Annotated in this window: 48 protein-coding genes and 1 tRNA gene (2 of these 49 only partly in view); 19 read left to right on the top strand and 30 right to left on the bottom strand. The window is 68.9% G+C overall.

Translation table 11 applies throughout. The features are described 5' to 3' along the window. The 3 genes from ahcY to NVS83_RS11250 form a co-directional block, all read right to left on the bottom strand. On the bottom strand, positions 1-1,390 hold the 5' portion of the coding sequence (gene ahcY / locus NVS83_RS11260) for an adenosylhomocysteinase (protein ID WP_258732440.1). It extends 17 nt beyond the left edge of the window; the window shows 1,390 of its 1,407 coding nt (coding positions 1-1,390); the start codon lies at positions 1,388-1,390; the stop codon falls past the left edge of the window. 152 nt (positions 1,391-1,542) lie between these two features. Next, positions 1,543-1,833, bottom strand: a complete 291-nt coding sequence (locus NVS83_RS11255) for an HPr family phosphocarrier protein (protein ID WP_258732439.1) — start codon at positions 1,831-1,833, stop codon at positions 1,543-1,545. Beyond that, positions 1,830-2,231: a PTS sugar transporter subunit IIA gene (locus NVS83_RS11250; RefSeq protein WP_258732438.1), complete on the bottom strand. Its 402-nt coding sequence runs from the start codon at positions 2,229-2,231 to the stop codon at positions 1,830-1,832. The genes NVS83_RS11255 and NVS83_RS11250 overlap by 4 nt, the downstream gene beginning before the upstream one ends. On the opposite strand from NVS83_RS11250, the gene NVS83_RS11245 reads away from it, so the two are divergent. Further along, positions 2,166-2,405: a hypothetical protein gene (locus tag NVS83_RS11245; RefSeq protein ID WP_258732732.1), complete on the top strand. Its 240-nt coding sequence runs from the start codon at positions 2,166-2,168 to the stop codon at positions 2,403-2,405. The genes NVS83_RS11250 and NVS83_RS11245 overlap by 66 nt on opposite strands. A 7-nt stretch (positions 2,406-2,412) precedes the next feature. Here NVS83_RS11245 and NVS83_RS11240 read toward each other — a convergent pair whose 3' ends face one another. Genes NVS83_RS11240 through NVS83_RS11230 form a run of 3 tightly spaced genes read right to left on the bottom strand, consistent with a single transcriptional unit; the run spans position 2,413 to position 5,442 of the window. Continuing rightward, positions 2,413-2,871, bottom strand: coding sequence for an HPr kinase/phosphorylase (locus NVS83_RS11240; protein WP_258739387.1), 459 nt, complete (start codon positions 2,869-2,871; stop codon positions 2,413-2,415). Between the two features lie 5 nt (positions 2,872-2,876). Then, on the bottom strand, positions 2,877-4,736 hold the full coding sequence (locus NVS83_RS11235; RefSeq protein ID WP_374115042.1) for a sensor histidine kinase: 1,860 nt from the start codon (positions 4,734-4,736) through the stop codon (positions 2,877-2,879). A 7-nt stretch (positions 4,737-4,743) separates the two neighbouring features. After that, on the bottom strand, positions 4,744-5,442 hold the full coding sequence (locus NVS83_RS11230; RefSeq protein WP_258732435.1) for a response regulator transcription factor: 699 nt from the start codon (positions 5,440-5,442) through the stop codon (positions 4,744-4,746). Positions 5,443-5,634: 192 nt separating this feature from the next. Between NVS83_RS11230 and NVS83_RS11225 the strand changes: the two genes are divergently transcribed. The 3 genes from NVS83_RS11225 (at position 5,635) to NVS83_RS11215 (ending at position 8,727) form a co-directional block, all read left to right on the top strand. Beyond that, on the top strand, positions 5,635-6,387 hold the full coding sequence (locus tag NVS83_RS11225) for a HugZ family pyridoxamine 5'-phosphate oxidase (RefSeq protein WP_258739386.1): 753 nt from the start codon (positions 5,635-5,637) through the stop codon (positions 6,385-6,387). Between the two features lie 161 nt (positions 6,388-6,548). After that, positions 6,549-8,171, top strand: a complete 1,623-nt coding sequence (locus NVS83_RS11220) for a phosphoenolpyruvate carboxykinase (ATP) (protein ID WP_258739385.1) — start codon at positions 6,549-6,551, stop codon at positions 8,169-8,171. A gap of 37 nt (positions 8,172-8,208) precedes the next feature. Then, positions 8,209-8,727, top strand: coding sequence for a DUF3016 domain-containing protein (locus NVS83_RS11215; RefSeq protein WP_258739384.1), 519 nt, complete (start codon positions 8,209-8,211; stop codon positions 8,725-8,727). A gap of 7 nt (positions 8,728-8,734) precedes the next feature. On the opposite strand, the gene NVS83_RS11210 is transcribed toward NVS83_RS11215, so the two are convergent. Further along, positions 8,735-10,171, bottom strand: coding sequence for a sodium:proton antiporter (locus tag NVS83_RS11210; RefSeq protein ID WP_258739383.1), 1,437 nt, complete (start codon positions 10,169-10,171; stop codon positions 8,735-8,737). Between the two features lie 210 nt (positions 10,172-10,381). On the opposite strand from NVS83_RS11210, the gene recR reads away from it, so the two are divergent. Further along, positions 10,382-10,987: a recombination mediator RecR gene (recR, locus tag NVS83_RS11205; RefSeq protein WP_258739382.1), complete on the top strand. Its 606-nt coding sequence runs from the start codon at positions 10,382-10,384 to the stop codon at positions 10,985-10,987. A 4-nt stretch (positions 10,988-10,991) separates the two neighbouring features. On the opposite strand, the gene NVS83_RS11200 is transcribed toward recR, so the two are convergent. After that, positions 10,992-11,684, bottom strand: coding sequence for a winged helix-turn-helix transcriptional regulator (locus NVS83_RS11200; RefSeq protein ID WP_258732427.1), 693 nt, complete (start codon positions 11,682-11,684; stop codon positions 10,992-10,994). 136 nt (positions 11,685-11,820) lie between these two features. On the opposite strand from NVS83_RS11200, the gene NVS83_RS11195 reads away from it, so the two are divergent. Further along, complete coding sequence (locus NVS83_RS11195) at positions 11,821-12,993, top strand: acyl-CoA dehydrogenase family protein (protein ID WP_258739381.1); 1,173 nt, start codon at positions 11,821-11,823, stop codon at positions 12,991-12,993. Between the two features lie 31 nt (positions 12,994-13,024). On the opposite strand, the gene NVS83_RS11190 is transcribed toward NVS83_RS11195, so the two are convergent. The 6 genes from NVS83_RS11190 to NVS83_RS11165 all read right to left on the bottom strand — a co-directional run bounded on the left by NVS83_RS11190 (position 13,025) and on the right by NVS83_RS11165 (position 26,326). Next, entirely contained in the window at positions 13,025-14,383 is a 1,359-nt protein-coding gene (locus NVS83_RS11190; protein WP_258739380.1) for an AmpG family muropeptide MFS transporter, read from the bottom strand. A 128-nt stretch (positions 14,384-14,511) separates the two neighbouring features. Continuing rightward, a complete protein-coding gene (locus tag NVS83_RS11185; protein ID WP_258732423.1) occupies positions 14,512-15,417 on the bottom strand; it encodes a transglutaminase family protein in 906 nt (301 codons plus the stop codon). Continuing rightward, positions 15,414-17,930 carry a circularly permuted type 2 ATP-grasp protein gene (locus tag NVS83_RS11180; protein WP_258739379.1) on the bottom strand — a complete coding sequence of 839 codons (2,517 nt, stop codon included), beginning with the start codon at positions 17,928-17,930 and terminating at the stop codon, positions 15,414-15,416. The genes NVS83_RS11185 and NVS83_RS11180 overlap by 4 nt, the downstream gene beginning before the upstream one ends. A gap of 102 nt (positions 17,931-18,032) precedes the next feature. Further along, entirely contained in the window at positions 18,033-21,344 is a 3,312-nt protein-coding gene (locus NVS83_RS11175) for a transglutaminase family protein (RefSeq protein WP_258739378.1), read from the bottom strand. Positions 21,345-21,730: 386 nt separating this feature from the next. Continuing rightward, complete coding sequence (locus NVS83_RS11170; RefSeq protein ID WP_258739377.1) at positions 21,731-24,919, bottom strand: efflux RND transporter permease subunit; 3,189 nt, start codon at positions 24,917-24,919, stop codon at positions 21,731-21,733. 45 nt (positions 24,920-24,964) lie between these two features. Further along, positions 24,965-26,326: an efflux RND transporter periplasmic adaptor subunit gene (locus tag NVS83_RS11165; RefSeq protein ID WP_258739376.1), complete on the bottom strand. Its 1,362-nt coding sequence runs from the start codon at positions 26,324-26,326 to the stop codon at positions 24,965-24,967. A gap of 365 nt (positions 26,327-26,691) precedes the next feature. On the opposite strand from NVS83_RS11165, the gene NVS83_RS11160 reads away from it, so the two are divergent. Both NVS83_RS11160 and NVS83_RS11155 read left to right on the top strand, forming a co-directional pair. Continuing rightward, positions 26,692-27,042, top strand: coding sequence for a hypothetical protein (locus tag NVS83_RS11160; protein ID WP_258739375.1), 351 nt, complete (start codon positions 26,692-26,694; stop codon positions 27,040-27,042). 283 nt (positions 27,043-27,325) lie between these two features. Beyond that, positions 27,326-27,415: transfer RNA gene (locus NVS83_RS11155), tRNA-Ser, on the top strand. A 257-nt stretch (positions 27,416-27,672) separates the two neighbouring features. Here the strand turns inward: NVS83_RS11155 and NVS83_RS11150 are convergent. The 5 genes from NVS83_RS11150 to NVS83_RS11125 all read right to left on the bottom strand — a co-directional run bounded on the left by NVS83_RS11150 (position 27,673) and on the right by NVS83_RS11125 (position 32,934). After that, positions 27,673-28,020, bottom strand: a complete 348-nt coding sequence (locus tag NVS83_RS11150) for a gluconate 2-dehydrogenase subunit 3 family protein (protein ID WP_258739374.1) — start codon at positions 28,018-28,020, stop codon at positions 27,673-27,675. After that, positions 28,020-29,639 (bottom strand): GMC family oxidoreductase, encoded by a 1,620-nt coding sequence (locus NVS83_RS11145; protein WP_258739373.1) that lies wholly within the window; start codon positions 29,637-29,639, stop codon positions 28,020-28,022. The genes NVS83_RS11150 and NVS83_RS11145 overlap by 1 nt, the downstream gene beginning before the upstream one ends. Beyond that, positions 29,636-31,228, bottom strand: a complete 1,593-nt coding sequence (locus NVS83_RS23455) for an amino acid ABC transporter permease/ATP-binding protein (RefSeq protein ID WP_309486190.1) — start codon at positions 31,226-31,228, stop codon at positions 29,636-29,638. Before NVS83_RS23455 ends, NVS83_RS11145 begins: the two co-directional genes overlap by 4 nt. Before the next feature lie 95 nt (positions 31,229-31,323). Then, positions 31,324-32,175: an ABC transporter substrate-binding protein gene (locus tag NVS83_RS11130; protein ID WP_258739372.1), complete on the bottom strand. Its 852-nt coding sequence runs from the start codon at positions 32,173-32,175 to the stop codon at positions 31,324-31,326. Positions 32,176-32,277: 102 nt separating this feature from the next. Next, positions 32,278-32,934 carry a helix-turn-helix domain-containing protein gene (locus NVS83_RS11125; RefSeq protein WP_258732757.1) on the bottom strand — a complete coding sequence of 219 codons (657 nt, stop codon included), beginning with the start codon at positions 32,932-32,934 and terminating at the stop codon, positions 32,278-32,280. Positions 32,935-33,173: 239 nt separating this feature from the next. Here NVS83_RS11125 and NVS83_RS11120 point away from each other — a divergent pair, with 239 nt between their 5' ends. Genes NVS83_RS11120 through NVS83_RS11100 form a run of 5 tightly spaced genes read left to right on the top strand, consistent with a single transcriptional unit; the run spans position 33,174 to position 40,322 of the window. Beyond that, entirely contained in the window at positions 33,174-34,229 is a 1,056-nt protein-coding gene (locus tag NVS83_RS11120; RefSeq protein WP_374115053.1) for a mandelate racemase/muconate lactonizing enzyme family protein, read from the top strand. Beyond that, a complete protein-coding gene (locus NVS83_RS11115) occupies positions 34,226-36,334 on the top strand; it encodes a hydantoinase/oxoprolinase family protein (protein ID WP_258739370.1) in 2,109 nt (702 codons plus the stop codon). The genes NVS83_RS11120 and NVS83_RS11115 overlap by 4 nt, the downstream gene beginning before the upstream one ends. Continuing rightward, positions 36,331-38,088, top strand: a complete 1,758-nt coding sequence (locus NVS83_RS11110) for a hydantoinase B/oxoprolinase family protein (RefSeq protein WP_258739369.1) — start codon at positions 36,331-36,333, stop codon at positions 38,086-38,088. Before NVS83_RS11115 ends, NVS83_RS11110 begins: the two co-directional genes overlap by 4 nt. Next, a complete protein-coding gene (locus tag NVS83_RS11105; protein ID WP_309486201.1) occupies positions 38,085-38,828 on the top strand; it encodes an SDR family NAD(P)-dependent oxidoreductase in 744 nt (247 codons plus the stop codon). Before NVS83_RS11110 ends, NVS83_RS11105 begins: the two co-directional genes overlap by 4 nt. Before the next feature lie 18 nt (positions 38,829-38,846). Next, entirely contained in the window at positions 38,847-40,322 is a 1,476-nt protein-coding gene (locus tag NVS83_RS11100) for a gamma-glutamyltransferase (RefSeq protein ID WP_258739368.1), read from the top strand. A 146-nt stretch (positions 40,323-40,468) separates the two neighbouring features. Here NVS83_RS11100 and NVS83_RS11095 read toward each other — a convergent pair whose 3' ends face one another. Together NVS83_RS11095 and NVS83_RS11090 are read right to left on the bottom strand one after the other, a co-directional pair. Then, positions 40,469-41,404, bottom strand: a complete 936-nt coding sequence (locus NVS83_RS11095; protein ID WP_258739747.1) for a pirin family protein — start codon at positions 41,402-41,404, stop codon at positions 40,469-40,471. A 210-nt stretch (positions 41,405-41,614) separates the two neighbouring features. Next, complete coding sequence (locus NVS83_RS11090) at positions 41,615-42,508, bottom strand: LysR family transcriptional regulator (RefSeq protein ID WP_258739367.1); 894 nt, start codon at positions 42,506-42,508, stop codon at positions 41,615-41,617. Between the two features lie 152 nt (positions 42,509-42,660). Here NVS83_RS11090 and NVS83_RS11085 point away from each other — a divergent pair, with 152 nt between their 5' ends. Continuing rightward, positions 42,661-43,314 carry a hydrolase gene (locus tag NVS83_RS11085; protein WP_258739366.1) on the top strand — a complete coding sequence of 218 codons (654 nt, stop codon included), beginning with the start codon at positions 42,661-42,663 and terminating at the stop codon, positions 43,312-43,314. A 130-nt stretch (positions 43,315-43,444) separates the two neighbouring features. On the opposite strand, the gene NVS83_RS11080 is transcribed toward NVS83_RS11085, so the two are convergent. The 9 genes from NVS83_RS11080 to NVS83_RS11040 all read right to left on the bottom strand — a co-directional run bounded on the left by NVS83_RS11080 (position 43,445) and on the right by NVS83_RS11040 (position 51,209). Further along, positions 43,445-44,605 carry a hypothetical protein gene (locus NVS83_RS11080; RefSeq protein ID WP_258739365.1) on the bottom strand — a complete coding sequence of 387 codons (1,161 nt, stop codon included), beginning with the start codon at positions 44,603-44,605 and terminating at the stop codon, positions 43,445-43,447. Beyond that, entirely contained in the window at positions 44,599-45,213 is a 615-nt protein-coding gene (locus NVS83_RS11075) for a hypothetical protein (RefSeq protein WP_258739364.1), read from the bottom strand. The genes NVS83_RS11080 and NVS83_RS11075 overlap by 7 nt, the downstream gene beginning before the upstream one ends. Further along, positions 45,210-46,094 carry a VWA domain-containing protein gene (locus NVS83_RS11070; protein ID WP_258739363.1) on the bottom strand — a complete coding sequence of 295 codons (885 nt, stop codon included), beginning with the start codon at positions 46,092-46,094 and terminating at the stop codon, positions 45,210-45,212. Before NVS83_RS11070 ends, NVS83_RS11075 begins: the two co-directional genes overlap by 4 nt. Continuing rightward, positions 46,091-47,032, bottom strand: coding sequence for a VWA domain-containing protein (locus NVS83_RS11065; protein WP_258739362.1), 942 nt, complete (start codon positions 47,030-47,032; stop codon positions 46,091-46,093). The genes NVS83_RS11070 and NVS83_RS11065 overlap by 4 nt, the downstream gene beginning before the upstream one ends. Then, positions 47,029-47,370, bottom strand: a complete 342-nt coding sequence (locus tag NVS83_RS11060; protein ID WP_258739361.1) for a hypothetical protein — start codon at positions 47,368-47,370, stop codon at positions 47,029-47,031. The genes NVS83_RS11065 and NVS83_RS11060 overlap by 4 nt, the downstream gene beginning before the upstream one ends. Continuing rightward, on the bottom strand, positions 47,357-48,196 hold the full coding sequence (locus tag NVS83_RS11055) for a DUF58 domain-containing protein (protein ID WP_258739360.1): 840 nt from the start codon (positions 48,194-48,196) through the stop codon (positions 47,357-47,359). Before NVS83_RS11055 ends, NVS83_RS11060 begins: the two co-directional genes overlap by 14 nt. Continuing rightward, positions 48,190-49,140 carry an AAA family ATPase gene (locus NVS83_RS11050; protein ID WP_258739359.1) on the bottom strand — a complete coding sequence of 317 codons (951 nt, stop codon included), beginning with the start codon at positions 49,138-49,140 and terminating at the stop codon, positions 48,190-48,192. Before NVS83_RS11050 ends, NVS83_RS11055 begins: the two co-directional genes overlap by 7 nt. A 90-nt stretch (positions 49,141-49,230) precedes the next feature. After that, positions 49,231-50,574, bottom strand: a complete 1,344-nt coding sequence (locus tag NVS83_RS11045; protein ID WP_258739358.1) for a histidine kinase — start codon at positions 50,572-50,574, stop codon at positions 49,231-49,233. Next, positions 50,574-51,209, bottom strand: a complete 636-nt coding sequence (locus tag NVS83_RS11040; protein WP_258732773.1) for a response regulator — start codon at positions 51,207-51,209, stop codon at positions 50,574-50,576. The genes NVS83_RS11045 and NVS83_RS11040 overlap by 1 nt, the downstream gene beginning before the upstream one ends. 301 nt (positions 51,210-51,510) lie before the next feature. On the opposite strand from NVS83_RS11040, the gene NVS83_RS11035 reads away from it, so the two are divergent. The 5 genes from NVS83_RS11035 to NVS83_RS11015 all read left to right on the top strand — a co-directional run. Further along, positions 51,511-51,900: a response regulator gene (locus NVS83_RS11035; protein WP_258739357.1), complete on the top strand. Its 390-nt coding sequence runs from the start codon at positions 51,511-51,513 to the stop codon at positions 51,898-51,900. Between the two features lie 127 nt (positions 51,901-52,027). Continuing rightward, positions 52,028-55,486: a response regulator gene (locus NVS83_RS11030; protein WP_258739356.1), complete on the top strand. Its 3,459-nt coding sequence runs from the start codon at positions 52,028-52,030 to the stop codon at positions 55,484-55,486. Continuing rightward, positions 55,471-56,322 (top strand): CheR family methyltransferase, encoded by an 852-nt coding sequence (locus NVS83_RS11025; protein WP_258739355.1) that lies wholly within the window; start codon positions 55,471-55,473, stop codon positions 56,320-56,322. Before NVS83_RS11030 ends, NVS83_RS11025 begins: the two co-directional genes overlap by 16 nt. Further along, positions 56,319-56,882: a chemotaxis protein CheB gene (locus tag NVS83_RS11020; RefSeq protein ID WP_258739354.1), complete on the top strand. Its 564-nt coding sequence runs from the start codon at positions 56,319-56,321 to the stop codon at positions 56,880-56,882. Before NVS83_RS11025 ends, NVS83_RS11020 begins: the two co-directional genes overlap by 4 nt. Before the next feature lie 8 nt (positions 56,883-56,890). Next, positions 56,891-57,242, top strand: the start of a protein-coding gene (locus NVS83_RS11015) for a response regulator (protein ID WP_258739353.1). Its footprint extends 770 nt past the window's final position; the window shows 352 of its 1,122 coding nt (coding positions 1-352); it begins with the start codon at positions 56,891-56,893; its stop codon lies off the right edge, out of view.

Raw genomic sequence — 57,242 nt, 5'->3', positions numbered from 1 at the left:
CCGGCTTGAAGGGGCCCTCGAGCGGCACGCCGATATAGTCCGCCTGCTCCTTGCTCATCTTGGTCAGCTTCACGCCGAGCTTCTCCAGATGCAGCGCGGCGACCTTCTCGTCGAGCACCTTCGGCAGGGTGTAGACCTGCTTCTCATACTTGCCCGGATTGGCGAACAGCTCGATCTGCGCCAGCGTCTGGTTGGAGAAGGAGGAGGACATCACGAAGGAGGGGTGGCCCATGGCGTTGCCGAGGTTCACCAGCCGGCCCTCGGACAGCAGGATGATGCGGTTGCCGCCCGGGAACTCGATCTCGTCGACCTGCGGCTTGATGTTGGTCCACTTGAAGTTCTTCAGGCCCGCGACCTGGATCTCGTTGTCGAAGTGGCCGATGTTGCAGACGATCGCCCGGTCCTTCATCTGCCGCATGTCCTCGACGGTGATGATGTCGCGGTTGCCGGTGCAGGTGACATAGATGTCGGCGCGCGAATAGGCGTTCTCGATCGTGGTGACCTCGTAGCCTTCCATCGACGCCTGCAGCGCGCAGATCGGGTCGACCTCGGAGACGATCACGCGCGCGCCGGCCTGGCGCAGCGAGGCGGCCGAGCCCTTGCCCACGTCGCCGAAGCCGGCGACGAAGGCGACCTTGCCGGCCAGCATCACGTCTGTGCCGCGGCGGATGGCGTCGACCAGCGACTCGCGGCAGCCATAGAGGTTGTCGAACTTCGACTTCGTCACCGAGTCGTTCACGTTGATGGCCGGGAACAGCAGCTTGCCCTGCTCGGCGAGCTTGTAGAGCCGGTGCACGCCGGTGGTGGTCTCTTCCGAGACGCCCTGGATCGAGGCCGCGACCCGCGCGAACCAGCCCTTCGGCTTCTCGGCGAGCAGCTTCTTGATGAGGGCGAAGAAGATCTCCTCCTCCTCCGAGCCGGGGCTCGCGAGGAAGGCGTCGTCGCCCTGCTCGGCCTTCAGGCCGTAATGCACCAGCATGGTGGCGTCGCCGCCATCGTCGAGGATCATGTTCGGCACCTCGCCGCCGTCCCAGTCGAACAGCTTGGCGGTGAAGTCCCAGTATTCGGTCAGGGTCTCGCCCTTGAAGGCGAAGACCGGCGTGCCGCCGGCAGCGATGGCCGCGGCCGCGTGGTCCTGGGTCGAGAAGATGTTGCACGACACCCAGCGTACGTCGGCGCCCAGCGCCTTCAGCGTCTCGATCAGCACCGCGGTCTGGATCGTCATGTGCAGCGAGCCGGCGATGCGCGCGCCCTTCAGCGGCTGCGAGGGGCCGTATTCGGCGCGGATCGACATCAGCCCGGGCATCTCGGTCTCGGCGAGGTCGATCTCCTTGCGGCCGAAGTCGGCGAGGCTGATGTCCTTGACGATGTATTCGCTGGCGACGGCCATGATGCAGCAATCCTTCTGCCCGACACGGGTGGCTTTGCGGGTGGCTTCGGCCGCGTGATATCAGCCTCGCCCGCCGAATACAATAACGATATAAAGATGTCTTTATGTGACGTTCGGAGGAAACCGTGCCGGCGTAGGCGCGCCCGCCTGCCCTATTCCTCTTCGCCGAAGCGGCCCGCAACCAGCTCGGCCAGCGCCTCGAGCGCGGCCTCGGCGTCCGGCCCCTCGGTCTCGACCAGGATCGTGGTCCCGGGCGCGGCGGCGAGCATCATCAGCCCCATGATGGAGGCCCCGCTCACCGTTTCGCCGCAGCGCGTCACCCGCACATCGGCCTCGAAGCGCTCGACCGTCTGGACGAACTTGGCGGAAGCGCGCGCATGCAGGCCGCGCTTGTTGACGATGGGCAGTTCGCGGCTATGCAGCACGGTCGCGGCCACGGTCATTTTCCGGCCAGGACGCGGCTGGCGATGTTGATGTATTTGCGCCCGGCCTCCTGCGCCTGGGCGACGGCCTCGCCCATCGGGATCTCGCCGCGCACGGTGGCGAGCTTGACCAGCATCGGCAGGTTGATGCCGGCGACCACCTCGATGTCGGGCGAGGTCATCACCGAAATGGCGAGATTGGAGGGCGTGCCGCCGAACATGTCGGTGAGGATCACCACGCCAGCGCCGCTGTTGACGGTGCCGACCGCCTCCACGATGTCCTTGCGGCGCTGCTCGATGTCGTCGTCGGGACCGATGGTGATCGTCTCAAGCTGAGGCTGAGGTCCCATGACGTGTTCGAGCGCAGCGCGGAATTCGCTGGCAAGGCGGCCGTGCGTTACGAGTACGAGACCTATCATCCTGTCCGCCGCGCCTGTTTCGGCACGAGTGCTGTCTGCTTGTGGGGCGGCAAGGTATTGAAATCCCGCCGTCCCCTTCGCGGGGCGCACATCATCGTTGCACCGCACACGAATGGCAAGTACCGCTCAAGAACCGTTGTAAATTTCCCGGTGCACATCCTGGCGACGAACTGACGCTGGGTCAGTATCCGCGTGCCGTGAGCAGCACGGCGAGCACCTGCTGCACCGCGTCGCCCCCCGCCAGCATCGGCAGGCGGTCGATGTCGACGCCTTCGATCCGGGTCCGCAGCGCCGCCTCGGCCGGCAGGCGGGCGGCGTCCGTCGCGCCGAGATCGACCACCAGCCCGACCCGCGCCCGCGGCACATGGGCGAGCCGCCGCAGCCCGGCGCCCCGCACCTCGATCAGCCCGGCGAGCTCGTCCGGCGGCGCGGCGAAAAGTCCCGCCTCCCCGGCAGCGAGCCGCACCCGGTCGTCCGCGACCAGTTGCACCGGCGGGATCGGGCCCGTGCCGCCGGCGAGGATCAGCGCGAAGGCGAGATGCGACTTGCCCGAGCCGGATTCGCCGCGGATCAGCACCCCGACCTCGCCGACCCGCACGCAGGAGGCATGGACGCTCGGCGGCGGGCAATCCTTTTCCATCGCGCTCACGCGGCCGGAAGGTGGATGACGAAGCGCGCGCCGGCCGAGCGCGGGCCGTCGGCCTCGGCGTCGCGGGCCTTCTTGCGCCCGCCGCGCCGGGCCTTGGTCTCGGCCGGGCGGTTCTCCGCCCAGATGCGCCCGCCATGGGCCTCGATGATCTGCCGCGAGATCGACAGGCCGAGCCCGGAATTCTGGCCGAAGCCCTGCTCCTCCGGCCGGTCGGTGTAGAAGCGCTCGAAGATGCGCGTCAGCGCGTGCGGAGGAATGCCGGGGCCGTCGTCGTCGACCATGATCTCCACCGCGTCCTTCAGCCGCCGGCAGGTGACGCGGACCTCCCCGCCCTTGGGCGAGAAGGAGCGGGCATTGTCGATCAGGTTGTTGATCACCTGGCCGAGCCGGGAATCGTGGCCGGGGACGATGAACTCGCCGCCGGCGCCGGCCGCGTGCTCGAAGGCAAGCTTCACCCGCACCTCGTCGCCGCGCACCACGTCGTTGTGCACGCCCGTGACGGTGTTGAGCAGCCGCGTCAGGTCGACCGGCTCCGCCTCCTGGCGCTGCAGTTCGGCATCGAGCCGGCTGGCGTCGGAGATGTCGGTGATGAGCCGGTCGAGGCGGCGCACGTCGTGCTGGATCACCTCCATCAGCCGCCCGCGCGAATTGTCGGTCTTGGCGAGCGGCAGCGTCTCCACCGCCGAGCGCAGCGAGGTGAGCGGGTTCTTCAGCTCGTGCGACACGTCGGCGGCGAAGCTCTCGATCGCCTCGATGCGCGAATAGAGCGCGTCGGTCATGTCGCGCAGCGCGCCGGACAGATGCCCGATCTCGTCGGAGCGGCGGGTGAAGTCGGGGATCTCGACCCTCTGCCGTGTCCGCCGGCGCACCCGCTCGGCGGCGTCGGCGAGCCGGCGCACCGGCCCGGCGATGGTGCCCGCGAGCAGGAAGGAGAGCACGCCCATCACCGCGATCGCGACCAGGAACACACGCACGATGGCGAGCCGCTCGGCCGCCACTGCGGCATCGATCTCGCCGCCCTGGGTGGAGAGCAGCAGCACGCCGAGAATGGCGCGGAAGCGCTGCACCGGCACCGCCACCGAGACGATCACCTGGCCGCGGTCATTGACCTGCACCGCGCTCGACTTCTGGCCCTGCAGCGCCTCCACCACCTCCGTGTAGCCCTTGCCGTTATTGGGGCCGAGGTCCTTGTAGAGCGGCAGGTCGCCGCGCTCGAACCAGGTCTTCAGCTTGTTCCACGCACGCTCGAACCAGTTCGGCTTGCGGGTGGTGGGCGGGGGCATGTCGAAGCGCAGGATCTCGCCGCGCGAATAGAGCGAGCGCGAATCGAGCAGCAGCACGCCGTCGCGATCGTAGATCCGGGCGCGGGTGCCGGTCGGCTCGACCAGCCGCTTCAGCACCGGCGCCACGCGCTCGGGATTGATCGGGAATTCGAGCGGCGCGAAGCCCTCCTCGCCCGGCCCGTAGCTCTCGCCCGCCTGCAATTCCAGCAGGCGCTCGGGATCGATCGTGATGGCGTTGGTCTCGACCTGGGCCGAGGCGGCGATGGCGCCGGCGATGATCTCGCCCTGCACCAGGAGGCTCTGCACCCGGGCGTCGATCAGCCCGGCGCGAAACTCGGACAGATAGAGGATGCCCGACACCAGCACGCACATGCCGGCGAGGTTGAGCAGCACGATGCGGCGGGTGAGGCTGGAGAAGCTCTTGAGCGCAACGGCGTTCGGCAGCCGCCGGATCGCACCCAGCAGCCTGGCGATACGCCCTTTCCGGGGGGCATCCGCGGGGGGAGCCTCGGCGTCCTCATACGGCGCCTCTTCCTCCTCGGCCGCGGTCCGGGCGGAATCGGGATCGAGCAATTAGCCGCTACTCCTTGAAGCGGTAGCCGACGCCGTAGAGCGTCTCGATCATCTCGAAATTATCGTCCACGACCTTGAACTTCTTGCGAAGCCGCTTGATGTGGCTGTCAATGGTGCGGTCGTCGACATAGACCTGGTCGTCATAGGCGGCATCCATCAGGGCGTTGCGGCTCTTCACCACGCCGGGCCGGGTGGCGAGCGCCTGCAGGATGAGGAACTCGGTGACGGTCAGCGTCACGTTCTCGTTCCGCCAGGTGCAGGTGTGCCGCTCCGGGTCCATGCGAAGCTGCCCGCGCTCCAGCACCTTGGCGCTGTCGCTCTCGCGCGGCAGGGTGCCGTCCTTGGGAGCGACGCGGCGCAGCACGGCTTTGACGCGTTCCACCAGCAGACGCTGCGAAAACGGCTTCTTGATGAAGTCGTCCGCCCCCATCTTCAGGCCGAACAGCTCGTCGATCTCGTCGTCCTTCGAGGTGAGGAAGATCACCGGCATGTCGCTCTTCTGTCGCAGCCGGCGCAGAAGCTCCATCCCGTCCATGCGCGGCATCTTGATGTCGAAGATGGCGAGGTCGGGCGGGTTGGTCTTGAAGCCGTCGAGGGCCGTGGCGCCGTCGGTATAGGTCTGGATGCGATAGCCCTCGGATTCGAGGGCGATCGAGACGGAGGTCAGAATGTTGCGATCGTCGTCGACGAGAGCGATGGTCGGCATCTGCACACTTTCCTGTTCGGCACCGATAGACGCAGGGGCGGGTGAACCGTGCCGGCGTGGCCAGAATGTGACACGCAAACTGATTCCACCGAAATTAGCGCGTTTCGAGGCACATAGCCAATCCGGCGGCGGTGCTTGACGCAAGCGCCCGCGCTGGCGCACGACTGCCCTGTCGAGCCTGAGGAGACCGCCATGCCTGCCGCGCCGCGCCCCGAGGACGGATTCCAGCCGACCGCCGCGGTCCGGCGGCTGCTGCGCGAGGCGCGCACAGGTGCCCTCGCCACCCTCGACGAGGACGGCGCGCCCTATGCCTCGCTGGTGCAGGTCGCCCCGCTCAATGACGGTTCGCCGGTGTTCCTGCTCTCGGGCCTCGCGCGCCACACCCGCAATCTCGGGCGCGATCCGCGCGTGTCCCTGCTGGTCGACGAGCATCGCCACGGCGACGAGCTGCAGGGCGCGCGCGCCAGCCTGAAGGGGCGCATCGAGCGGCTCGCCGACACCGGCACCGCCCGACGCCGCTTCCTCGCCCGCCATCCCGACGCCGAGGGGTTCGCGGGCTTCGCCGACTTCGCCTTCTACCGCCTGGTGCCGCAATCCGCCCATCTCGTCGCCGGCTTCGGGCGCATCACCGATGTGGAAGGCCCGCAGTTGCTGACGGAGCTGGCGGAGGCCGACGAGCTCCTCGCCGCCGAGGCCGGCGCGGTGGCGCACATGAACGCCGACCATGCCGACGCCATCCAGCTCTACGCCATGCAGCTCCTCGGCGCCGGCCCCGGCGAATGGCGCATGATCGGCATCGACCCGGAAGGCTGCGAGCTGATGGCCGGGCTCGACGTGCGCCGCCTCGCCTTCCCCCGCCGCGTCACGAGCGCGCGCGGCATGCGCGAGATGCTGGTCGAGCTCGCCAACGCCGCGCGCGGCGCCAGCATCGACTCCCCGCAATAGTTCGCGAGCGGCCCGCGGCGATATCCACAGCCCGCCGCGGCATCGGCGCGCATCATCGCTTCGGCGTGGTTTCGCCACACTGTGGACCCGGAATTTCAGCCAAAACGCCCGAGTGGGCGCGCACGGTGCCCCTGCATGTCACGCGTCAGGAGGAGCCGACCTTGCACCAAACCGGCATACGCAACCAGGATCACGACGCCGCCGCGTCCGGCCTTGCCGGCCCCGGCAAGGTCTTCTGGAATCTCACCGAATCCGTTCTCTACGAGCGCGCCGTCGCCCGCGGCGAGGCCCGGCTGACCGCCACCGGCGCGCTGGCCGCCGAGCCCGCCCCCCAGTCCGGGCGCGGCCCCGTGCATCGCTGCGTCGTGCGCGAGGAGGCGAGCGAGGAAAGCATCGCCTGGGATGGCACCGAGGCCCTGTCGCGCGAGCATTTCGAGGCGCTGAAGGAAGACATCCTCGCCCACGCCGCCGGCCGGACCCTGTTCGCGCAGGACCTTCACGCCGGCGCCGACCCGGCCCGCCGCGTCGACGTGCGTGTCTATACCGAACACGCCTGGCAGAGCCTGTTCGCCCGCAACATGCTGCGCCAGCCGGAGCATGAGGAACTGCTCGCCTTCGCGCCGCAGCTCACCGTCCTTTGCGCGCCGGGCTTCCGCATCGAGGCGGAGCGCCATGGCGTCAGCAAGAACGCGGTCGTCGCCGGCGACCTCGCCGATGGCCTGGTGCTGATCGCCGGCACGCTCGACGCCGGCGAGATCCGGCAGGCGATCGTCGACTATGTCGCCTATCTGCTTGCCGAACGCGGCGTGCTCCCCCTCAAGGGCGCGGCGAATGTGGGCGACGCGGGCGACGTCGCCCTGTTCCTCGGCCTTTCCGGCACCGGCAAGAGCGTGCTCACGGCCGACCCGGCACGCCGGCTGATCGGCGACGGCGCGATCGGCTGGTCGCCGGAGGGCATGTTCAACCTCGAAGGCGGCTGCTACGGCCGGATCGCCGACACCTCGATCACCCACGCCTCGGATGCGGGCGAGCCGACCATCGCCGCCGCCGCGCAGCGCTTCGGCACCGTGCTGGAGAACGTCCCGCTCGACCCCGACACCCGCGTGCCGGACCTGCACGCCCATCCGCAGGACGCGCGCGCCGCCTGCCCGCTCGCCTTCATCGCCCATGCCGATGCGAGCGGGCGCGCCGGCACGCCGCGCGCCCTGTTCATGCTGACCTGCGACACGTTCGGCGTGATGCCGCCGATCGCCCGGCTGACGCCGGCGCAGGCCATGTACCACTTCCTGTCCGGCTACAGCGGCGAGGTCGCCGAGGCGCCGAACGGCGCGGGCGAGCCGCAGCCGCTTTTCCACGCCGGCTTCGCCGCCTCCTTCGCGCCGCGCCAGCCCTCGCTTCACGGGCAGATGCTGGGCAATCTCATCGCCGAGCACGACATCGCCTGCTGGCTGGTCAATACCGGCTGGACCGGCGGTCGGGCAGGCATGGGCACGCGGGTGCCGGTCGAGACCACGCGCCGGCTGGTCGCGGCCGCGCTCGACGGCAGCCTGGCGGAGGCCGAGATGCGCACCGATCCCTATTTCGGCTTCGCCATCCCCGCCGCCGTCGAGGGCGTCGATGCGCGCCTGCTCGACCCCTCGCGCGCCTGGGCGAGCCGCATGGACTATGCCATGACCGCGCGGCGGCTGGTCGGCATGTTCACCGACAATTTCACCCGCTTCGAGACCGCGGTCGATGACGAGGTGCGCCACGCCCAGCCGCGCCTCGCCATCGCCGCCGAGTAATGACAGACTGCGCGCCTCCCACGACCCGGAGGCGCGCATGTCCCCCCGTCCCGCAGCGTTGGTCCTTGCGCTCGCCGCCGCCGGCCTTCTGCCAGCCTTGGCCCGCGCCGAGACGCGCGTGAGCTTCCTCGCGCCGCAGACCTACACCGACGGCAATCTCGGCTGGGGCCCGGTCGACCAGCGCCTCACGCTGGAAGGCCTCGAGCGCATCATCGGCAAGCTGGCGGAGAAGCGGCTGGCGAGCGGCGACGATCTCGACGTCGCGGTGCTGGACATCGACCTCGCCGGCCAGATCAACCCCGTGCGCGCGCCCTCCGGCACGCTGCGGGTGATGCGCGCAGACACCTGGCCCTCGATGCGGCTGCGCTACACGCTGCGGCGCGGCGGCCGGACCCTCGCCCGCGGCGAGGAGACGATCCGCAGCATCGACTATCTGTCGGACCCGTCCACGGTGCGCTCGCTCGATCCGCTGCGCTTCGAGAAGGCGATGCTGGCGGACTGGTTCCGCGCCCGGTTCGGCGGCGCCACGCCGGGCCGCCTCCCGCCCGCGAGCTGAGACCGGCCTACAGGAAGTAGAGCCAGGTCAGCAGCGCGAAGCACGGCAGCAGGAACAGGCACGACCAGGCCATGTAGCCGAAGAAGCTCGGCATGGCGACGCCGCGGCTGCGGGCGATGGCGAGCACCATGAAGTTCGGCGCGTTGCCGATATAGGTCAGCGCGCCCATGAACACTGCGCCGGCCGAGATCGCCTCCAGCGTGGTGGCGTATTTCTCCATCAGCGTCGCCGCGTCGCCGCCGGCGAGGTTGAAGAAGACGAGATAGGTCGGCGCATTGTCGAGGAAGCCCGACAGCAGGCCGGTCATCCAGAAATAGCCGGCGTTGAAGGGCTCGCCCGCCGCCCCGGTGACGAGGGCGACGAGCGGCGAGAGCGCGCCGTCCATGCCCGCCTTGAGGATGGCGATCACCGGAATGATGGTGAGGAAGATGGCGGCGAACAGCTTGGCCACCTCGCGGATCGGCTCCCAGTCGAAGCCGTTGCGCTCGCGGATGAAGGCCGGCGTGATCCACATCGAGATGCCGGCGAAGACCAGTAGCAGCACGTCACGCACGAGCGAGGGCAGCGACAGGTGGGTGCCGAGGATGTTGAACTCGATGCCCGGCTGCCACAGCGCGCTCATCAGGATGGCGGCGATCACGCCGAGGATCAGCGGCAGGTTGCGCAGGCCGCGAAGGCCGAGCCGCTCGGTGTCCGGCGTCGGGTCCTCCTTCGGCGGCAGCTTCTCCTCGCGGGCGTAGAAGTAGCGGTCCAGCAGGTAGAAGCACAGCAGCAGGATGGCGGCGATCAGCGCCGTGTCGTGGAACAGGTGCTCGGTGGTCCAGAAGAAGCCGACGCCCTTCAGGAAGCCGAGGAACAGCGGCGGGTCGCCCAGCGGCGTCAGCGAGCCGCCGATGTTCGACACCAGGAAGATGAAGAACACCACCGTGTGCACATTGTAGCGCCGCTCGTCATTGGCGCGCAGCAGCGGGCGGATCAGCACCATCGAGGCGCCGGTGGTGCCGATGACGCTCGCCAGCACCGTGCCGATCGCCAGCATCACCGTGTTCACCTCCGGGCTGCCGCGCAGGTTCCCGGTGAGCAGGATGCCGCCCGAGATGGTGAACAGCGTGAACAGCAGGATGATGAAGGGCAGGTATTCGAGCAGCGCGGCGTGCACCACCTCGTAGCTCGCGGTGCCGGTGCCGAAGGTGAGGGTGAACGGCACCAGGAAGGCCAGCGCCCAGAACAGCGCCACCTTGCCATAGTGGTGATGCCAGAAATTGCCGGCGAGCAGCGGGACGACCGCGATCGACAGCAGCATGCCGGCGAAGGGAATGCCCCAGGCGAGCGAGAGGGCGGCTCCGTCGATGCCGGCGCCTTCCGCCGCGTGCGCCGGCGCCGCGAATGAAAGAATGGCGGCAAGGAATACGGCGGCACTGGCGGCGGCTTTCGTCGTCGTCATCGGTTCTCCCCGGAGGCTCTCTTATCCGTTGCCTCCCGGTTATCAACGCCCCACCGCGGTGTCGAGCGAAACCGGATTTCACTGCTGGCGATGTGATTGCCCGTCCGGGCGGCCGAACGAGGCGCATGTGAGCGAATGTGGCGCTTGGCGCCGCGCGCCCCGGTGCGCTAGACCGGAACCCGCCGGGTCGTCGCCGGCCGTGAGGATGCCATGCCGCGTGCCGTCGCCGGTCCCGAAATCGAACGCCTGATCAGTCTCCTGGCCCGGGTCCCGGGGCTCGGCCCGCGCTCGGCGCGGCGTGCCGCGCTGCAGCTCATCAAGAAGCGCGAGCAGCTCATGGGCCCGCTGGCGGCGGCGATGGAGGACGTGCTGGGCAAGATCGCGACCTGCCGGGTCTGCGGCAACGTGGACGTGCGCGACCCCTGCTCGATCTGCACCGACGACACACGCGACCCGAACCTGCTGGTCGTCGTCGCCGACGTGTCCGACCTGTGGGCGCTGGAGCGGGCCGGGGCGCTGAACGCGCGCTACCACGTGCTCGGCGGCACGCTGTCGCCGCTCGACGGCATCGGGCCCGACGACCTGAACCTCGCCTCGCTGGTCGGGCGGGTGCACGAGGGCGCGATCAAGGAAGTGCTGCTCGCGCTCGGCGGGACGGTCGACGGGCAGACCACCGCCCATTACGTGACCGATCTGCTGCGCGAGTCGGGGGTGAAGGTCACGCGCCTCGCCCATGGCGTGCCGGTGGGCGGCGAGCTCGACTATCTCGACGAAGGCACCCTCGCCGCCGCCATCCGCGCCCGCACCAGCCTCTAGCCGCTCAGGTCACCCGCCGCGGCTGATGGGCGAAGGGGCTCAGCCCCAGCCATTGCTGCATGGAGCGGGCCAGCGCCGGGTCGCCGTCGATCTCGAGCTCGCCGCTTTCCTCTTCCTTGCGGATGGTGCTCACCCCCATCCAGATCGCCGTCATGGAGCGCAGAGAGCTCGTCACCAGCAGGTCGAGCTGGTGGCCGGGATCGAAATTGCACAGGTCCACCGCGCCGCCCTCGACCACCAGCCACCACCGCTTCTGCGAGGGCGTCAGCTCGGGGTACAGAAACTGTATCGTGCAGCGCCGGGCCGGCATGAGCTGAAGATCGATGTTGCGGCGCATGTCCCACATCAGCAGCGAGGGATCGAGGTTCTTCAGCGACAGCCGCGATTCGATCCAGCTCTGCGCCCAGCTTCCGAGCCCCATGATGAGCGGGCGCAGCTCCTCGCCGGATTCGGACAGGTGATACTCGACCGAGCCGTTGGGCCGGCGCGAGACCGTGATCACGTCGGCCTGCTGCAGCTCCTTGAGCCGCTTGGACAGCAGCGCCGGCGACATCTTCGGCACGCCGCGCCGGAGATCGTTGAACCGCGTGCTGCCGCACAGGAGTTCGCGCAGGACCAGCGTGGTCCAGCGGCTGCACAGGATTTCCGAAGCCATCGCCACCGGACAGAACTGGCCGTAACTGCCGCGCTCTTCCATCTCGACACCTGACCGTCTCGTGCCGCTCCATCGTATCCGATCGGCGGGCGGCGGGAAACGTCGCCAGTACAGTTGCTGAACTGGACCCCACGCCGGTGGCGGCGCGATCCTCGGGCGTCACACCTTGGAGGGTGCCATGTCCCTAAGAACAGTATCGGAAACGCCCCTGTCGCCCATCGATCACCACCCCGAACCGCCCGTCGACGTGGTGGCGATCGCGCACCGCCTGGCGCCGGAGATCGCCGCGCACGCCGCGACGGTCGACCAGGATGAGGTCTTCGTCGCCGAGAACTACGCCCTGCTGAAGAAGGCGGGGCTGCGGGAGGCCGGCGTGCCGCGCGAGCTCGGCGGCGGCGGCGCGGAGATTCCCGCGCTCGCCGAGATGCTGCGCGTGCTCGCCCATGCCTGCGGCTCCACCGCGCTCGCCTTCTCCATGCACACGCACCAGGTCGCCATTCCGGCCTGGCGCTGGCGGCACCAGAAGGTCGCCGCCGTCGAGCCGCTGCTGAAGCGGATCGCCAGCGAGCGGCTGATGCTGCTCTCCTCCGGCGGCTCCGACTGGATCGGCGGCTCGGGCCGGGCCGAGAAGGTGGACGGCGGCTACCGCGTCACCGCCCGCAAGATCTTCACCTCCGGCGCCGAGGCCGGCGACATCCTGATGACCGGGGCCATCCACGAGGATGAGCAGGGCGGCCGTTCCGTCGTCCATTTCGGCGTGCCGATGAAGTCGCCCGGCGTGCATATCGAGGATACCTGGCACACGCTCGGCATGCGCGGCACCGGCTCGAACGACGTGGTGATCGACAATCTGCTCATTCCCGACACCAGCGTCGCCTTCACCCGCAAGGCCGGCGAGTGGCATCCGGTGTTCCAGATCATCGCCACCATCGCGCTTCCGCTGATCTACTCGGTCTATGTCGGCGTGGCGGAGAGCGCGCGCGACATCGCCGTCTCCCTCGCCGCGCGGAAGGCGCAGCCCGACGTCGCCCTCGCCGGGCGGATGGACACGGAGCTGCGGGCGGCCCAGCTCGCCCATCGCTGGATGCTCGACCAGATCGCGCTCAACGCGCCCTCGGCGGACACGGTGAACGAGGTCATGATCGGGCGGACGCTGGTCGCGCAGCACGCCATCAAGGCCGTCGAGTTCGCCATGGAGGTCGCGGGCGGGCAGTCCTTCTACCGCTCGGCGGGCCTGGAGCGGCGCTTCCGCGACATCCAGGGCGCACGCTACCATCCGCTGCAGTCCGGCCCGCAGGCGCTCTATGCCGGGGCGAGCGCACTCGGCCTGCCGACGGCGACGGTGTTCTGAGCGGGGCGGCGGGCGGCGGAAAGACCGGGGCCTACCTGCCCGCGCCGGCCAGTTCGCGGAAATGGCCGCGCGCCTGCAGATAGGCCAGCAGGGCGAGCCCCGGCAGCGCCGCCAGCGCCGTGACGGCGAAGAAGGCGATCCAGCCGGTCTCTTCGGCGATGAAGCCGGCGCCGGAGGCGAGGAAGGTGCGGCCCACCGCCGCCAGCGCCGTCAGCAGCGCATATTGCGTGGCGGTGTGGGCGCGGTCGCCGCACAGCGCGGAGATGTAGGCGACGAAGATCACCGTGCCGATGGCACCGGTGAAGTTCTCGACCACGATGGTGAGCGTCAGCGCACCGAGATCGACCCCGACCCAGGCCTGCCAGGAGAAGACGAGGTTGGAGGCCATCTGCAGCACGCCCGCGATCCACAGGCTGGTGGAAAGCGGCAGCGCCCGCGCGATCATCCCGCCGGCGAAGCCGCCGAGCAGCGCCGCGGCGAAGCCGACGCCCTTGACGATGCCGGCATAGGCCGCCTTGTCGAAGCCGATGTCGATGACGAAGGCCCCGGTCAGCACCCCGGCGAAGGCGTCGCAGAACTTGAACAGCACCACGAAGGCGAGGATGGCGATGGCGCTGCGGCGGGAGAGGAACGCGCCGAACGCGCCCGCCGCCGTCTGCGCGATGCGCCGGAACACGTTCACCTCGTGCGAGATCACCGGCTCGCCCGCCGGCTCCGTCGCCAGCAGCGAGGCGACGAGCCCGACGCCGACCATCAGCGCGGCGGCGAGATAGCCGTAGAACCAGACATCCGCATGCGGCGCGCCGAGCACCTCGAACCACGCCACCAGCAGCACGACGCCCGCGCCCGAGGCCAGCATGCCGACCCGGTAGGCGGCGACGTAGCCCGCCATGCCGGCCGCCTGCTCGCGCGTCTCGAGGCTCTCGACGCGGAAGGCGTCCACCACGATGTCCTGCGTCGCCGAGGCGGTGGCGACCAGCAGCGCCCCCAGCGCGACGTGCCAGGGCGCCAAGACCGGATCCTGGAAGCCGAGCCAGGCGATGGCGACCGCGAGCAGCAATTGGGTAAAGACCAGCCAGCCGCGCCGACGCCCGAGCCACCGCCCGAGCAGCGGCACGTCGAGCGCGTCGACCAGCGGCGCCCAGACGAACTTGAAATTGTAGGGCACGCCGACCAGCGCGAAGAGGCCGATCGTGCCGAGATTCACCTTCGCCTCGGCCATCCAGATGGTCAGCGTCGCGCCCGACAGCGCCAGCGGCAGGCCGGAGGAGAAGCCGAGCAGGATGACGATGAGCACCCGCGGGCGCAGATAGACCGCGAGACTGGCGAGGAAGCCGTCATCCTCCTCGGCTGCGGCGGGCCGTGCGTCCTGCGGGGCGGCTTCGGTCATGGCGGCTCGCGCTCTGTCGCCGGGCGCGCCGCGCCGGGGCGATTCGGGTTTCCTGCTCGTCTATGTCTAGAGCGCTTTGGTGTCCGGTTGAATCGCGAATGCGCTCCCCACGCCAGACGACGGGCGCGTCAGACCACGGGCGCGCTCGCGTCCGGCATGTCGATCGGGATCACGTCGACCGCGACGTCGAGCTTCTGCCGGCCCGAGCCGAGCAGCACGCCGCCGATGGGGGCGACATCGGCATAGTCGCGCCCGACCGCCAGCACGACATGGTCGGTCGAGACCAGCAGCGCGTTGGTGGGATCGAGCCCCTGCCAGCCGATCTCCGGCCCGCACCACACCATCACCCAGGCATGGGTGGCGTCGGCGCCCTGCAGCCGCTCCTCGCCCGGCGGCGGCTCGGTGCGCAGGAAGCCGCTGACATAGGCCGCCGGCAGGCCGAGCCCGCGCAGCCCCGCGATCATGATGTGCGCGAAGTCCTGGCACACCCCGGCGCGCATCTCGAACGCCTCCAGCGCGGGCGTGGAGACGTCGGTCGCGCGCGAATCATAGGTGAACTCGTCATGCAGCCGGTGCATCAGCTCGATCGCGGCGGCCAGCATCGGCCGGCCGGCGGCAAAGCTCTGCGCCGCCCAGTCGGTGATCGGCGGGCTGAGCACCACGGCGGGGCTGGGATAGATGTGATGGGCGGGCGAGGCGGCGGTGAGGTCGTCGCTCGCGGCCGCCATCTCGCGCACCTCCTCCCAGGCGGGGGAGGCCTCCGGCTCGCGCGCCGGCTCCGGCTCGACCAGCACCCGCGCGCGGGTGTGGACCTTGAAGTCGGTATGGGGCGTGTCGATGCGGATGTGCAGCGTCTTGTTGCCGAAGAAGTCGCGCGTCTCGGTCCATTCCGTCGGCTCGGGCTCGACGCTGATATGGCTGACGATCACCCGCTGGCGCGCCCGCTCGACCGGCACCATGCGCACCACGTGCCGCGCCACCGGCACCGGGTGGGCGTAGGAATAGGCGGTGGTCTGGTGAATGTCGTACATCATGCCATGAGGTCCCACGGCGTCTCCACCGGCGAGTGGTGGATGAAATAGCGCTCCGCCACGTCGTTGGAGAGCTCCATGAGCTGGCCCTCGAGCTGGCGCAGCCGCTCGTCGTCGAACTCGCCGGCGTCGAACGCCTTCATCGAGGCGACGAGGCGCGCGGCGAGGCGCTCCTCCGGCGGGGGCGGCTCGTCGCCCAGATGCCCCGGCAGCGCGTCGAGATGCGCCATGATGGCGTCGATCTGGAACGCCAGCGCACGCGGATTGACCGGGTCCAGCAGCACCAGGTCGAGCACCGGCGCGCGGCTTTCCACCATCACGTAGCGCGAGCGATAGGTGATCTGGCTGTCGCACAGTTCCAGCAGCACGTCGAGCGTGCCGGCGGTCGGGCTCTCGCCGACCAGGGCGCGGGCGAAGCGGCAGGTGGCGATGCCACGCTCGATGCGCCGGCCGAGATCGAGGAAGCGCCAGCCGGCCAGCCGGTTCATGTTCTCCGAGGCGAGGCCGGAGAAGGCGGCGAGCGCGCGCAGTGCCCGGTCGGAGCGCTCATAGGCGTCGGCCTGGGCGCTGCCGGCGGCGGGCACCGGCTCCTGCGTCATCGCCACCAGGTCGGCGAGGGTGCGCCAGGCGTCGGGCGAGAGGCGGTCGCGGATCACGGCGGCGGTCTGGCGCGCCGCGTCGATGATGTTGGGCAGAGCGCCCGGCAGGTCGCTGCGGGTCAGCGCCGCCAGCGCGTGCCGCGCCGGGCGGGTGCGGGCGAGGTCCTCGGGGATCGAGCCCCAGGACTGCAGCAGGCTGATCAGCTTGGTGACCGAGGCCCCGCCGCCCTCGGCCGAGGAGGAGAGCCGGCCGACCAGCGTGCGCAGCAGCCGCAGCGTGGTCTCGGCGCGCTCCAGATAGCGCCCCAGCCAGTAGAAATTGTCGGCGGCGCGGCTCGGCAGCGGCCCGGTCTGGCGCCTGATCTCGCTCTGCCCGGTCTTGGTCAGCAGCGTGATCTGGTCGGTGGGATGGCCGTCCAGCACCCAGACGTCGGCGGAGCGCCCCCCGCTCTGCATGGTGACGGCGCGCGCGTCGAGGCTGTCGGAGACGCGGCAGAAGCCGCCGGGCATCACCTTCCAGCCATTCTCGGTCGCGGCGACGAAGATGCGCAGGATGAAGGGGCGCGGCTCCAGCCGCCCGTTGCGCCAGACCGGCATGGTGGAGAGCTGCACCGCCTCCTGCCCGACGATGTCGACGCCGCGGGTGCGGATCGCGGTCTCGATCGCCGCGCGGCGCTTGGGATCGAGGTCGGCGCCGATCACCGAGCCGGTGTCCATCAGCCCGCGCAGCGGACGCTGGAACGCCGGCGACAGCACCAGGTCGTCGAGCGTGTCGAGCACGCGCTCGCGCTCGGCCTTCTGGCCGCACCACCAGGTGGCGACGTTGGGCAGATCGAGATCCTCGCCCAGCACCTGGCCGCCGAGGCGCGGATAGAAGCCCATCATCGCCGGCGCCTCGACGAGGCCGGCGCCGACCGCGTTCGCCACCGCGACGCCGCCCGAACGGATCGCCTGCACGAGGCCGGGAATGCCGAGCCGCGAGCGCGGGTTGAGCTCCAGCGGGTCGCAGAAGTCGGAATCGAGGCGGCGCAGCAGCACGTCGACCCGCTTCAGCCCGGCGACGGTGCGCACATAGACCACATTGTCGCGCACCGTGAGGTCCTCGCCCTCCAGCAGCACGAAGCCGAGATAGCGGGCGAGATAGGCGTGCTCGAAATAGGTCTCGTTGAGCGGGCCGGGCGTGAGCAGCCCCACTCGCCCCTCGCCCGAGCGGTCGAGCCGGGTCAGCCCGGCGCGCAGCGCCTGGAAGTAGCCGGCGAGGCGCACCACGTTCAGCGAGCGCGCCAGCTCCGGCAGAGCGCGGGCGATGGCGATGCGGTTCTCCAGCGCGTAGCCCGCGCCCGAGGGCGACTGGGTGCGGTCCGAGAGCACCCACCAGCGCCCGTCCGGCCCGCGGCCGAGATCGGCGGCGTAGATCCGCAGGAAGCTGCCGCCATGCGGGTCGACCCCGACCATGGGGCGCAGGAATTCCGGGCTGCCGGCCACCACCGCCGCCGGCAGCGCGCCCGAGCGCACGAGATTGGCCTCGCCATAGAGGTCCGCCAGCACGCCCTCGAGCAGCTGCGCGCGCTGGATCAGGCCGCGCTCCAGCGCCCGCCATTCCTCCCCGTCGATGACGAGCGGCAGGTGCGACAGCGGCCATGGCCGCTCGCCGCCATTGGGATCGCCATAGACGCGGTAGAACACGCCGGAGCGGTAGAGCTGGCGGTCGGCGGAGGCGAAGCTGCGATTGACCTCGTCGACGCCCATCTCGGCCAGCGAAGCGAGCAGCGACGTCCAGTGCGCGCGCGGGCGCCCGTCCGCGTCGATCAGCTCGTCATTGACCCCGGGCAGCGGCTGGTAGCCGGCCAGCAGCGCGTCGACCGCTTCCTCCTCGAAGCGGCGCGTGCGCACCCGGGGGTCATTGCGTCGTCCCATCCGTCCCTCACACCACGCCCGGGGTCCGCCGCCGGCCGGCCGCGCGGGCGGCGGCGGGCGTGCGAGGGACCAGGGGCGCTCACGCTTTCCTGCCGCCAGCCGTCAGATGTTGGCCGGGCGCCGCAGGTCGAGCGTGGCGGGGAACTCCGGCGTCGGCTCTTCCGGCGGAACGAACAGGTAGCCGGGAGTGTGGCCGTAATCTTGGAAACGCGCCAGACGCCGCGCCTGCGCCTCATAGGAATTCACCGGGAAAGTCTCGTAATTGCGCCCGCCCGGATGCGCCACATGGTAGACGCAGCCTCCCAGCGAGCGGTTCGACCACAGATCGACGATGTCGAAGGTGAGCGGGGCGTGCGCCGGAATGGTCGGGTGCAGGCCGGAGGCCGGCTGCCACGCCTTGAAGCGCAGGCCGGCGACGTATTCGCCGAAGCGCCCGGTCGGCACCAGCGGCAGGCGGCGGCCGTTGCAGGTGACGACGTGGCGGATCGGGTTCAGCCCCTCGACCCGTGCCTGCAGCCGCTCGACCGACGAATCGACGAAGCGCACCGTGCCGCCGACCGCGCCCTCCTCGCCCAGCACGTGCCACGGCTCCAGCGCCTGGCGCAGCTCCAGGCTCACCCCGCCATGCTCGACCTGGCCGAAGAAGGGGAAGCGGAACTCGCGCTGCGCCTCGAACCACATCGGGTCGAAGCGGTAGCCGGCGCGGCCGAGATCATCGAGCACGTCCATGAAGTCGGACCAGACGAAATGCGGCAGCATGAAGCGGTCGGCAAGCGCGGTGCCCCAGCGGGCCAGCGGCCCGTCCTGCGGCTCGCGCCAGAACCAGGAGATGAGCGCGCGCAGCAGCAATTGCTGGGCGAGGCTCATGCGCCAGTCCGGCGGCATCTCGAACGAGCGGAACTCGACCAGCCCCAGCCGGCCGGTCGGCCCGTCCGGCGAGAACAGCTTGTCGATGCAGATCTCGGAGCGGTGGGTGTTGCCGGTGACGTCGGTCAGGAGGTTGCGGAACAGCCGGTCGACCAGCCAGGGCGGGGGCGCCTGCCCGGTGCCCGGGGCGGGCACGTTGGCCATGGCGATCTCGAGCTCGTAGAGGCTGTCGTGCCGGGCCTCGTCGATGCGCGGCGCCTGGCTGGTCGGGCCGATGAACAGGCCGGAGAACAGGTAAGACAGCGCGGGGTGGCGCTGCCAGTAGATGACGAGGCTCTTGAGGAGGTCCGGCCGGCGCAGGAACGGGCTGTCCGCCGGGGTGGCGCCGCCCACCACCACGTGGTTGCCGCCGCCGGTGCCGGTGTGGCGCCCGTCGACCATGAACTTCTCGGTACCGAGCCGGGACAGCCGCGCTTCCTCGTAGAGGTCGCGGGTGATCTCGACACAGGTCTTCCAGTTCGAGGCCGGGTGCACGTTGACCTCGATCACGCCGGGATCGGGCGCGACGCGGATCACGTTGAGCCGCGGGTCGACCGGGGGCGTGTAGCCCTCGATATGGACGGGAAGCTTCAGCTCGCCCGCCGTGACCTCGATCGCGGCGAGCAGCTCGAGATAGTCCTCCAGCCGCTCCGTGGGCGGCATGAACACGCAGAGCCGGCCGTCGCGCGGCTCGACCGCGAGCGCGGTGCGCACCGAGCCGGTCCCGGTCAGCACCTGGTCGACCTGGTCCTGCTGGTTGTCGTCCACCGAGGTGCGGCGATAGAGCTGGTGCAGCGTCTCCGCGTCCGGCAGATCGCCGGCGATGGCCATCGGGTCGGCCGGGTTGACATAGGGATAGGCGGCCGGCGGAACCCAGGGCAGGCTCGCCAGCGGCAGCCGGTAGCCGACCGGCGAATCGCCCGGCATAAGGAACAGCTTGCCGCGCCGGAACCGCCACTTCTCGCTGATCCAGCTCCGCTTGGAGCGGCTCTGCCAGCGCTGCACCGGCAGCACGTAGCCGGTCGGCCGGCCGAGGCCGCGCTCGAACACGCGCATCAGCCGGGCGCGCGCCTCGGGATCCTCCAGCTTGGAATCGAGCGCGTCGACATTGTCGGGCAGGTCGCCTTCCTTCAGCACCCAGTGCGCCGGGTCCTCATAGGCCGGCGTGGCATAGGTGTTGCCGATCCCCAGCCGCTCGGACAGGCCCTCGGTGAAGAGGCGCGCATCCTCCACCGTGGCGGTGGCGAGGCTTTCATTGGCGATGAGGTCGGCATCGCGCCAGATCGGCTTGCCGTCCTTGCGCCAGTAGAGCGAGAAGGTCCAGCGCGGCAGGCTCTCGCCCGGATACCACTTGCCCTGGCCGTAATGCATCATGCCGCCGGGCGCGAAGCGCTTGCGCACGCGGCGGATCAGGTCGTCGGCGCGCATGCGCTTGGTGGGGCCGACGGCGGAGGTGTTCCACTCCGCGCCCTGGTAGTCGTCGATCGAGATGAAGGTCGGCTCGCCGCCCATGGTGAGGCGCACGTCCTGCGCCGCGAGGTCGGCGTCGACCCGGTCGCCGAGCGCGTCGAGCGCCGCCCAGGCGTCGTCCGAGAAGGGCAGCGTGACGCGCGGCTTCTCCGCCACGCGGGTGACCCGCATGTCGAACTCGAAATCGGTGCGGGTGTCCTCGTCGGCGGCATAGGAGCCGGCGATCGGCGCCGCCGAGGCGAAGTTCGGGGTGGCGCAGAGCGGGAGATGGCTCTCCCCGCACAGCAGGCCCGAGGTCGGGTCGAGGCCGACCCAGCCGGCGCCGGGCAGATAGACCTCGCACCAGGCGTGGAGGTCGGTGAAGTCGACCTCGGTGCCGGTCGGTCCGTCGAGCGCCTTCACGTCCGGCTTGAGCTGGATCAGGTAGCCCGACACGAAGCGCGCCGCGAGGCCGAGCCGGCGCAGGATCTGCACCAGCAGCCAGCCGGAATCGCGGCAGGAGCCGGCGGCGAGATCGAGCGTCTCGTCCGGCGACTGCACGCCGGGCTCCATGCGGATGAGATAGCTCACGTCCGACTGGAGCTGCTGGTTGAGCTTGACCAGATAGTCGACCGTAGCGTCGCCCTCGGCGGGGCGCACCTTCTCGACATAGGCGTCGAGCAGCGGGCCGCCATCCTCCGCCTCGAGATAGGGGATGAGCTCCTTGGCGAGCGCGGCGGGATAGACGAAGGGCAGCGTCTCGGCGAATTCCTCGACGAAGAAATCGAACGGGTTGTAGACCGTCATGTCCGCGATCAGGTCGACCTCGATGCGGAACTCGGTCGCCTTCTCGGGGAAGACGAAGCGGGCCATCCAGTTGCCGAACGGGTCCTGCTGCCAGTTCACGAAGTGATTGGCGGGCGTCACCTTCAGCGAATAGCTCTTCACCGGGGTGCGGCAGTGCGGTGCCGGGCGGAGCCGGATGATCTGGGGCCCAAGCGCGACCGGGCGGTCGTACTTGTAGCTCGTGACGTGATGCAGGCTCGCAAAGATTGTCATAGGCACCCACTGGACTTCAGGACCGCGGCGCGGCGACGAAGCTTAGGAGCACCCGGTCGCGGAACCAACACGCCCGGAAGCGAACGCACGAATCGTGCCGCAATCCGGCCACAGGCCGCCGCGCGGCCGGCACGGCACCGGCGGCGCCGGCGGTCGGGATCGGCCCGTCGCTCGCCCAGAGTTTCACCACCCTGATGCCGCAAATTGAGGCGAAGCGGCATCAAGCGGGAAGCACCGTCGCGGCAAAGGCCGGGCGGGAGACCCAGCCCACGGCGAGCGGCAGGTCCGCCCTGCCGCGAGCTTCGCGCGAACCCGTCCGTGCCGGGCACTTCGAAGCCGTGCACGTCGAAGCTGGGCCCTTCCGGCCCGGCGTGCGATCCCCGGCCTCAGGCCGTCGGCGTCGCCTCGCCCGCGGCCGGGCCCTCATGCGCGGGCGCCGCGGGGGTCTTGCCCTTGCGGCCGGCCCGCCATTCCTCGAAGCGCTGGAACACCGTGTAGAAGGACGGCACGAACAGCACCGCGAGGCAGGTCGAGGCCAGCATGCCGGAGAACACCGCGATGCCGATCGACTTGCGCGAATTGGCGCCGGCGCCGGTCGCCAGCACCAGCGGCAGCACGCCGAGGATGAAGGCGAAGGAGGTCATCAGGATCGGGCGGAAGCGCAGCCGCGCCGCCTCCACCGCCGCGTCCATGATCTCCATGCCCTCGGCCCGTTTCTCGCGCGCGAACTCGACGATCAGGATCGCGTTCTTAGCCGATAGTGCGATCAGCAGGATGAGGCCGATCTGGGTGTAGAGGTTGTTGGCGATGCCGATCGCGGTCAGCGCGCCGACCGTGCCGAGCAGCGCCAGCGGCACGGCGAGCAGCACCGAGAGCGGCTGGATCCAGCTCTCATACTGGCCGGCGAGCACGAAGTAGACCAGCAGGATGGCGAGGCCGAACACGAAGTAGACCTCGTTGCCGACCGCTTCCTCCTGATAGGACATGGCGCTCCAATTGTAGCCCATGCCGCGCGGCAGGGTCTGCTCGGCGACCTGGCCCATGATGTCCAGCGCCTGGCCGGAGCTGAAGCCCTGTGCCGCGCCGCCGACGATGGTGGAGGCCGGGTAGAGATTGTAGAGCGTGATCAGCGGCGGGCCGAACATCGGGCGCACCTTGGCCAGCGTGCCGATCGGCACCATGTTGCCGGCGGGGGTGCGGATCTTGAGGTTCAGGATCTCCTCCGGCGTGCGCCGGAAGCCGGATTCGGCCTGGATATAGGCCTGGAAGGTCTGGCCGAAATCGTTGAACTGGGTGACGTAGGTCGAGCCGACATAGCCCTGGATGGTCGAGAACACCTGCCCGACGGTGACGCCCAGCGTCTCCGCCTTGACGCGGTCGATCTCGAGGAAGAGCTGGGGCACGTTGGCGCGGAACGAGGTGCTCAGGCGCTGCAGCGCGGACTGGCTCGAGGCGTTCTTGACGATCTGCTGGGTCACGCTCTGCAGCTCAACGAAGTCGAAGCTGCCGTCCTTCGATTCAATCATCTGGGTGAAGCCGGAGGCGTTGCCGATGCCCTGGATCGGCGGCGGCACCAGCACGAAGGTCGAGGCGTCGGTGACCTTCTCCAGCTCCTTGCTTAGCGTCTCATAGATCCACAGCAGACCCTCGCCCTTCTTGTCGCGCTCGTCCCAGCCCTTGAGCATGACATAGGCGACGCCGGCATTGGGCAGGGTGGCGTTGTTGTCGAGCACCGAGATGCCCGAGATCGCGAGCACGTCCTGCACGCCGGGCGTCTTCGAGACGATGTCGGAGATCTCCTTCATCACATCGTCGGTGCGCTGCAGCGAGGCGGCGTCCGGCAGCTGCGCGCCGATCAGCACATAGCCCTGGTCCTCGGTCGGCAGGAAGCCGGTCGGCACCCGCGTCAGGCCCCAGATGGCGATGCCGATCAGCACCAGCGCCACCGAGACGGTGATGTAGCTCACATGCACCATGCGGCTGATGAGATGGGCGTACCAGCGCTCGGCGACGTCGTAGACCGCGTTGAAGCCGCGATAGAAGAAATTGCGCTTCTCCGGCGGCACCGGCGGGCGCAGCCACAGCGCGCACTGCGTCGGCTTCAGCGTCATCGCGTTGATGGCGGAGATGAAGGCCGTCGCGGCGATGACGAGCGCGAATTGCTGGTAGAGCTGGCCTGTCAGGCCCGGCATGAAGGCCGCGGGTATGAACACCGACATCAGCACCAGCGTGATGCCGATGATCGGGCCGAACAGCTCGTCCATCGCCTTCTCGGCCGCCTGCCGGCCGGGCAGGCCCGCCTCGATGTGGCGCGCCACGCCCTCCACGATGACGATGGCGTCGTCGACCACGATGCCGATGGCGAGCACGATGGCGAACAGCGTCGACAGGTTCACCGAGAAGCCCATCGCCGCCATGGCCGCGAAGGTGCCGATGATGGTGACCGGCACCGTGGTCGCCGGCACCAGCGTCGCGCGCCAGTCCTGCAGGAAGACGAGGATGACGATGAGGACGAGGATGCCCGCCTCGAACAGGGTCTTGTAGACCTCGTCGATCGAGGCGGTCACGAACACCGTGGTGTCGAACGGGATCTGGTAGGCGAGGCCGGGCGGGAAGTTCTTGGCGAGCTCGGCCATCTTCGCCCGCACCTCGGTCGCCACCTGGAGCGAGTTCGCCTCCGGAAGCTGGTAGATGCCGAGCGCGGCGGCGGGCTTGCCGTTGAAGGTGAAGGTCTGGCTGTAGGTCTGCGAGCCGAGCTCGACCCGCGCCACGTCGCGCAGCCGGGTGATGCGCCCGCCATCCTCGTTGCTCACCTTGACGATGATGTTCTCGTAGTCGGCGGCGTCGTTCAGCCGCCCGGCGACGGTGAGCGTGTACTGGAAGTTCTGCCCCTTCGGCACCGGCGGCATGCCGACCACGCCGGAGGCGACCTCCTGGCTCTGCTGCTGGATCGCGTCGATCACGTCCTGCGGGGTCAGCCCGCGCGACTGCAATTCGTCCGGGTTGAGCCAGACCCGCATCGCGTATTCGCCGGCGCCGAACACGTTGACGTTGCCGACGCCGTCGAGGCGGGCGATCTCGTTCTGCAGGTTGATGATGCCGTAATTGGCCAGGAACAGGCTGTCATAGGAGCCGTCCGGCGAATAGAGCGCGACGAACTGCAGGATCGCGGTCGATTTCTTCTGCGTCGTCACGCCTTGGAGCTGCACCGCCTGTGGCAGCGAGGCCATGGCGATGGCGACGCGGTTCTGCACCAGCACCTGCGCGAAGTCGGGATCGGTGCCGATGGCGAAGGTGATGGTGAGCGTGTAGGTGCCGTCCGACGCGCTGGTCGACTGCATGTAGAGCATGCCCTGCACGCCGTTGACCTGCTGCTCGATCGGCAGGGCCACCGTGTCCACCAGCGTGCGCGCGCTGGCGCCCGGATAGCGCGTCGTCACCTGGACGGTCGGCGGCACGACGTTCGGGTACTGCGCGACCGGCAGCTCGATCAGCGCCACCGCGCCGATCAGCACGAACACCAGCGCCAGAACGTTCGAGAGAACCGGCCGTTCGATGAAGAAGCGTGAGATCATGGCTCTGACCTTCGGTGCGGGCGTGCCGGGGGCGAGGCCCTCGGATCAGGGCGCGGATTTCGCGGGCGACTGGTCGGCAGGCGATGAATCAGAGGGCGCGGAGCCGGAAGGCGCCGTGCCGGCCGGCGCGGACTCCGCCGGTTTGGCATCCGCGGGCTTGCCGGCATCCGAAGGCGTTCCATCCGCAGGCTTGCCGTCCGCACCGTTCGCCGGCTCGGGCGTCGCCGCGACGAGATCGGCCGGGGCCTTCGGCGGCGGCTGCATCTGCGGGTCGACCTTCGAGCCCGGCGTGGCGCGCTGGATGCCGCCGACCACGATGTGGTCGTCCACTGTCAGGCCGGATTCGACCACCCGCAGGTCGCCAATCTGCTGGCCGGTGGTGATGACCTTCTGCTGGACCACATTGTCCTTGTCGACCACCAGCACGTAGCGGCCCTGCTGGGCGTCGCTGATCGCGGTGTCCTCGACCAGCAGCGCGTCCGGGATCTTCTGCACCGGAATGCGCACGCGCACGAACAGGCCCGGCAGCAGAGCGAGGTTCTTGTTGTCGAAGATGGCACGCACCAGCAGCGTGCCGGTCGAGGGATCGACCTCGGGCGAGACGTAGTCCAGATGGCCCTTGTGCGGGTAGCTGGTGCCCTCGTTCTGCAGGCCGATGTCGATCTCGACCTCCTTCACCTGCTCGATGGTGCGCCCGGTGGCGGCCAGCGCCTGCTTGATCCGCAGCACCTGGTTCTCGCTCAGGCTGAAATAGGCGTAGATCGGGTCCATCTGCACGATGGTGGCGAGCTTGGTGGGCTCGCCATGGCCCACGAGCTGGCCGACATCGGCGAGGTGGCGGGTGACGATGCCGTTGAACGGCGCCACCACGTTGGTGTAGCCGAGATTGATGGTGGCGATCTCGATATTGGCCTTGGCCGCGTCGACCGACGCCTGCGCCTGCTCCATCGCCGCGCGCGCCTTGTCGACCACCGCCTGGGACGAGAAGTCCTGCTGGCCGAGGGTGGACTGGCGCTGATATTCGGCCTGCGTGTTGGTGAGCTGGGCCTGGGCCGAGGCAAGCTGCGCCTTGGACTGGTCGAGATCGGCCTGGTAGGTGTCCTGCTGGATCAGGAACAGCCGGTCGCCCTTCTTCATCACCGCGCCGTCCTTGTAGTCGATGGCGGTGAGGAAGCCCTCGACGCGGGCGACGAGATCGACCGTGTTGATCGAGGCGGTGTTGCCGGTGAGCTCGAGATAGCGGGTGACGGGATGCGCCAGCGGCGTGGTCACCGTGACCTGGGGCGGCGGCGGGGCGACGTACTTGTTCTCTTCCGAGCAGGCGGCGAGCGCTCCCGCGGTCGCCACGACCACGATCGCTCCCAGCCAACGGCACCGCAGACCGGACCGACGTGCGCTCGGATTCATCCCGTTTTCCCCATGCCTGGCAATTCCGCGCTGGAAATATACCGGCGGCACTAGGCTTGTCTACCGCCGTGGAACGGCTTTATCGCTCAAGTAAAATCCAAGTTTATCCTTGCATAGTGTTGTATGGGTCACGCTTCTCCCGGCCGCGGGCCCGCGCACCCGTCCTTCCCCGTCCCGGCTGCCGGCGGCGGGGCATCGTCGGGCGCGCCCGTCCCCGACGATGCCCTTATGGCATGACGTTGCGGCGGACTGACGGCGCAATCGGGTTGATTTGGCCGGCGCAGCCACTAGGCTCGCGCTGCGGCGGACGCTATTGCAATCAGCCGGGCCCGCACGCCGCCGGCCGCCCGTTCGCGAGATAATCGATGAAGCCCAACGCTTTCCTGCTGGCCGTTCCTGCCCTGGCGGGCGCCATGTTCCTCGCCGCCGTCCCCGCCGGTGCCGCGGAGCCGGCCCTGGAGCTTCATCAGGGCCAGATCTTCTCCGATCCGGTGGGGTCAGTGATGAACGTGTCGGTCACCAACGGCACCCAGGCGACGCTGGAGAGCGCGGTGGTGAACTGCGACTTCACCGCGGGGAGCAAGCCCGCGGGCAGCGCCAGCGTGACTCTCTACAACATCGTCGCCGGCACCAAGGGCGACGGCCAGGTGCACCTGATGGGCGTCAAGGCCGACACCGCGACCTGCGCCATCACCTCGACCACGCCGCCGCAGTAGCGGCGCGGTCTCCGGGGCGCGCGTCTTATCCGCGCCGGGGGCGGCATCCGGGGGCTACGACGGCCGGCGCGCGCTTGCGCCATCGCATCGCCCCCTCGCGGCCGGCCGGGCCAGGCCGGGGACACGCAATGATCCGCTGCGTCGCGAAGCCGAACGTGCCCGGCCGCCGGGCGCGGCCTCCCGCCGTAAGCGGCCGGCCGGATCTTCCGGCCTGTCTATGGACTTGCCAGCCGCCCCGCTTCCCTATATCTCGCGCCCCTGCGGCGGCGAAGCGCCTGCCGATGGAGGGGTGGCCGAGTGGTTGAAGGCGCACGCCTGGAAAGTGTGTATACGGGGAACCGTATCGCGGGTTCGAATCCCGCTCCCTCCGCCAACTTCATTGCATTAGCCATTGATTTTATTAAATCTTTTGACGTTCACCGATGCAGTTACCGCCATTTCACCCCACATTATTGCATTGCTGAGTGAGCAGGGCTGTAGGCTGACGAAGTGGGTTCACCAGCCCGCTTAGTGAATTTCTGCATTTGAGGGGGCGTTCGGGTCTCCTTTCGCCAAGAGGCGGAAGTCGTGCCAACGCAAAACGGACCTTGGCTGGGGTCGCTTCGTCGCCATCTTCCCTTCGCGGACGCCCTACAGCGCCTTGCGCATCTGCCCGGAATAACCCAGGAGCCTCCGCACTTCGGGCAGCATGTAAAAGGCTCCCACAATCAGTTGCAGCGCGGCGAGAAGGACAGCCCGATCGTCCTTCTCGATCTCCCGAACGACGTCCTGCGCATGGCGCCCATGCGCCCGGGCGACTAGATCGCGCACAGGAACCAGAAGCTCCGGCCGCGCGCCGAGCGCCCGATCGATCGGCCCCTCGCACAATCCGACATCGGATGCCGATGGCATGTCTCCATAGCGCGGCACCAGGATATCGGCGATCTCCGCCAGCACGGCGCGCTCGCGGGATGTCAGCGATAGAGGTTCGCCGTTCATCAGGACTGCCCCCGCGTGGCGATCAGCTGCTCGGCCGCTCGCAGGGCGAGAGCGGCGATCGTTGCCGCAGGATTGGCGCAGGAGCCGGTCACCAGGATGCTACCATCCACGATGTGCAAGCCTGGCACGTCGTGCGAGGCCCCGAAGCGGTCGACGACCGACGTCATGGGATCGTCGCCCATACGGCATGTTCCCAGCGGATGCCATCCAAAGTCCGGCAGCAGCGGCACGGTAAGGGTCTGGATGGCTCCGGAGGCCTGCAGCGACTCCTCCGCCCGCGCAAGGTTGAAGGCGAGCATCGCCCTCGAGTTTTCCGAAAGCCTGTAGTGCAGAATGGGGATGGGACTTCCATCGGCATCGAGCCTCGCAGGATCGATCTCCACCCGGTTCTTCTCTTCCGGCAGGTCTTCGCAGATGATGCCCCAGACACCGCTGCGGCCGAGCCAGGCATCGACATGGCGATGCAGCGCTTCGCCCCAGAGCGGTTCGTTCGGCCAGGGAAACAGCGCGGCGCCAAGCGGCCCGCCGGACGGGCCGAGGTTCCACTTTGCGCCGCGAACGAAGCCCACATCGGGGCGGGTCGCGGCAAATTCGAGGGAATAGACGGTCTGCCCCCAATGCCCCTGCCAGCTTTCGAGCGGCTCGTCGAACAGGCCGACCGCCCGGCTGAACGGGTGCAGCATCAGCCGCCTGCCGACCATGCCGGAGCGATTGGCCAACCCATCGAGAAACATCGCCGAGCGTGAGGCGAGGAGAAGGCGTGCGGTGCCGATGGCATTACCGGCGACGATCACCGTTCCCGCACGTGCCTTGCGCTCGACGCCGTCCGATGCCCGGAACACGACGCCATCGACGCGCCCGTACGCGTCCAGCGTTACGCGGGAGACGCGCGCGCCGGTGAGAAGCCGCGCGCCGCGCGCCGCGGCGACGGGCCAGTGCGTGATGTCGACGCTGGTCTTGGCGCCGACCGGGCAACCCTGCCCGCATACGCCGAGCTGAACGCAGGGCTGCCGTCCCTGATAGGTGCGGCTGGTAATCGCGTTCGAGCCCGGCCAGCAGTGCCAGCCGAGCCTGGCGTGCCCCTGCATGATCTTGCGGCCGACGGGCGACAATGGCAGCGCCTCCATCGGATAATCGGGCTGGGGCGGCATGGCCGGATCGCCGTTGCGGCCGGAGACGCCGAAATCGATATCGATCCGGTCGTAGAAGGGCGCGAGTTCCTCGTAGGAAACCGGCCAGTCGTCGCCCACTCCGTCGGTCGAATAGGTGCGGAAGTCGGACGGCATGAAGCGCATCCACTGCGCGCCATAGAGCACGGTGCCGCCGCCGACGCCGTTGTACATCATCGGCTTGATATCGGAGCGGCTGTCGTCGATGAGGTAATCGCCGGGTCCGCGGCGGATGTTCGGACTGGCGCTCCAGGGGCCGAAGGAGGTTAACTCCCAGTCGTCATGCTCTCCGCGATAGGAGGCGGGGTCCGGACGCGGCCCCTGTTCCAGGCACAGCACGTCCACGCCGGCTTCCGCCAGTCGCCGGGCGACCACGCTCCCCGATAGCCCGGCCCCGACGATCACCACCTCGGCGGCAAGAATGTCGCGGTCGAGAGGATCGGGGTTCACGCAACCTCCTCGTCGTCGCTTTCGTTGCTGATGGCGCTCAGGAACTGCCGGGTGCGTTCCATCTTAGGCCTGTCGAGCACATCGGCGGGCGCTCCCTCCTCGACGATGTTGCCGTCGTCGAAGAACACGACGCGGTCGGCGACTTCTCGTGCGAAGCGGATCTCGTGGGTGACGATGACCATCGTCATGCCGGCCTCGGCAAGTGCGCGCATCACGCTCAACACCTCGCCGACCAGCTCGGGATCGAGCGCGGAGGTCGGCTCGTCGAACAGCATGAGACGCGGCTTGACCGCGAGAGCGCGGGCGATGGCGACACGCTGCTGCTGGCCGCCGGACAGGTGCTGGGGCAAATGGTCGGCATGGCTGGAGAGGCCGACCGCGGCGAGGAGCCGGCGCGCCAGCGCCTCCGCCTCGGCTTTCGGCACGCCGTGGACGCGGACCGGCGCTTCCATGATGTTCTCGAGCGCGGTCAGGTTGGCGAACAGGTTGAAGGACTGGAACACCATGCTGACGCCCACTTCCGCGCGCGCCCTGGCGCGGCCCGAGGTCGGCTTGAGATGTCCATTCTCCTTGACGTAGCCGACATAGCGTCCGCCGACGCGGATCTCGCCCTGGTCGATGGATTCGAGATGGTTGACGAGGCGCAGGAGCGTCGACTTGCCCGATCCGCTCGGCCCGATGACGGCCACCACCTCGCCGGGCTTCACGTCGAAGCTGATGCCCTTGAGCACGTCGCGCTCGCCATAGGCCTTCCAGACGTTGGTGCATTGAAGGAACGGCTGGTCGGACGAAGTTGCCGATGACGCCGGAATGAGCTCGCGCACGGTTTCGACGCGGGAAGCCTTCCTCGCCGGACCCGCGACGGCCACCGGCGCGGCGACCTGTCCCCTGCGCCCGAAGCCGAGCCGTCCGCGCGGCCCCGCCTGCTGGCGCCGGTCCGGGTCGAGCGAGCGCTCGAGCGTCATCTGGACGATGGAAATGATGCTCGTGAGGAGCAGATAGATGAGGCCGGCCCCGGCGAAGACGGTGAAGAACTTGAAGTTCTCGCCGACGATCTGCTGGGCGCGGAACGTGAGCTCATTGACGAAGATGACGGACGCGACCGACGTCATCTTGAGCATGCCGATCGTGTCATTGGCGAGCGCCGGCAGGATGGCGCGCATGGCCTGCGGAAGCACGATGCGCCGCAAGGTCAGCATCGGCCCCATGCCGAGCGAGGAGGCCGCAACCGCCTGCTGCGGGTTTACCGAGAGGATGCCGCCGCGCAAAATCTCCGCCGAGAACGCGGCCTGATTGAGCGAGAACCCGATGACGGCCGTGGTGAAGCTGTCGAATTTGAGCCCGATGAGCGGCAAGGCGTCAAAGATGAACACCAGCTGCAGCAGCAACGGCGTGCCGCGCATGACCCAGATATAGACCCAGGCGACGCCGGCGATCGGGCGATATTCGCTCATGCGCATCAGGGCGAGGAAGAGGCCGAGGGTAAGCCCTATGACCATCGACACGACGGTGATCTTCACGGCAAGGACGGCACCGGCCCAAAGAAAGTCTGATGTGAAATAGCTGAGGACTTCGGTCGCCCACTCCACCGGATCACTCCCAGGAGAAAGAAGGAGGCGCGCCGCGAACCGGCGACCTCGCTGAGGCCGCCGGACGAGTGCGCATGTCGATCAGTCTTGCCCGATCAGTTGGTCTTGAGTTCGGCGGGAAGCTCGAGCGCGGGATCGACACCGTACTTCTTGAAGACCTCCTGCTCGCCGCCGGAGGCCTGCACGGCCTTCAGTCCTTCGAGAATGGCGTCCTCGAGCGGCTTGTTGCCCTTCTTCACGGCGACGCCGATCTGGAAGCTGCCGATGATCCCGTAGGCGCGCTCATAGACAGTCGGGTTGTCCACCACCGTGCGGTCCACCAGCGCAAGGTCGGTGAGCATGATGTCGGCGCGGTTGTTGGCGATCAGCCGGAAGCCGGCGGCGTGGTCGGAATAGGTCATCACGTTGACCGTCTCCTTGCCCGCCGCGACGCACTTGCCGCCGAGCTCCTTCATCTGCGCCTCCTCGACCGAGCCGAGGCCGACCGCGACCGTCTTGCCGCAGAGGTCGTCCTGCGACTTGATGTTCTTGGGATTGCCCTTCTGCGTCAGCGCGCCGGTGCCGGCCTTCATGTAGACGATGAAATCGCCCTGCTGCGCCCGCTTCTGGTTGTAGTAGAGATAGTACATGAGATCCATCTGGCCGGCGACGACCGCCGGGAACAGCCCGGACCAGGCGGCCGGACGGATTTCGTATTTCACGCCGATGCAATCGAAGACTTTCTTGGCGAGATCGATATCCGAGCCGACCAGGGTGTTGGTCTTGGAGTCGAGATAGGCATAGGGCGGGGTCTGGCCGTCGGCCCCCATCAGCAGCGTCTTGCCGGCGAGTTCCGGATACTTCTCGGCGACCTTCTCAGGTTCGCATTTGGGCGCATCGGCCAGAACCGGCGCGCTTGCCAGCGCGATCGAAGCAGCGATGGCAAGGCTTAGCACAGACGAACGCATGGCTGTTCTCCATGAAAGAATGGCAACTGGAAGTTGTGGTTATCAGGACGTTGTCTCGCCGTGGCGCCGGTTCTCCGCCGGCCTGCAGGGCGATCTGCTCGCCTATTTCTCCGTCCGCCCGGGCCGGGCCGAAGGATGCATGAACCGCTCGACCGGCGCGGAAGCGCCCCGCGGATTATAGGAGACCGACAGAATATGGGCTGCGCTCTTGCTCACGCAGACGTAGACGTGCCGCATGCCGCTGTCGAAATAGGCACTTCCCCCGGGGCCGACGCGAAACGGCGCGTACTGGTCCGTATGAATCTCGATTTCTCCCGAGATCACATAGACGAACTCTTCGCCTTCATGCTGACCCCAGTCCGCGAACTCGTCCGGAGAGCGCGCCGTTACCCACATCTCCAGCGGAATCATGTTCTTGCGGGAGATTTCGGTCGAATGGGCGAGATAGGCATACTGCTCGGTGGAGAACGGCACGCCCTGGCCGCGCTCGGTCTGGGTCTTGCGACCGCTGACGGTCGGCTTCAGCCCCGGCGTGACGAACTGCTCGATGGCGATACCGAGGCCTTCGCAGAGCCGGATCACCACGTCGAAAGACGGCGACACCTCACCACGCTCGATCTTCGAGAGGTTGGAGACGGAGACGCCGGTGCGCTGGGCCACATCGGCCAGCGTCAGCCCGGAATCCTGCCGCACCAGCTTCAGGCGCTCGCCCACAGCGTTCGTGCCGAGAGAGGTCTTCTGCAATTGCGGCTTAGTCATTGGCCTGCACGCATTCCTTCATCGATCCCGTCATCCACACTGAGAAGATAATTTCACCGACAGGAAAAAATCAACTTGATTCTCGCATGAGAAATAATTTTCATATCGGCGAATAATCGTCAGTTGCGCCATCGAGGAGAGTTCGCGTGAAGATCAAGGCCGTGGAAGCTGTTCCGTTCGCATTGCCCGTCCGGCGGCGCTTTCGTTGGAACGGCCTCGATCAGGAGCTCGGCGAATTCGTGCTGATCCGCGTTGTTTCCGATACGGGAATCGTCGGCTATGGCGAGGCGACCCCGCTCGCGACCTGGGGCGGCGAGCACGGCCGCCATGGCGGGGAGACGCTGGCCACCGTCAGTCACATGGTAGGATCGGTGATCGGCCCTCATCTGGTTGGTCGGGATCCGACGCTGATCGGATCCATCATCCCGCTCATGGATGAGCTCGCCATCGGTCACACCTATGCGAAATGCGCCGTCGAAATGGCCCTGCACGACCTGTGGGGCAAGGCGCTCGGCCAGCCGGTTCATCGCCTGCTGGGCGGGGCTGTCCGCCTCGGCGTCGTGGTGGCGCACATGGTCGGGCTGATGGAGGTGGGAGAGGCGATCGCCGAAGCGGAGGCCGCCGCTGCCGACGGCCTCAAGGCCTTGCAGATCAAGGGCGGCCAGGACGCCGAGCGCGACGTCGAGCTGATGTGCGAACTGCGCCGCCGGCTGCCGCAGATGTGGCTCCGTCTCGACGCCAACCAGGGCTATCGCCCGCTGAAGGCGGCGTTCGACCTGGCGCGGCGCCTCGAGGGCGAAGGCATCGAGTACATAGAGCAACCCGTCGCCGGCCTTCCCGACATGGCGCGGATGACGGCCGAAAGCCGCATAAAGATCATTGCCGACGAGAGCTGCTGGTCGCCGCGAGACGCGCTTGATCTGGTTGCCGCGCGCGGCGCCGACGCGATCTCCATCTATCTCGCCAAGGCCGGCGGCATGCGCCGGGCGGGTGACGTCGCGACCATCGCCGAAGCGGCCGGGCTGCCGTGCGACGTCAACGGCTCCATCGAATCGGGCATCGGCAATGCGGCCAATCTGGCCGTCGCTCTGTCGGCGCGCGCTGTCAGCCTTCCATCGGTGATCCCCGTCTCGGCGCCGGCCGGTACTCATCCGTGCAGGATCGGCGGGCACTATTTCGAGGACGACGTCATCTCCGCGCCCTTCCCCTTCGCCGATGGCATGCTGCTGCCGCTGGAAGCTCCCGGTCTCGGCATCGAGGTGGACGAGGCCAAGGTTCGGAAGTACGCGCTGTGAGCACGACGACCGCGTCGAGCGCTGCCGGCGCTTTCCGCCTCGCCGTGGACATCGGCGGCACCTTCACGGATGTGGTGCTGATGGCGCCGGACGGGCGCCTCGCCACGACCAAGGTTCCCTCGACCCCGGACGACTATGCCCGGGGCGTCATCGAGGGTTGCCGGCAAATTCTTCTACGCGAGAATGTCGCCGCCTCCGATGTCGCGGAAATGCTGCACGCCTCGACGGTGGCCACCAACGCCATTCTCGAAGGCAAGGGAGCCCGCACCGCTCTCGTCACCACCGAGGGCTTTCGCGACGTGCTGGAGCTGCGGCGCATCCGCGTGCCGCGGCTCTATGAACCGCTCTATCGCAAACCGCCGCCTCTGGTGCCGCGTCGCTACCGCTTCGAGGTCGCCGAGCGCATGGGGCCGCGTGGCGATGTGCTGCGCCCTCTCGACGAAACGGCATTACAGCCTATCGCCCGTCAGATCGATGCCGCCGGAATAGAGGCCGTGGCGGTCTGCTTTCTGCATTCCTACGCGAACCCGGATCACGAGCGCCGCGCCGGAGAGGTGTTGCGCGCGCTGCTGCCCGGCCGCTTCGTGACGCTGTCGATCGATGTATTGCCCGAAATCCGGGAATATGAGCGGACCAGCACCACCGTCATCAACGCCTATGTCGCCCCGCCGGTCAGCCGCTACCTGACCTCGCTGCGTGCCGGCCTGGACAGGGAGGGGATCACGGCGCCCCTCTTCATGATGCAGTCCTCCGGCGGCATCCTCGATCTCGAGACCGTCCTGCAACGGCCTGCTCTCGTCGTGGAGAGCGGCCCGGCGGCCGGCGTGATCGGCGCTGGCTATGTCGGGCGCCGTGCCGGCTTCGAGAACGTCATCGCGCTCGATGTCGGCGGCACGACGGCCAAGGCCTCGGTGGTCGAGCGCGGGCGCTATCTCACCACCGACGAATATGAAGTCGGCGGAGGCATCTCGCTGTCGAGCCGCCTCGTGAAGGGCGGCGGCTATGCGCTGCGCCTTCCCGTCATCGACGTCTCCGAGGTCGGAACCGGCGGCGGCAGCCTCGTGCGCTTGAATGCCGCCGGCAACATCAGCGTCGGGCCGCAGAGCGCGGGAGCCATGCCCGGGCCCGTCGCCTATGGAAGGGGCGGCGTGGAGCCGACCGTTACGGACGCCAATGTCGCGCTGGGCTATCTCAATCCGGTGGCCATTGCCGATGGTACGGTCGCGATCGACCTTGCGGGGGCCCTCGCCTCGATCGCAGGTAAGGTGGCTGCCCCGCTGGGGCGCCCGGTCGAGCAAGCGTCCTATGGCGTCCTCGCCATCGCCAATGCGCTCATGGCGCGTTCGGTACGCTCGGTCACCACCTCGCGCGGCCGCGACCCGCGGGACTTCGCGCTGCTCGCCTTCGGCGGCGGCGGAGGTCTGCATGCGGTGGGCCTTGCCGCCTCGCTCGGCATGCGCCGGGTCATCATCCCTCCGGCCGCCGGCGTGTTCAGCGCCTTCGGCCTGCTCTATTCGCAAATCGAGTTCGCGCAGTCGCAGGGCTTTCTCGCTTCGCTCGATGCCGCCGACCCGGCTGCGCTGGAGAACGCCTTCGCCGCGCTGGAAGCCGGCGTCCTGCACCATCTCGGGCGCCCGGCGGACACCATCCGCCTGCGTCGACGCGTCGACCTGCGCTATGCCGGACAGGCGTTCGAACTCGCCGTTGACATGCCGAAGGGCGCGTTCGACGCCGCGATGCGCGATACTCTCGCCGCCGCATTCGACGAGGAACATGCGCGCACCTACGGCCACAGCCTGCCACGTGCCCATCCCCGCGAAATCGTGACGTTGCGGGTGATCGGGACGGTCATCGCCGAGCGGCCCGCGAGCCATCTCGCACCGCGCCCGGAACAGCGGGAAGTCACCACCCGTCCGGCCTATTTCGGCGAGGACGGCTGGCTCGACACGCGCATCGTCGAGCGCCACGACCTCGCCACGCCGCTCGCCGGCCCGCTGATCGTCGAGGAGCCGGACGCGACCACCATCGTTCCGCCCGGTTGGACCGCGAGCCTCGACGACGGGTTCAACATCCTTATCGACCAGACCGTGGAGGTGCCGGCATGAGCGACGCAACCGCTCGGGAAAGCGGCGAGACCACTGATCCGCTCCTGCTGGAAGTCATCCGCAACGGCCTCGACACCGTCGCGGACGAGATGGCGCTGATCCTGATGCGGACCGCCTATTCGGCGATCATCCGAGACTCCATGGATTATTCGACGGCGGTCTGCGACGCCGAGGGCGAGATCGTCGGCCAGGGCCTGACGACGCCGATGCATCTGGGCAGTTTCCACGATGCGATGCGCCATCTGATCGGCGAATATGACGGCGATATCCACGACGGCGACATCTTCATCGGCAACGACCCGTATCTGGCGAGCGGCCAGCACTTGCCGGACATCTATATCATCAAGCCGTTCTTCCACCGGGGACGGCTGGAGGGCTGGGCGACCACCATCGCCCACCATGTAGATGTCGGCGGGCTGGTGCCCGGCTCCAACTCCATAGGCGCCACCGAGATCTATCAAGAGGGGCTGCGCCTGCCATTCCTCAAGCTGCGCGAGGCCGGTGTCGACGATCCCAAGATCTGGCGCATCGTCGAGGCCAATGTGCGCGTGCCCCATCTCGTGCTGGGCGATCTTCGTGCGCAGGTCGCGGCGGCGGAAGCCGGCGTGCGGGGCCTCGACGAACTCTACACGCGCTTCAGCGCCGACCGCACGCGGCAGGCGCTCGCCGATCTGCACGACCTCGCCGAGCGGATGGCCCGCCATCACATCGCGACCATTCCCGATGGCGTCTATCGCTTTACCGATCATATCGATGGTCTCGGCGATCATCCCGAGCCGATCGTTCTGAACGTCGCCCTGACGGTGAGTGGCGACACCATCATCGCCGACTGGGAAGGTACCGCGGCGCAAGTGAAGGGCGGCATCAATGCGCCGCTGTCGTTCACCAAGTCGAACGTCTACGCCGCGCTGCGCTCCGTCATGCCGCAGGAAATGCCGAACTGCCATGGCTACACGCGGCCGATCACGGTGCGCGCGCCCGAGGGGACGCTGGTCAACTGCACGCTGCCGGCGCCGTGCGGAGCGCGCGGAATCACAGGCTATCGCATCATCGACTGCATTTTCGGCGCCCTCGCTCCCGCGCTACCCGACCGGGTGACGGCGGACGGGGCCGGCGGCTCCACCCTGCCGACCTTTGCCGGACGCCTGGACGGGAAACCCTTCGTATTTTCCGAATGCATCATGGGCACATGGGGCGCCAGCCAGGACGAGGACGGGCAGGACGGCGTCCCGCATATGGGCTCCAACCAGTCCAACGTGCCGGTGGAGATGATCGAGGCCGGCTACCCGCTGCGCATCGAATATTACGGGCTGGTGCCGGACACGGGCGGCGTCGGACGGCGGCGGGGCGGGCTGGCGCTGCGGCGCGACTACCGCGTGCTGACCGACGACTGTTTCCTCGGCGTGCGGTCGGACAAGCGAGCCTTCCCGCCGCACGGGCTGTTCGGCGGCGGCGAGGGGACGCCCTCCATGAATGTGGTCGAGAACGGCAATCAACGCACCGTGCTTCCCGTTCTGCCGACCGTGCCGCTGACGCTCCGGGGGGGCGCGCTGTTCAGCCATGTCATGGCGGGCGGGGGCGGCTTCGGCAACCCGCTCGAACGTGAGCCGGAGCGCGTGCTCGACGACGTACTGGACGGACGTCTCACGCGCGAAGCCGCACTACGCGACTATGCGGTCGCTTTGGACGCTGAGGGAGGCATTGACCGGGAGGCGACCCGTGCGGCACGGGCGGCACGGGAGAGCGTGTCATAGCTAACATTCTCATAGCGGGTGGGGCGACCGGCATCGGGCGCGCGAGCCTGCGGGCCTTCCGCGCGCAGGGCGACAATGTCCTGCTGGTCGACATCAATCGGGCGGAAGCCGAGGCGGCCTGCCGTGAACCGGGCGCGGGCAGAGCACTGGCGCTCGTAGGCGATCTCACCGACGCTGCCCTGCCGAAGTCCGCCGTTACCGCCGCACTGGACGCTTTTGGCGGCCTCGACACCGTGTTCGTGAATGCCGGCCTCCTGCGCGCGGCGCCGCTCGCGGACTGGACGCTCGCCGACTGGCAGGCGAGCCTTGCGGTGAACCTCACGGCGCCGTTCCTGTTCGCGCAGGCGGCGGCGCCGGCGCTGCGGGCCTCGCCGAGCCCGAGCATGCTCTTCACCTCGTCGACCGGCGCATTGCGCGGGCATGCAGCCATGCCCGCCTATCATGCGACCAAGGCCGGCCTCGTCGGACTTTGCCGCAGTCTTGCCGACGAGCTTTCGCCGCAGGGAATTCGCGTAAACTGCTTGCTGCCGGGCTGGGTGGACACGCCGTTCAACGGTCCGTTCTGGTCACACCAGCCGGACAGGCAGATGGCCGAGCGTGATCTCGTCGGAGCGATACCGCTGCGTCGGCAGGGCACGCCGGAAGAACTCGCCGCCACCGTGCTGTTCCTCGCCTCGCCCGCCGCCGCCTATATCACCGGCGCCTCGCTGGTGGTCGATGGCGGCTACACCGCTGTCTGAATCGCCGAGAGTTTCCCCATGCGCATCGCCGACCCGTTTTCCTCGCGCCAGCGCCCCGTCCTGTTCGGCAATCACGGCGCCGTCGCCGCGGCCCATCCGCTGGCGGTCACGGCGGCGACCGAGATGCTTACTGCCGGCGGGTCCGCCGTCGACGCCACCATCGCGGCGCAGGCCGTTCTCTGCGTGCTCTCGCCGGACAATTGCGGGCTCGGCGGCGACCAGCTCTGCCTGGTGCGAAGCGTTGATGGCCAGGTGATGGCCGTCAACGGCACCGGAGCCGCTCCAGCCGCCATGATCCGGGCGGACACCGATGGTGGGAACAGCGTCTCCGTCCCCGGGATCGTCGACGCCTGGGTGGAGATGAGCCGCCTGTGGGGGCGGCTACCGCTCCAGCGCGTCGTTGTGCCCGCAATTCGTCTGGCGGAGGGCGGCATGCTGGTCGGCGAGGATCTCGCGCAGACCTTCCGCCATTGCGAGGAGCGGCTGGTGCGAGGCGGCGCGCAGAACTGGCCCCTGCGTTCTGCGCGCGCCGGCACCCGCCAGTCCCAGCCGGAACTGGCGCGGCTGCTCGCCGATATCGGCGAGAACGGCCGAGAGGCCTTCTATTCCGGGGCGATGGCCGATGCCATCTGCGGCGCGATCCAACGACATTGCGGTGCGATGGCTCCCTCCGATCTTGCCGGTCATGCGAGTGTGGTCGCTCCGCCTCTGGCCACGAACTGGCGCGGCCGCCGGCTTCATGTCCAGCCGCCGATTTCGCAGGGCGTCCTGCTCTCCATGGTGCTGGCGGCCGAGGAGAGGCTGCCCGATCTCGCGCCGGAGCTGCGCGACCATGTCGGCATCGAGTTGACCGCGAGCAGCTTCGCCTTCCGCGATCGTGCCGGCGAAGGGGCGGCGCTGCTGTCGGAACGGCTTGCCGTCGATATCGAGAAGGCGAGCGGGCGAATCGGGCCGCGCGCCTATCTCCACACGGCGGGCGTTGCGGTCGCCGATAGCGACGGCCTCGTCGTATCTTCGCTCATCAGCGTGTTCGACAGCTTCGGCTCGGCGGTGTTCGTGCCCGAAGGCGGCTTCACGCTCAACAACCGGGCGGCCGGCTTCACCGTGGCCCCCAATGACAGCGCCGGCGGCAAGCGGCCGGTCCACACCCTGGCCCCGGCATTGCTCGAGACGACCGACGGGTGCCTCGCGCTTGCGACACCGGGCGCCGACGGGCAGGTGCAGACCCTTACCCAGGTTCTCAGCCATATGTTCGCCGAGGATGACGACCTCGCGACCGCCATTGCCCGTCCGCGCTGGCGCAGTCAGGACGGCAAGCTGCTGGTCGAGTGCGCGCATTCTTACGCGACGCAGCTGAAGGCCAAAGGCCACGACGTCATCCTCACGCAGGACGGCGACCTTCGCTTCGGTGCGGTGGTCTGCGCCGGCATGCGGAATGGCCAACCCTTCTCTTGCGCGGACTGGCGGCGAGAGACCTGGGCGGGAGCGGCTTGAACGATCGGGAGGCCCGGCTTCGGCGTTCCACCATAGTGCGTCAGAACGCGACGCTCGAACCTGCCGATCGAGATCGCGGACAACGCTGCAAGCTCGCAGGCTCGCGCCGGGCAGAACGGCGCGGGCCATCGACGGGAGGGCTCGGGTCAGTCCGGAAGCGGAATGTGCTCGTGCCGGTCATCGACCGGCAGGTCAAACAGCCCCCTGCCCCATTTCTGCGCGCGCCATTGGGCCTTGGCCTCTTCGATGCGCTCGCGCGACGAGGCGACGAAGTTCCACCAGATGTAGCGCGGCCCCGGCAGCGTCGCGCCGCCGAGGATCATCAGGCGTGCACCTCTGTCGCCGGCGGCGACCGTGATCCGGTCGCCGGGGCGGAAGACCATCATCCGGCCCGCCTCGAAATCCTGGCCGGCGATCGAGATCGAGCCGTCGACGATGTAGATGCCCCGGTCCTCGTGATCGTCAGGCATCGGCAGCCGGCTTCCTGCTTCCAACGCCACGTCGGCGTAGAAGGTCTGCGAGTACATCGTCGCGGGAGCCTTCTCCCCATAGGCGTTCCCGAGAATGAGCCGGACCGAGACGCCGCGATCCTCGATCACCGGCAGCGCAGCCCCGCCATGGTGCTCGAACATCGGCGCCATATCCTCGTCACGCTCGGGCAGCGCCAGCCAGGTCTGGATGCCGAACAAGCTGTTCGGACCGCTTCGGGCCTCCGCCGACGTGCGCTCGGAATGGGTCACGCCGCGCCCGGCGACCATCCAGTTCAGCTCGCCCGGACGGATCGTCTGGTCGGCGCCGGTACTGTCCCGGTGATGGAAGTCGCCGCGAAAGAGGTAGGTGACGGTGCCGAGACCGATATGGGGGTGCGGGCGGACATCGACGCCCTGCCCGGTCAGGAACTCCGCCGGCCCGGCCTGATCGAAGAAGATGAACGGCCCGACCATCTGGCGCTTCGGCGCCGGCAGGGCGCGCCGAACCTCGAAGCCGCCGAGATCGCGCGAGCGCGGAACGATGAGCGTTTCGATCGCGTCGAGGCCAACCTCATCGGGACAGCCCGGTTCGAGTGCCGGATTCCAACTCATGCGCTCATCCTCTCCCGGGCTTGCGGCAGGCCTCGCCCTCGCCGATGCAAATGCGCAAGGTGGCGGATGGGCGTCGACCCGGCTAGGCCCGCCATGCGTCGAGCTGTGTCGCGGCAAGCGGAACATGCCGGCCATGTCGTCCACACCGACGGCCCAGCGGAGAGCCCCGCCGGACACCCTACGCCGACGACGCTTCGTCCCGCCCCTGCTTCAACGGTCGATACCCCAGACGTCCGGATTTCGCGCGAAGTACTCGGTCAGCATGTCGATGAGGACGCGCACTTTCCGGGCGGGGTGCTGTCCGGGTGGCCGGACGACATACACGCCTGCCGAGGGCGGCGGAAAACGCGTCATCACCGCAACGAGCGCGCCCGAGGCCACATATTCGTAGGTGACGCAGTCGGGGAGCCAGGCAATGCCGAGACCAGCCGCCGCCGCGGCGGCAAGCGCGGTCGCATTGTCGGCCTTGAACCGGCCCTGCGGCTGCACCGTCGCGATCCTGTCGCCATCCATGAACTGCCAGGATTCGGTTCCCTGCATCAGGGCCTGATGGTCGGCGAGCTGCTCCAGCGTCTCCGGTGAGCCATGCGCCCTGATGTAGTCCGGACTGGCGACGAGCTTTCCATAGATCGGCCCGACGCGCTTCGCGATCAAATTGGAGTCCTGGAGATATCCGACACGGATCGCGCAATCGAACCCCTCGGCGATCAGGTCGACGAAGCGATCGCTGTAGACGGTATGGATGTGGAGCTGCGCATGCCGGCGCGCCATCTCCGCAAGCACGGGGGCGAAGTGGGTCGGGCCGAAGGTGAGCGGCATGGCGACCCTGAGGCGCCCGCGCAGCTCGCCTGTCGGGAGGATCGCTTCTCGGGCCGTATCGATCTCGGCACTGGCCCGGGCCGCATGATCCCTGAAGGTCATCCCCGCTTCGGTAAGCGCGGCGCCGCGGGTCGTGCGCGCAAGAAGCTGGACGCCGAGCTCCGCCTCGATCCGAAAGAGCCGCCGGCTCACGATTGACTTCGAAATGCCGAGCCGGCGCGCGGCGGGCGATACGCCGCCCGCATCGGCAACGGCGACGAAGGTCTGCAGATCCTCGATGTCCAATTCGGCGTTCCCCGTTCCGCGACACAGCGTGCCCGATCATGGCACTACTTCATCACCTAACGGAACGACAAATTGCGCCCGGCACGCGTCGCCCGCCGACGCATGTCTCCGCAAACCCAGCGCCGCTCCAAACGGCAGCAAAGGACGCAGCAATGACTTTTCGTAACGGCCTCGCTTCGCTTCTTCGTCCCGAAGATTCGGTCCTCGTTCTGATCGACCACCAGCCCTACCAGCTCGCGAACCTGAACAGCCACGAGCCGCAGATGGTCATCAACAACACGGCGGGACTGGCGAAGGCCGCCAGGGCCTTCGGTGTCCCCACGATCCTGACCACCGTCATTGCCGAGCGGGGCGGGCTGCTCTTCCCGCAGATCACCGACGTCTTCCCCGCTCAGGAGATCATCGACCGGACGCTGATCAACACCTGGGAGGACCCGAAGGTGGTGGACGCGGTGAAGGCGACCGGCCGCAAGCAGCTGATCATCGCCGGCCTGTGGACCGAGGTGTGCGTGGCGATGCCGACGATCCAGGCGCTCGGCGAAGGCTGGGACGTGACCGTGGTCACCGATGCCTGCGGCGGCGTTTCGGTCGAATCGCACGAGGTCGCCATCCAGCGCATGATCGCGGCCGGCGCGAACATGATGACCTGGATCGCGGTGGCGGCCGAATGGCAGCGCGACTGGGCCCGGCTCGACACGGCCGGCAAGCTCACTGAGGTGTTCGTACAGCACGGGGGCGGCAGCGGCATCGCCTATCTGTGGGAGCAGCAGTTGCTCAACACGCCGGTGCCGACCGCCGCGGCCTGATTAGAGAGCAAACGAGCCCCCTAGCGAGGCAATTCACCGGAGCCGCCGTCGCCCTCGACGGCGGCGTGATCGCTTGCCTCGCTCACGCGTCCTTCCGACGCGGGGCGGACGCGAGGAGGAGCGGCGCTCCTCATGCATGTCGAAAGAGTGCTCTCGCCGCCCTTTCCGTCTCGACTTCGGGCGCAGCGCCTGTTCGTCCATACAGCGCGGCGTCGAGAGCGGCGGTTTCCCGTCCGCTCACCGGCAGGCCGAGCTCGCGGCGGCGATGCAGATAGCGTTCGGCCGCACGCCGCACCGCCGGGAGATCGCCGTGGCGAATGGCGCGTTTCAGCGCGCGCCGGGTCGGGTCGAAGGGTAGGAACCGGCGCAGGTTGCGCCACGCATCCTCCTTTCGCCGAGGCGACAGCCCGGCCACGACGACGATCAGGCCCGCGACCACTCCCGCCGCCAGAGCGAGCAGGGCGACACCCGCCTGCCCGCCGGAAAGGCCGCCCGCGCCGGCGCGATTGTTGCGGAAGCTCGCATAGCCGAACGGGATCGCCGCGATCTCGGCGCTGCGCATCTCTCGCGCGAGCGTATCGAACCACGGGATGGAGACCCCCTGCAGCACACCCGGTTCGCCGGTCTTGGGGCGCAGGTGCCATTCCCAGACGACGGTCGTAACCGGCCCGGTCGGCGAGGGCCGCATCTCGCGCCGCTCCGGCGCGGCGAAGCTGATCAGCCAGGGCTCGCGCATCGCCGGGCGCGGCGGCAGCAGATGCGGCAGCGCGCCGTCCGCCGTGAGCGTGACGCGGCGCACCAGCGTCTCGCCGTCGCGCAACGCGCCGGGCGCGGCCGACAGCGTGTCCTCGACCGTCAGGCCATGCGCAGCCAACGGCGTGCCCTCCGCCGGAAAGGGCGCGACGTCCAGGCGGACCGGCGGCGCGGTCACGTCCAGCGGCTCGCGCAGCGTGTCCGGGCGAACCACGGTGAGGCGATGCGTGACCGGCCCGATCTCGAGCGGGCCGGCCTTGCGGGGAAACACCGCGATGCGCCGCTCGAACACCCGGACGGTGCGCCCGCCTACCTCCTCGTCGCGCCACTGGTCGCGGGCGAGCTGCATCCAGTCATAGTCTTCGGAATTGGGAAAGGTCAGCGCCTCCAGCGCGATCCGGCTCGTATACTCGCCCCTCAGCGTCACCGGGACCATCTCGCCGACGACCGGCCGCATCCGCGGCACCTCGAGACGCAGGCTGTCGGCATGGGCACCGCCCGCGAGCAGGATGAGAAGGACGGGGACCCACTTCACCATCTGTCGCCCTCCTCCGGCCGGAGCAGGCCGAGGCCCGCCCGGCGCTCATATTCCTTGCGCAGCCGCACGCGCAGGAACGCGCCGGGATCGTCGGCGAGCGTGTCGAGCCAGGCGTCGGACGCCGCGAAGCCGCGCGCCTCGACGGGCTTCTTCCCCGCAGGGTCCGGGGTGGTGGCCATCATCCGGCCGCTCGCCTCGCCCGAGGCGTCGAGGCCACCATGACCGGGAAGCCGACCAGGCACCGACCCGTCGCCGGTCGTCTTGGGCACCAGCGTATCGACGAGATCGCGCAGGCGGCGCGCCTCCGCGTCGCCCGGGGCGGCGAAGAGCACGGCGTCGAAATAGGCGACGGACAAGGCGTGCCTGCCGGTCGCGGCCAGGGTGAGGGCTCGGTTGAAGGTCTGGCTGCGGCCCGCCTCGGCGAAGGCGGCATCGGCGGCGGCATAGGCGCCGTCGCGATAGAGCGCTAGGCCGCGCGCGGCGGCGCCGTCGAGCAGCGTCGCGCCACCCGGAGCGCCGGTCCACACGGCGAGACGCCCCCAGGCGGCCGGGCCGGCAAGAACGATGCAGGCGAGGCCGGCTGCGGCCAGCAGGCCGACGCGGCTCATCTGCGCCTCCGGAACAGGCCGAGCAGCGGAAAAACGGCGAGCGCCGCGACGAACGGGCCGAGATCACGGAATTCCAGCGCCGCCAGCTCCGGATCGCGTTCCAGCCCGCCCCCGCGCGACAGGCGGCGCAGCACCGGCTCCGGCGCACGGGCGGGAGCGGCGACGCCGCCGAGCGCCTCGAGCGCCGTTATGTCGGCCGCGCCGCCCGCGCGGCCCGCGAGCGTCAGCACCGACAAGCCGATGCCCGCATCGGCGAGACGTCCGGCCTCGGCGCGGGTGGCGTCGTCGATGCCGCCCCCGTCCGAGATCAGCACCAGGTCGGCATTGCGGCCCGCCTCCAGCATCTGTCGCGCCAGGGCGAGCGCGGCGGCGGGCCGGCTGCCGCCGCCCGGCATGGTGTCGGGGCCGAGGACGGCGATCTGGCTTTCCAGCGTCGCCGGGTCCGCGGTCGGGGCGGCGATCGGGTAGGCCTCGCCGGAATAGAGCAGCAGGCCAACCGGACGCCCGTTGGCGGCAGCCAGCACGCCCGCCGCGGCGGCCTGCGCGTCCGCTCTGGCCGGGCCTTCGGCGACCGAAGGCGAGAGGTCGAGGGCGATCAGGATCTCGCCGCTCCCCGCGAGCAGCGGTGCATCGGCGCGCGGCACCGCCGGGCCGCAAAGGCCGAGGCCGATCAGCCCCGCCGCGATGAGCGGCGTGAAACCCGCGTAGGCGACGGCACCGCGCAGATGGCCGAGCGCCCGCATCGCCGCGAGCGTGGCGGGCGGCATCACTCGCTCCCAGCCGCCGGCGGCCGGGCCGCGCCACCAGCGCCACAGCGCGACGGCCAGGAGAAGGGGAAGCACCGCCAGCCATCCGGGGCGCAGCAGGACGAGATCGTTCATGCCTGCCTCCGCAATGCCAGCAACAGGGCGGCCGCCAAGGCGATGCCGGCCGGCCAGATCCAGAGCGGGCGCCAGTAGCTGAGCGGCGGGCGGTTCATCGGATTGGGCTCGAGCGCGTCGAGCGATGCGGCCATGGCCTTGAGGTCCTCCATGCTGCGGACCCGGAAGCTGGTGCCGTGGCCGGCCCTGGCCATGGCGTCGAGCGCGGCGGCGTCCACGGCGTCGCGGGACTCCGGCTGGCTTTCCAGATCGTCCGGCCCGAGCGCGATGGTATGGATCCGCACGCCGTGGCTGGCGGCAAGCCGCGCCGCGTCGATCGCCTGCACCTTGCTGGAGGTATCGAGGCCGTCCGACAGCAGCACGACGACCTTGCTCTCCGCGTCGGACTGCATCAGCCGCCGCGTGGCAAGGCCGAGCCCGTCCGAAATCGCCGTGGAGCGGCCGGACACGCCGATCTGGGCGGCGTTGATGGCGTAGGCCACCGACTCCACGTCGAACGTCGGCGGCTGCGCGACGTAGGCCTGGTCGCCGAAAATGACGAGGCCGATGCGGTCGCCGCGCCGGGCGGCGACGAAGCGGGAAGCGACGCGCTTGACCGCATCCAGCCGCGACAGCGGCTTGCCGTCGAGCACGAAATCCTCGTTCACCATGCTGCCGGACAGGTCCAGCGCCAGCACGATCTCGCGCCCCGACGCGGTGACGACATTCTTCACCGCCGGAACCCGCGGACCCGCCAGCGCCAAGACCAGCGCCGCCCATGAAGCGACCATCAAGGCGAGGCCCACCCGGTCGTCCCGCCCCCGCGCGGGCGCGACGGCGCCTAGGACATCGGCCGGGACGCGCAAGGCCGCAGCCTCCGGGGCCCGCACGGCCAGCAGGCGCCAGACAAGCAGGGGCAGCGGAAGCAGCAGCAAGGCAAGGGGAAAGGCGAAGCTCATTGCGGTCGGCGCCTCGCCGTCAGCGCGATGCGCTCGACAATCGCCGGGTCGGGCGGCGGAGCGGCACCGTAGGCCTCCGCGCGCAGCTCGTCCGGCAAATGGCCGAGGATGCGGGCGATCGCCAGTGCGCGCTCCTGGGGCGGCATGGCGCGCGTGGCGCGGATGAGCGCGCGCCGTGACGGCCGGCGCTTCAGCATCGGCATCGCCAGCACCGACAAGAGCGCGGCGAGCAGGAGCCCGGCACCGAACAGAAGCAGCAGGTCGGCGGCGTGAAGCTGCATCAGCTCGGGCGGCAGGCGCCCCTCGGGAAGCGCGGCGATCAGCTCAGCCTGCGTCATGGCTGATCGCCTCGAGGCTGACATTCAGGACCCGCAGCCGCCTTGCCAGCGCGGCGGGATCGAAGGGCTGCAGCCGCGCGAGGCGATGCTGCGTGCCCGCCCGCACCGGCAGCGCCCGTCCGGGCGGGGCCGTTTCCAGCGGGTCCAGCGGCAGGAGCAGGCGGACCTTGCGTCGTCGCGCCAGCCGCGCAAGCGCCGGCTCGTCCTGCGGAGCGATGCCGTCCGTGCCGCTGGCGATCAGCACCTCGGCGCCGGGCGGAGCGAGCCGCATGGCACGCAGGATCGCCTCGGAGAGCAAGGGCGCGTCGGCGCCGGCACCGAGGGCCCGGTCATGGCGGCTGGCCAGCATATGGCTGATCCGGCCCATCTGCGGCACGCCGCCGCCGAGCGGAACGCTGGCCAGCCCGCTCGCATCGAGGCTCATCGCCGCGAGCGAGGCCCCGCGCGCGGCGGCCTGCCAACCCCACCGCACCAGCAGCCGCGCCGCGCGAACCGAACGCAGCGTCGCGCCGGTGCCCCAGAGCATGGGCGGGCGGAAATCGGCGATCAGCAGCAGCGTGTCGTCGCGATCCTCGTGGAAGCTGCGGATGTGCGGCGTGCCGGTGCGGGCGGTGGCGGCCGGATCGATCCTCCGCGCGTCGTCGCCCTCCACGAAGCCGCGGATTTCGCGCAGGTCCATGCCCGCCCCGGGTGCCCTGGCGGGGACGGCGCCCGGCCGGCGCGTGGCGGGACGATGGCGGACCGGCTGCGGCAGCCCTTCGCGCAGGGCCAGCAGCTCGGCGACCTGAAGGCGGATGCCGGGCGCCGCGAGCGCCGCGCTCACCATGGCTCGACCATCCGCAGCATGTCGGCGACGAGGCTGCGCCCGGTGCGGCCTTCGCCGAGCGCCGTCCAGCTCGGGATCAGGCGATGCGCCAGCGCGTCGGGAGCGAGAGCGGTGACATCCTCGGGCAGCACATAGTCGCGCCCCTTCAGCCAGGCCCGCGCCTGCGCGGCGACGGCGAGGGCGAGCGTGCCGCGCGGCGAGATGGGGTGCTCGACCCACTGCGCGACCGCGCCACCCGGCCGCGACGCCATGACCAGCCGGACGATGAAATCCTTGAGCGCCGGCGCGAGATGCACGCGCGCGACCTCGGCCCTGGCCTCGAGCAGCACGTCGGCAGCGAGCGGAGGCGCCGCGAGGGCGGGAGGCGCGATGCGCTCGGCGGCCACCAGATCCAGAATGGCCCGCTCCTGCTCGGCCAGGGGCAGGCCGAGCGAGAGATGCAGCAGGAACCGGTCCATCTGCGCCTCGGGCAGCGGGAAGGTGCCTTCGTGCTCGATGGGGTTCTGGGTGGCGACCACCATGAAGGGATCGGGCAGCGGACGGCTTACTCCGGCGGTCGTCACCTGGCCCTCGGCCATGGCCTCCAGCAGGGCCGACTGAACCTTCGGCGGCGCGCGGTTGATCTCGTCGACCAGCACCAGCGCGTGGAACAGCGGGCCGGGCACGAAGTCGAAGCCGCCGGTTTCCGGGCGGAACACCTGCGTGCCGGTGAGGTCGGAGGGCAGCAGGTCCGGCGTGCACTGGATGCGCGCATGGCTTCCCGGCAGGCAGGCGGCGAGCCGCTTGACGGCACGGGTCTTGGCGATGCCGGGCGGTCCCTCGATCAGCACGTGCCCGCCCGCGAGCAGGGCGACGAGCAGACGCTCGACCATCTCCTCATGGCCGATCAGCCCGGCCGCGACCTCGCCGCCGAGCCGCGCGATCGGATGGCTCATGTCGTTCATGCGGCACCTCCCCGTGTCGAGGGAGGATGCGCCGGAGCGGAAGCAGTCGCCAGAGAGGGCTTCCCGGCCGGCCCGGGAAGATCACCCGGATCAGTGCGGCAGGCGGGCTATGGCGCGCATGCCGCCCTCGACCGGCGCGAGGGTGAAGCTGCCGCCGAGCGCGTCGACCCGCTCGCGTATGCCGAGCAGGCCATAGCCATCGCCGATCGGGCCGTCATGACGAGGCGAGCCGTCATGGCGAGGCGAGCCGTCATCGGTGGCGGTGAGCGTGATGGCGTCGGCGACCTCGATCCGCAGGGCGACGGCCTTCGGCGCGCCGTGACGGATGGCGTTGGTCACGCATTCCTGGGCGATGCGGTAAAGGCTGAGCGCCAGCTCGTCCGACACGCCGTCGATGTCGCCGACAAGCTCCAGGGCGAAGCGGATCGCCGGCGCGCGGTTGCGCCAGTCGGCGATCAGCCGCTCCAGCGCCGGGCGCAGCCCGAGATCGTCGAGGTCGGGCGGGCGCAGCCGGGAGAGCTCGGCGCGCAGGCTGTCCATCATCTGACCGGAAATCTCGGCGATGCGGGTCCCGTCCTGCGCGGTGGATTCGCCCGAATGGGCGATCGCGGCGGCGAGCGCGCGTGTCGCCGTCAGGCACTGGCCGAACTCGTCGTGCAGCTCGCGCGCCAATGCCCGCCTCTCGCTCTCCTGCACGGTGAACAGGCGGCGGGTGAGCTCCGTACGCATCGCCTGCGCCTCCTGAAGGGTGGCGGCGGTGTCGTTCAGCGCCGTGCTCAGCCGGTCGAATTCCGTCACGCGCAGATGCGGCAGATGGGTGGCGAAGTCCCCGCGCTGAAGGCGCTCGATACCCCGCAGGATGAGGCGGAACGGCGCCAGCAGCCGGACCACGAGCAGGCCGGTAAGGAGGGCGCCGCCGATCGCCATGCCCACCGCCACGCGCATGAGATCGCCAGTGCGGGCCCAGGCACGGGCCACGATGACGCCGGGATCGGCGCTTGCGGTGACGCGGGCGTCGGTCGCGTAGCGCATGCGCACCGGCGTGACGCTCGGGGCCGGCACCAGTCCGATCCGCTGCGCCAGCCAGACGAACCAGCCGGGCGGAAACCCCTCCGCGGCGAGATAGGGGCCGCAGCGCCGGTGCGCGGGCTGATCGCGCGCGCCGAACTCGACGCACACGCCCGGCGCGATCAGCGTCCAGGCGGGGAACTCCTGCCAGTCGCGGAATACCGGGGTCGGCGCCACGCCGCCGAAGGCGAGGCCGATGAAGTCCGGCCGCGCGGCGATGGCGTCGGCGACGCGGGTGGAGGTGATCCCCACGTCGTGGCGGGCGGCGTTCGCCGTGTCCCACAGCACCCAGCCGGCGGCGACGATCACCGTGACGAACCCGGCCGCCAGCACCCGAAGGACGAGCTGGGGCAGCAGCCTGCGCATTACAGGGCCGGGACGAGGCCGGCGCGCTGCGCCTTGAGCACGAGGTCGGCGTCGCCGGAGGCGCCGAGCTTGGCGCGGATCTGCGACAGGTTGTTCTGCACCGTCTTCGACGAGAGGCCGAGGTCGAGGGCGATGGCACGGCCGTTCTTGCCGCGCACCAGCAGGAACAGGATGTCGCGTTCGCGCGGCGTCAGGCTGGCGAAATCGTCATCCTCGATCGAGGTGCGGGCGAACTCCTGCGCCACGTCGGACGAGAGCGCCCGCCGTCCCGATATGACGGTCCTGATGGCCCGGACGAGCTCGTCCGGCGGGCTGCTCTTGGAGACGAAGCCGCGCGCCCCGGCGGCCATCGCCTTCTGCGCGAATATGGCGCCCTGGTGCATGGACACGACGAGGATGCGGGCCTGGGGATCGCGCGCCAGAATGGCCTCCACCGCCGCGAACCCACCCCCGCCCGGCATGGAAAGGTCCATCAGCACGATGTCCGGCCGGTGTGCGGCGAACGCGGCCGCCGCGCCCTCGCCATCCCCGGCCTCCGCCACGACCGAGAAGCCGGGATGACGTTCGAGCAGGCGTCGATAGCCCTCGCGCACGATCGGATGATCATCGACCAGAATGATGCGGATCAGATCCATGCCGTCAGGATATAGCGAGCCCGTCACCACGCAAACGGCGACGGGGGTGCGAGCGCACGGGTTGCGCGGCCCCGCGCGACCTCATGCCTTCGATGCGCGATGGCGCCGCAGCCGGGCATGGGAATGTCGCGGCCCGGGTGAGACCGGGAGGGGAGCGGCGGTTCGGATATTTTCACAAAAGCCGGATATTTTAACAAAACATGGAACCTTGGGTCGCGAACGCAGTTAGTGGGCGCCGGGAGGGGCGGCAATCACCTGCGCCGGCGCGCCATAGACCGATAGTGCAACTCAAGGTTTATAGATGTCTCTCTGCCGTGAGAGTGGGCCCTCGACGGTTCTTGTTGTCGACGATGAGTTCTTCGTAAGAATAGATACCATCAATGCGGTCGAATCGGCCGGATTCGCGACCATCGAAGCGTCAACCGCCGATGACGGCCTGGCGCTTCTCTCGTCCCGCCCCGATGTTCGCGTGCTGATCACCGACATAGAAATGCCGGGAACGATGGACGGCCTGCAGTTCGCCAGAAGAGTGCGCGAGCGCTGGCCCTCGATTCATGTGATCATAATCTCCGGCCGGCGCCCCGTTGCCGGCGACGACATTCCCGCGAACGGGATTTTCCTGAACAAGCCCCTGTCCAAGACCCAGCTGTCGCAAGCGCTGCGCGGCTTGATCGGCGACGGGGAAGAATGATGGTCTCGACCTTTCGGTACCCCCTGCGTGCCGGCTGGCGGCTGCCGCGCAAGGCGAGCCATCGTTCTCGCACCCTTTCTGAAAGCCACTTCTCGCGAACGGCAGCGTCATGACACAAGGTTCGGCAATGGGTGCAAAGGAACGCGGACTCAAACGCGGGTTGGCGCGCGGGCTGGAGCTGGGGCGCGGGCTGGGGCTCGATCCCGCGGTCGCGATCGGCCTTCTCGGAGCGATCGTGTTCTTTCTGCTCAGCGGCACGATCGCCTATTTGAATCTTCAGGCGCTGAAGGACAACAGCCAGAGGATCTTTCATTCGCACGAGGTCATCGTCGCACTGGCGGCGATCCGCTCGAGCGCCCAGGACGCGGAGACGGGCCAGCGCGGCTTTCTGCTGACGAATGACGAGAAATACCTCGAGCCGTACCAGCTCGCGCTTGCCGCCATTCCGGCCAAGATCGACGAGGTCGCGGAGCTGACGAGCGACAACCCGTCCCAGAAGCCGAAGCTGGCGCTGTTGCGGCTGCACGTGGCAGCCAAGCTGGCCGAGCTCGGCGAAACCATCAATCTGCGCCGAACCGAAGGGCTGCCGGCGGCTCTCGCCGTCGTCAACTCCGACCGCGGCAAGGTCGAGATGGACGCGATCCGCACGCAACTCGCGGCCATGACGCAGGAAGAAGTCCGGTTGCGCGGCGAACGACTGGCCCAGATGAACCGGTCCCAGCAGGTCGCCCTCGCCAGCAGCCTGCTGTCCGGCCTTCTCGGCATCCTGCTCACGCTGGCGATCGCCTTCCTCATCCGCCGAGCCACCCTGGCCCGACGCCGCGACGAGTGGCTCCAGGGCGGTCAGGTGGGGCTCGCCGCCGCGATGATGGGCGACCAGAACATCGAGCAGCTCTCGCAGACCATATTGGCGTTCCTCACGAAATATCTGGGCGCCGTCGCCGGCGCGCTGTTCGTCGCCGACAGTTCCCGCTATCGGCGCACGGCCACCTATGGCGTGCCCGACGATGCGAACATTCCCGCCGAGCTGCGCGTCGGCGAAGGGCTTCTCGGACAGGCGGTGGTCGAGAACCGGCCGCGTCTCATCGACGACGTGCCGGACGGCTACCTCGCCTTCGGCTCGGCGATGGGGCAGGACAAGCCGAGGACCATCGCCATCTCGCCCGGCGGCGTCGACGGCAACGTCAATTCGGTGATGGAGCTCGGCTTCCTGCAGCCGGTCGACGCCGCGACGCTCGAACTGCTCGACCGGGCATCGCAATCCATCGCGCTGGCCGTGCGCTCGGCGCGGTATCGCAGCGAATTGCAGGCCCTTCTCGACGAAACGCAGCGCCAGTCGGAAGAATTGCAGACGCAGAGCGAGGAGCTTCGCGTCTCGAACGAGGAGCTGGAGGAACAGAGCCGCGCCCTGAAGGAATCGCAGGCCCGGCTCGAGCAGCAGCAGGTGGAGCTGGAGCAGACCAATTCCCAGCTGGAAGAGCAGACCCAGTTGCTGGAGGCCCAGCGCGACGACCTGGAGCGCGCCAATGCCTCGGTCCAGCTCAAGGCGCGCGAACTCGAGCAGGCCAGCCGCTACAAGTCCGACTTCCTCGCCAACATGTCGCATGAGCTGCGCACGCCGCTGAACTCCTCGCTGATCCTCGCCAAGCTGCTGGCCGACAACCCCGACGACAACCTGACCGAGGAACAGGTCAAATACGCCCGCACGATCCAGTCGTCGGGCAACGACCTGCTGAACCTCATCAACGACATTCTCGACCTGTCCAAGATCGAGGCCGGCCATGTGGAGATCCAGCCGGAAACGCTTCCGCTGCAGCGCGTCGCCAACAATCTGCGGCCGCTGTTTCAGCCGGTGGCGGCGCAGAAGCAGCTGGACTTCGTCGTCGAGCTCGCGCCCGATTGCCCCGCCACCATCGACACCGACAGCCTGCGCCTCGAACAGGTACTGAAGAACCTTCTGTCGAACGCCTTCAAGTTCACGGAGACGGGCAAGGTCGTCCTGTCGATCAGGCCGGCGGGCGACGGGCGGATCGCCTTCGCGGTGTCCGACACCGGCATCGGCATCAGCGCCGAGCAACAGAACTCGATCTTCGAGGCCTTCCATCAGGCCGACGGCACGATCAGCCGCAAATATGGAGGCACCGGCCTCGGGCTTTCCATCTCGCGCCAGCTCGCGAGGCTTCTGGGCGGCTCGATCGAGCTGAAGAGCCGCGAGGGCGCGGGAAGCACCTTCACCCTGATCATTCCCACCCAATACGACCCCGCCAATGTCGCGCCACGTGACCTGCCGGCGCCGCGCGCGGCCGTGGCGGCGCCGGCGGAGCCCGAAACCGGGCGGGCGGCGCCCGCAAGGCCCCACCGCAAGGTGGACGACGACCGCGACGCGCCCGCCGACGAGAAGCGCGTGCTGCTCGTGGTCGAGGACGACGACACCTTCGCGGAGATCCTGCGCGATCTCTCGCGCGAAATGGGCTTCCGCGCGCTCATCGCCGGAACGGCCGAGGAAGCGCTGGCGATGGCGCGGCAGTTCATGCCCAACGCCATCGTGCTCGATGTCGGCCTGCCCGATCAGTCCGGCCTCTCGGTGCTCGACCGGCTCAAGCACGATGTCCGCACCCGCCACATCCCCATCCACATCGTCTCGGCCACCGACAACATGGAGACGGCGCTTTCGCTCGGCGCCGTCGGCTATGCGCTCAAGCCGATACAGCGCGAGCAGCTGGTCGAGGTGTTGAAGAAGCTCGAGGCCAAGCTCCTGCAGCGCCTCCACAGGGTGCTCATCGTCGAGGACGATCCGGTGCAGCGGGACGCCGTCGCGCAGCTCCTGTCCTCGCACGACGTCCAGACCGTCACCGCGGGAACGGCGGCCGAATGCCTCAAGCTGCTCGAGGAGCAGACCTTCGACTGCATGGTGCTCGACCTGACCTTGCCGGACGCCTCCGGCTACTCGCTGCTGGAGACGCTGAGCCAGGAAAGCGCCTACGCCTTCCCGCCGGCCATCGTCTACACCGGCCGCGAACTGTCGATGGACGACGAGGAGAAGCTCCGCCGCTACTCGAAATCGATCATCATCAAGGGCGCCAAGTCGCCCGAACGCCTGCTCGACGAGGTGAGCCTCTTCCTGCACCAGGTGGTGTCGGAACTGCCGGACGAGCAGCAGAAGATGATCCGCAAGGCGCGAAACCGCGATGCCCTGCTGGAGGGCCGGCGGATCCTCGTGGTCGAGGACGATGTTCGCAACGTCTACGCGCTGACCAACATCCTCGAGCCGAGGGGAGCGATCGTCGAGATCGCCCGCAACGGCCAGGAGGCCCTCGATGCACTCGCCAAGTCGGCCGACGCGGCGGCGGGCTCCATCGATCTGGTCCTGATGGACGTGATGATGCCGGTGATGGACGGGCTCACCGCCATGCGCGAAATCCGCCGGAACGCGGCCTTTAGGAAACTGCCGATCATCGCCCTCACCGCGAAGGCGATGCCCGACGACCAGCAGAGATGCGTCGATGCCGGTGCCAACGACTACATGGCCAAGCCGCTCGACGTCGAAAAGCTCCTGTCCCTCGTACGCGTATGGATGCCGAGGTGACAGACGACCTTGCCCATGAGCGGACCGAGGACATCGAGATCCGGCTGCTGCTGGACGCCCTCTATTACCGCTACCACTATGACTTCCGCGACTATGCCATGGCCTCGATAAAGCGGCGGCTGCGGCAGGGGCGCCAGCAGCTGGGGTTTGCCAGCTTCTCGGCCATGCAGGACGCGCTGATGCGCGATCCCGACATGCTGCCGCGCCTCCTCGGCTTCCTGACCGTGCAGGTCAGCGAGATGTTCCGCGACCCCTCCTATTTCCGCGCCATCCGCGAAAAGGTCGTGCCGCATCTGCGCACCTACCCTTCCCTCAAGGTGTGGATCGCGGGCTGCAGCGCGGGCGAGGAGCTCTATTCCATGGTCATCCTGTTTCGCGAGGAGGGCCTCGAAGAGCGGACGCTGTTCTACGCCACCGACATCAATCCGGAGGCGCTTCGCGCCGCGGATACCGGCATCTTCAGCCTCGACCGCATTCCGCTCTTCACCGAGAACCACCGCAAGTCGGGCGGGCGTCACTCGCTGTCGGAATATTATCACGCGGCCTATGGCCGGGCGTCCTTCGACAAGAGCCTGCGCCGGAAGGTGGTCTTCTCCGACCACAGCCTGGTGACGGACGCGGTCTTCGGCGAGATGCACCTCATCTCGTGCCGGAACGTCCTCATCTATTTCAATCGCTCCGCGCAGGATCGCGCGCTGGGCCTTTTCGAGGGTTCGCTGGTGCGAAAGGGCTTCCTGGGGCTGGGCGCGAAGGAGAGCCTGCGCTTCTCCAGCCACGCCGGCTCCTTCGTCGACTTCGTGCGCGAGGAGAAGATCTACCAGAGGAGCGCGCAATGACGGCGCGCTCGGAAGCGGTCGTGATCGGCGCCTCGGCCGGGGCGCTGGAGGCGCTGTCGGCCATTCTGCCCCAGCTGCCGGCCGGGTTCAGGCTGCCGATCATGGTGGTCGTGCATGTGCCCGCCGACAAGCAGAGCGTGCTGGCGGAACTGTTCCAGAACAAGTGCCTGGTCGAGGTGCGCGAGGCGGAGGACAAGGAGCCGATCACCGGCGGCACGGTCTATTTCGCCCCGCCGGACTATCATCTCCTCGTGGAAATGGACCGGACGCTTTCGCTGTCGAGCGACGAGCCGGTGCTGTTTTCCCGCCCCTCCATCGATGTGCTGTTCGAGAGCGCGGCCGACGCCTATGGGCCGGCGCTGATCGCCATCGTGCTCACCGGCGCCAACCAGGACGGCGCGCACGGGCTGAGCACGGTCGTCGATCTCGGCGGCACGGCGCTGGTGCAAAATCCCGACGAGGCATTCGCGTCGGCGATGCCCGAGGCGGCGATCGTTCTTTGTCCGGACGCGCAGGTCATGTCCCTGAGCGCGATAGCTGAATATCTGCGGGAGGTTTGAACGCGACAATGAGCCCCGTTCCCTTCCTGCTGGTCGACGATCTCGAAGACAATCTCGTCTCTCTCGAAGCCCTGCTGCGCCGAGACGATCTGCTGCTGCTGAAAGCCCGCTCCGGCGACGAGGCGCTGGAACTCCTGCTGCACAACGATGTCGCGCTGGCCCTCATCGACGTCCAGATGCCCGGGCTGAACGGGTTCGAACTCGCCGAGCTGATGCGCGGCAATGAGCGGACGAGGCGCATTCCCATCATCTTCGTGACCGCCGGCAGCGCCGACAACCAGCGCCGCTTCCGCGGCTACGGCGCCGGAGCGGTCGACTTCATCCAGAAGCCGATCGAACCGGACATCCTGCGCAGCAAGG

It is taken from the genome of Ancylobacter mangrovi (genome assembly GCF_024752335.1).
Lineage (GTDB): Bacteria > Pseudomonadota > Alphaproteobacteria > Rhizobiales > Xanthobacteraceae > Ancylobacter > Ancylobacter mangrovi.
The sequence above is the reverse complement of the archived record's forward strand: the minus strand, read 5'-3'. Positions and strand labels throughout refer to the sequence as shown.

Bases quoted from the DNA above. Each gene is read 5' to 3' on its own strand.
- NVS83_RS11050 (WP_258739359.1), bottom strand. From the start codon at position 49,140: ATGAACGACATGAGCCATCCGATCGCGCGGCTCGGCGGCGAGGTCGCG.
- NVS83_RS11250 (WP_258732438.1), bottom strand. From the start codon at position 2,231: ATGATAGGTCTCGTACTCGTAACGCACGGCCGCCTTGCCAGCGAATTC.
- NVS83_RS11085 (WP_258739366.1), top strand. From the start codon at position 42,661: ATGACTTTTCGTAACGGCCTCGCTTCGCTTCTTCGTCCCGAAGATTCG.
- NVS83_RS11160 (WP_258739375.1), top strand. From the start codon at position 26,692: ATGAAGCCCAACGCTTTCCTGCTGGCCGTTCCTGCCCTGGCGGGCGCC.
- NVS83_RS11055 (WP_258739360.1), bottom strand. From the start codon at position 48,196: ATGGTGAGCGCGGCGCTCGCGGCGCCCGGCATCCGCCTTCAGGTCGCC.
- NVS83_RS11080 (WP_258739365.1), bottom strand. From the start codon at position 44,605: ATGGTGAAGTGGGTCCCCGTCCTTCTCATCCTGCTCGCGGGCGGTGCC.
- NVS83_RS11045 (WP_258739358.1), bottom strand. From the start codon at position 50,574: ATGCGCAGGCTGCTGCCCCAGCTCGTCCTTCGGGTGCTGGCGGCCGGG.
- NVS83_RS11180 (WP_258739379.1), bottom strand. From the start codon at position 17,930: ATGGGACGACGCAATGACCCCCGGGTGCGCACGCGCCGCTTCGAGGAG.
- NVS83_RS11190 (WP_258739380.1), bottom strand. From the start codon at position 14,383: ATGACCGAAGCCGCCCCGCAGGACGCACGGCCCGCCGCAGCCGAGGAG.
- NVS83_RS11215 (WP_258739384.1), top strand. From the start codon at position 8,209: ATGTCCCCCCGTCCCGCAGCGTTGGTCCTTGCGCTCGCCGCCGCCGGC.
- NVS83_RS11175 (WP_258739378.1), bottom strand. From the start codon at position 21,344: ATGACAATCTTTGCGAGCCTGCATCACGTCACGAGCTACAAGTACGAC.
- NVS83_RS11040 (WP_258732773.1), bottom strand. From the start codon at position 51,209: ATGGATCTGATCCGCATCATTCTGGTCGATGATCATCCGATCGTGCGC.
- recR (WP_258739382.1), top strand. From the start codon at position 10,382: ATGCCGCGTGCCGTCGCCGGTCCCGAAATCGAACGCCTGATCAGTCTC.
- NVS83_RS11240 (WP_258739387.1), bottom strand. From the start codon at position 2,871: ATGGAAAAGGATTGCCCGCCGCCGAGCGTCCATGCCTCCTGCGTGCGG.
- NVS83_RS11255 (WP_258732439.1), bottom strand. From the start codon at position 1,833: ATGACCGTGGCCGCGACCGTGCTGCATAGCCGCGAACTGCCCATCGTC.
- NVS83_RS11060 (WP_258739361.1), bottom strand. From the start codon at position 47,370: ATGACGCAGGCTGAGCTGATCGCCGCGCTTCCCGAGGGGCGCCTGCCG.
- NVS83_RS11030 (WP_258739356.1), top strand. From the start codon at position 52,028: ATGGGTGCAAAGGAACGCGGACTCAAACGCGGGTTGGCGCGCGGGCTG.
- NVS83_RS11035 (WP_258739357.1), top strand. From the start codon at position 51,511: ATGTCTCTCTGCCGTGAGAGTGGGCCCTCGACGGTTCTTGTTGTCGAC.
- NVS83_RS11170 (WP_258739377.1), bottom strand. From the start codon at position 24,919: ATGATCTCACGCTTCTTCATCGAACGGCCGGTTCTCTCGAACGTTCTG.
- NVS83_RS11075 (WP_258739364.1), bottom strand. From the start codon at position 45,213: ATGAGCCGCGTCGGCCTGCTGGCCGCAGCCGGCCTCGCCTGCATCGTT.
- NVS83_RS11210 (WP_258739383.1), bottom strand. From the start codon at position 10,171: ATGACGACGACGAAAGCCGCCGCCAGTGCCGCCGTATTCCTTGCCGCC.
- NVS83_RS11185 (WP_258732423.1), bottom strand. From the start codon at position 15,417: ATGATGTACGACATTCACCAGACCACCGCCTATTCCTACGCCCACCCG.
- NVS83_RS11230 (WP_258732435.1), bottom strand. From the start codon at position 5,442: ATGCCGACCATCGCTCTCGTCGACGACGATCGCAACATTCTGACCTCC.
- NVS83_RS11150 (WP_258739374.1), bottom strand. From the start codon at position 28,020: ATGAACGGCGAACCTCTATCGCTGACATCCCGCGAGCGCGCCGTGCTG.
- NVS83_RS11200 (WP_258732427.1), bottom strand. From the start codon at position 11,684: ATGGAAGAGCGCGGCAGTTACGGCCAGTTCTGTCCGGTGGCGATGGCT.
- NVS83_RS11100 (WP_258739368.1), top strand. From the start codon at position 38,847: ATGCGCATCGCCGACCCGTTTTCCTCGCGCCAGCGCCCCGTCCTGTTC.
- NVS83_RS11070 (WP_258739363.1), bottom strand. From the start codon at position 46,094: ATGAACGATCTCGTCCTGCTGCGCCCCGGATGGCTGGCGGTGCTTCCC.
- NVS83_RS11125 (WP_258732757.1), bottom strand. From the start codon at position 32,934: ATGACTAAGCCGCAATTGCAGAAGACCTCTCTCGGCACGAACGCTGTG.
- NVS83_RS11065 (WP_258739362.1), bottom strand. From the start codon at position 47,032: ATGAGCTTCGCCTTTCCCCTTGCCTTGCTGCTGCTTCCGCTGCCCCTG.
- NVS83_RS11020 (WP_258739354.1), top strand. From the start codon at position 56,319: ATGACGGCGCGCTCGGAAGCGGTCGTGATCGGCGCCTCGGCCGGGGCG.
- NVS83_RS11095 (WP_258739747.1), bottom strand. From the start codon at position 41,404: ATGAGTTGGAATCCGGCACTCGAACCGGGCTGTCCCGATGAGGTTGGC.
- NVS83_RS11195 (WP_258739381.1), top strand. From the start codon at position 11,821: ATGTCCCTAAGAACAGTATCGGAAACGCCCCTGTCGCCCATCGATCAC.
- NVS83_RS11130 (WP_258739372.1), bottom strand. From the start codon at position 32,175: ATGCGTTCGTCTGTGCTAAGCCTTGCCATCGCTGCTTCGATCGCGCTG.
- NVS83_RS11165 (WP_258739376.1), bottom strand. From the start codon at position 26,326: ATGAATCCGAGCGCACGTCGGTCCGGTCTGCGGTGCCGTTGGCTGGGA.
- NVS83_RS11110 (WP_258739369.1), top strand. From the start codon at position 36,331: ATGAGCGACGCAACCGCTCGGGAAAGCGGCGAGACCACTGATCCGCTC.
- NVS83_RS11225 (WP_258739386.1), top strand. From the start codon at position 5,635: ATGCCTGCCGCGCCGCGCCCCGAGGACGGATTCCAGCCGACCGCCGCG.
- NVS83_RS11025 (WP_258739355.1), top strand. From the start codon at position 55,471: ATGGATGCCGAGGTGACAGACGACCTTGCCCATGAGCGGACCGAGGAC.